General features: G+C 67.9%; 43 protein-coding genes (2 of these 43 cut by a window edge). 8 read left to right on the forward strand and 35 right to left on the reverse strand.

Annotation, left to right across the window (positions count from 1 at the left end; translation table 11 throughout):
- The 3 genes from ASC87_RS29185 to ASC87_RS29195 form a co-directional block, all read left to right on the forward strand.
- Window positions 1-183: the 3' portion of a CheR family methyltransferase gene (locus tag ASC87_RS29185; RefSeq protein WP_056671475.1), read on the forward strand. The gene continues 690 nt to the left of window position 1, outside the view; 183 of the gene's 873 nt are visible here — the last part of the coding sequence; the start codon falls outside the window, past its left edge; the stop codon is at window positions 181-183.
- A 56-nt stretch (window positions 184-239) separates the two neighbouring features.
- Window positions 240-875, forward strand: a complete 636-nt coding sequence (gene cheD / locus ASC87_RS29190; RefSeq protein ID WP_056671477.1) for a chemoreceptor glutamine deamidase CheD — start codon at window positions 240-242, stop codon at window positions 873-875.
- Between the two features lie 63 nt (window positions 876-938).
- The gene (locus ASC87_RS29195) at window positions 939-2,027 is read left to right on the forward strand and encodes a chemotaxis response regulator protein-glutamate methylesterase (protein WP_056671479.1); all 1,089 of its coding nucleotides are present in this window, start codon (window positions 939-941) and stop codon (window positions 2,025-2,027) included.
- Window positions 2,028-2,331: 304 nt separating this feature from the next.
- Here ASC87_RS29195 and ASC87_RS29200 read toward each other — a convergent pair whose 3' ends face one another.
- The 6 genes from ASC87_RS29200 to ASC87_RS29225 form a co-directional block, all read right to left on the reverse strand.
- The gene (locus tag ASC87_RS29200; protein ID WP_157604448.1) at window positions 2,332-3,459 is read right to left on the reverse strand and encodes a hypothetical protein; all 1,128 of its coding nucleotides are present in this window, start codon (window positions 3,457-3,459) and stop codon (window positions 2,332-2,334) included.
- Between the two features lie 162 nt (window positions 3,460-3,621).
- Entirely contained in the window at window positions 3,622-4,794 is a 1,173-nt protein-coding gene (gene hemW, locus ASC87_RS29205; RefSeq protein ID WP_056671591.1) for a radical SAM family heme chaperone HemW, read from the reverse strand.
- Between the two features lie 55 nt (window positions 4,795-4,849).
- The gene (rdgB, locus tag ASC87_RS29210; RefSeq protein ID WP_056671483.1) at window positions 4,850-5,455 is read right to left on the reverse strand and encodes an RdgB/HAM1 family non-canonical purine NTP pyrophosphatase; all 606 of its coding nucleotides are present in this window, start codon (window positions 5,453-5,455) and stop codon (window positions 4,850-4,852) included.
- Window positions 5,456-5,460: 5 nt separating this feature from the next.
- On the reverse strand, window positions 5,461-6,186 hold the full coding sequence (gene rph, locus ASC87_RS29215; RefSeq protein WP_056671485.1) for a ribonuclease PH: 726 nt from the start codon (window positions 6,184-6,186) through the stop codon (window positions 5,461-5,463).
- Window positions 6,187-6,256: 70 nt separating this feature from the next.
- Window positions 6,257-7,171: a PP2C family serine/threonine-protein phosphatase gene (locus ASC87_RS29220; RefSeq protein ID WP_056671487.1), complete on the reverse strand. Its 915-nt coding sequence runs from the start codon at window positions 7,169-7,171 to the stop codon at window positions 6,257-6,259.
- 3 nt (window positions 7,172-7,174) lie between these two features.
- Entirely contained in the window at window positions 7,175-8,137 is a 963-nt protein-coding gene (locus ASC87_RS29225; protein WP_056671489.1) for a serine/threonine-protein kinase, read from the reverse strand.
- Window positions 8,138-8,165: 28 nt separating this feature from the next.
- On the opposite strand from ASC87_RS29225, the gene ASC87_RS29230 reads away from it, so the two are divergent.
- On the forward strand, window positions 8,166-9,110 hold the full coding sequence (locus tag ASC87_RS29230; RefSeq protein WP_082569047.1) for a YicC/YloC family endoribonuclease: 945 nt from the start codon (window positions 8,166-8,168) through the stop codon (window positions 9,108-9,110).
- A 101-nt stretch (window positions 9,111-9,211) separates the two neighbouring features.
- On the opposite strand, the gene ASC87_RS29235 is transcribed toward ASC87_RS29230, so the two are convergent.
- A complete protein-coding gene (locus tag ASC87_RS29235; RefSeq protein ID WP_056671494.1) occupies window positions 9,212-10,183 on the reverse strand; it encodes an expansin EXLX1 family cellulose-binding protein in 972 nt (323 codons plus the stop codon).
- 380 nt (window positions 10,184-10,563) lie between these two features.
- Between ASC87_RS29235 and ASC87_RS29240 the strand changes: the two genes are divergently transcribed.
- Together ASC87_RS29240 and ASC87_RS29245 are read left to right on the forward strand one after the other, a co-directional pair.
- Window positions 10,564-10,800, forward strand: coding sequence for a hypothetical protein (locus ASC87_RS29240; RefSeq protein WP_056671496.1), 237 nt, complete (start codon window positions 10,564-10,566; stop codon window positions 10,798-10,800).
- 7 nt (window positions 10,801-10,807) lie between these two features.
- Window positions 10,808-12,307 carry a radical SAM protein gene (locus ASC87_RS29245; protein WP_056671498.1) on the forward strand — a complete coding sequence of 500 codons (1,500 nt, stop codon included), beginning with the start codon at window positions 10,808-10,810 and terminating at the stop codon, window positions 12,305-12,307.
- On the opposite strand, the gene ASC87_RS29250 is transcribed toward ASC87_RS29245, so the two are convergent.
- The 24 genes from ASC87_RS29250 to ASC87_RS29365 all read right to left on the reverse strand — a co-directional run bounded on the left by ASC87_RS29250 (window position 12,275) and on the right by ASC87_RS29365 (window position 43,252).
- Window positions 12,275-13,690, reverse strand: a complete 1,416-nt coding sequence (locus ASC87_RS29250) for a sigma-54 dependent transcriptional regulator (protein ID WP_056671500.1) — start codon at window positions 13,688-13,690, stop codon at window positions 12,275-12,277. The two genes, ASC87_RS29245 and ASC87_RS29250, sit on opposite strands and share 33 nt — an antisense overlap.
- Window positions 13,691-13,697: 7 nt before the next feature.
- Window positions 13,698-15,506: an ATP-binding protein gene (locus tag ASC87_RS29255; protein ID WP_056671502.1), complete on the reverse strand. Its 1,809-nt coding sequence runs from the start codon at window positions 15,504-15,506 to the stop codon at window positions 13,698-13,700.
- Between the two features lie 89 nt (window positions 15,507-15,595).
- A complete protein-coding gene (locus tag ASC87_RS29260; protein ID WP_056671504.1) occupies window positions 15,596-16,600 on the reverse strand; it encodes a cytochrome d ubiquinol oxidase subunit II in 1,005 nt (334 codons plus the stop codon).
- Complete coding sequence (locus ASC87_RS29265) at window positions 16,600-18,006, reverse strand: cytochrome ubiquinol oxidase subunit I (protein ID WP_056671506.1); 1,407 nt, start codon at window positions 18,004-18,006, stop codon at window positions 16,600-16,602. The genes ASC87_RS29260 and ASC87_RS29265 overlap by 1 nt, the downstream gene beginning before the upstream one ends.
- 18 nt (window positions 18,007-18,024) lie before the next feature.
- Window positions 18,025-18,711 (reverse strand): DUF6781 family protein, encoded by a 687-nt coding sequence (locus ASC87_RS29270; RefSeq protein ID WP_056671508.1) that lies wholly within the window; start codon window positions 18,709-18,711, stop codon window positions 18,025-18,027.
- A 10-nt stretch (window positions 18,712-18,721) separates the two neighbouring features.
- Complete coding sequence (gene phbB, locus ASC87_RS29275; protein ID WP_056671510.1) at window positions 18,722-19,468, reverse strand: acetoacetyl-CoA reductase; 747 nt, start codon at window positions 19,466-19,468, stop codon at window positions 18,722-18,724.
- A 29-nt stretch (window positions 19,469-19,497) separates the two neighbouring features.
- The gene (locus ASC87_RS29280) at window positions 19,498-20,679 is read right to left on the reverse strand and encodes an acetyl-CoA C-acetyltransferase (protein ID WP_056671512.1); all 1,182 of its coding nucleotides are present in this window, start codon (window positions 20,677-20,679) and stop codon (window positions 19,498-19,500) included.
- 37 nt (window positions 20,680-20,716) lie between these two features.
- On the reverse strand, window positions 20,717-22,345 hold the full coding sequence (locus tag ASC87_RS29285) for an alpha/beta hydrolase (RefSeq protein WP_056671514.1): 1,629 nt from the start codon (window positions 22,343-22,345) through the stop codon (window positions 20,717-20,719).
- Between the two features lie 13 nt (window positions 22,346-22,358).
- The gene (locus ASC87_RS29290; RefSeq protein WP_056671516.1) at window positions 22,359-23,693 is read right to left on the reverse strand and encodes an NAD(P)/FAD-dependent oxidoreductase; all 1,335 of its coding nucleotides are present in this window, start codon (window positions 23,691-23,693) and stop codon (window positions 22,359-22,361) included.
- Window positions 23,694-23,727: 34 nt separating this feature from the next.
- Window positions 23,728-25,086, reverse strand: coding sequence for a dicarboxylate/amino acid:cation symporter (locus tag ASC87_RS29295; protein ID WP_056671518.1), 1,359 nt, complete (start codon window positions 25,084-25,086; stop codon window positions 23,728-23,730).
- Window positions 25,087-25,107: 21 nt separating this feature from the next.
- Window positions 25,108-26,097 (reverse strand): lipoyl synthase, encoded by a 990-nt coding sequence (lipA, locus tag ASC87_RS29300; RefSeq protein WP_082569049.1) that lies wholly within the window; start codon window positions 26,095-26,097, stop codon window positions 25,108-25,110.
- Window positions 26,057-28,354, reverse strand: a complete 2,298-nt coding sequence (locus tag ASC87_RS29305; protein ID WP_056671522.1) for an NADP-dependent malic enzyme — start codon at window positions 28,352-28,354, stop codon at window positions 26,057-26,059. The genes lipA and ASC87_RS29305 overlap by 41 nt, the downstream gene beginning before the upstream one ends.
- Before the next feature lie 31 nt (window positions 28,355-28,385).
- A complete protein-coding gene (locus ASC87_RS29310) occupies window positions 28,386-29,198 on the reverse strand; it encodes an alpha/beta fold hydrolase (RefSeq protein WP_056671524.1) in 813 nt (270 codons plus the stop codon).
- 11 nt (window positions 29,199-29,209) lie between these two features.
- Window positions 29,210-30,958, reverse strand: a complete 1,749-nt coding sequence (gene lpdA, locus ASC87_RS29315) for a dihydrolipoyl dehydrogenase (protein WP_056671526.1) — start codon at window positions 30,956-30,958, stop codon at window positions 29,210-29,212.
- Between the two features lie 16 nt (window positions 30,959-30,974).
- Complete coding sequence (gene aceF, locus ASC87_RS29320; RefSeq protein WP_056671528.1) at window positions 30,975-32,555, reverse strand: dihydrolipoyllysine-residue acetyltransferase; 1,581 nt, start codon at window positions 32,553-32,555, stop codon at window positions 30,975-30,977.
- Between the two features lie 8 nt (window positions 32,556-32,563).
- Complete coding sequence (aceE, locus tag ASC87_RS29325) at window positions 32,564-35,227, reverse strand: pyruvate dehydrogenase (acetyl-transferring), homodimeric type (protein WP_056671530.1); 2,664 nt, start codon at window positions 35,225-35,227, stop codon at window positions 32,564-32,566.
- Between the two features lie 363 nt (window positions 35,228-35,590).
- Window positions 35,591-36,763, reverse strand: coding sequence for a patatin-like phospholipase family protein (locus ASC87_RS29330; protein ID WP_082569050.1), 1,173 nt, complete (start codon window positions 36,761-36,763; stop codon window positions 35,591-35,593).
- Window positions 36,764-36,773: 10 nt separating this feature from the next.
- Window positions 36,774-37,649, reverse strand: coding sequence for a hypothetical protein (locus ASC87_RS29335; protein ID WP_056671532.1), 876 nt, complete (start codon window positions 37,647-37,649; stop codon window positions 36,774-36,776).
- 28 nt (window positions 37,650-37,677) lie between these two features.
- Complete coding sequence (locus ASC87_RS29340) at window positions 37,678-39,165, reverse strand: Do family serine endopeptidase (RefSeq protein ID WP_056671534.1); 1,488 nt, start codon at window positions 39,163-39,165, stop codon at window positions 37,678-37,680.
- A gap of 171 nt (window positions 39,166-39,336) precedes the next feature.
- Window positions 39,337-39,780: a hypothetical protein gene (locus ASC87_RS29345; RefSeq protein ID WP_056671536.1), complete on the reverse strand. Its 444-nt coding sequence runs from the start codon at window positions 39,778-39,780 to the stop codon at window positions 39,337-39,339.
- 111 nt (window positions 39,781-39,891) lie between these two features.
- Window positions 39,892-40,296: a hypothetical protein gene (locus tag ASC87_RS29350; protein ID WP_056671538.1), complete on the reverse strand. Its 405-nt coding sequence runs from the start codon at window positions 40,294-40,296 to the stop codon at window positions 39,892-39,894.
- A gap of 26 nt (window positions 40,297-40,322) precedes the next feature.
- Window positions 40,323-40,760: a hypothetical protein gene (locus ASC87_RS29355; RefSeq protein WP_056671540.1), complete on the reverse strand. Its 438-nt coding sequence runs from the start codon at window positions 40,758-40,760 to the stop codon at window positions 40,323-40,325.
- A gap of 152 nt (window positions 40,761-40,912) precedes the next feature.
- The gene (locus tag ASC87_RS29360; RefSeq protein ID WP_056671542.1) at window positions 40,913-42,691 is read right to left on the reverse strand and encodes an ABC transporter ATP-binding protein/permease; all 1,779 of its coding nucleotides are present in this window, start codon (window positions 42,689-42,691) and stop codon (window positions 40,913-40,915) included.
- Between the two features lie 30 nt (window positions 42,692-42,721).
- Entirely contained in the window at window positions 42,722-43,252 is a 531-nt protein-coding gene (locus tag ASC87_RS29365) for a porin family protein (RefSeq protein ID WP_056671544.1), read from the reverse strand.
- Between the two features lie 319 nt (window positions 43,253-43,571).
- Between ASC87_RS29365 and xopAD the strand changes: the two genes are divergently transcribed.
- The gene (gene xopAD / locus ASC87_RS29370; protein ID WP_056671546.1) at window positions 43,572-50,843 is read left to right on the forward strand and encodes a XopAD/skwp family type III secretion system effector; all 7,272 of its coding nucleotides are present in this window, start codon (window positions 43,572-43,574) and stop codon (window positions 50,841-50,843) included.
- Between the two features lie 72 nt (window positions 50,844-50,915).
- Here the strand turns inward: xopAD and ASC87_RS29375 are convergent, their stop codons facing one another.
- Window positions 50,916-51,257, reverse strand: a complete 342-nt coding sequence (locus ASC87_RS29375) for a hypothetical protein (RefSeq protein WP_056671548.1) — start codon at window positions 51,255-51,257, stop codon at window positions 50,916-50,918.
- A 125-nt stretch (window positions 51,258-51,382) separates the two neighbouring features.
- Complete coding sequence (locus tag ASC87_RS29380; RefSeq protein ID WP_056671550.1) at window positions 51,383-53,455, reverse strand: sensor histidine kinase; 2,073 nt, start codon at window positions 53,453-53,455, stop codon at window positions 51,383-51,385.
- 257 nt (window positions 53,456-53,712) lie between these two features.
- On the opposite strand from ASC87_RS29380, the gene ASC87_RS29385 reads away from it, so the two are divergent.
- Complete coding sequence (locus tag ASC87_RS29385) at window positions 53,713-54,036, forward strand: hypothetical protein (RefSeq protein ID WP_056671552.1); 324 nt, start codon at window positions 53,713-53,715, stop codon at window positions 54,034-54,036.
- Between the two features lie 384 nt (window positions 54,037-54,420).
- On the opposite strand, the gene ASC87_RS29390 is transcribed toward ASC87_RS29385, so the two are convergent.
- Together ASC87_RS29390 and ASC87_RS29395 are read right to left on the reverse strand one after the other, a co-directional pair.
- Entirely contained in the window at window positions 54,421-55,818 is a 1,398-nt protein-coding gene (locus tag ASC87_RS29390; RefSeq protein ID WP_056671553.1) for an efflux transporter outer membrane subunit, read from the reverse strand.
- Window positions 55,815-57,671: the 3' portion of a multidrug efflux RND transporter permease subunit gene (locus ASC87_RS29395; protein WP_056671556.1), read on the reverse strand. The gene runs 1,281 nt beyond the window's last position; only the last 1,857 of its 3,138 coding nucleotides appear in the window; its start codon lies beyond the right edge, outside the window; it ends in the stop codon at window positions 55,815-55,817. Before ASC87_RS29395 ends, ASC87_RS29390 begins: the two co-directional genes overlap by 4 nt.

Raw genomic sequence — 57,671 nt, forward strand, 5'->3', positions numbered from 1 at the left:
GACATCGTGTTCTGCCGGAACGTGATGATCTATTTCGACGCACCCACCCAACGCCGGGTGCTCGAGCGCATCCACGCGGTGATGAAACCGAAGAGCCTGCTGTTCGTGGGCCACTCGGAGAACTTCACCGAATCGAAGGATCTGTTCCGCCTGCGCGGCAAGACGATCTACGAACGCGTCTGAGCCCCGCTGTACCGGCCCCGACACGTTTCACCTCTCCTGCCCAGCACGGATCCACCATGGCCTTGACCTCGACCGCCCCGGCTTCCCGCCTCGACCGCCTGAAGGCGGCGCCCCGCAAACCCGGCGAGGCCTCGTTCTTCTTCTACGACGCCCACTTCAAGAACGATGCGGTCAAGATCCTGCCCGGCGAGTACTTCGTGTACCACGAGGACATGCTGATCATGACCACGCTCGGCTCGTGCATCGCCGCGTGCATCTATGACCGCAACGCCAAGGTCGGCGGCATGAACCACTTCATGCTGCCCGATGGCGCAGGCGATTCGGGCCGCTACGGCTCGTACGCGATGGAACTGCTGATCAACGAGATGATGAAACGCGGTGCGAACCGCATGACCATGGAAGCCAAGGTGTTCGGCGGCGGCCAGGTGGTCAGCGGCATGACGACGATGAACGTCGGCGAACGCAACACCGCCTTCGTGATGGACTACCTGAAGATGGAACGCATCCCGATCGTCTCGAAGGACGTGCTGGACGTGTACCCGCGCAAGGTGTGTTTCCTGCCGTTCAGCGGCAAGGCCATGGTCAAGCGCCTGGCGCCCACGAACACGGATTCGCTGGTGGCGCAGGACCGCGCCGCCGCACAGAAGGCCGTGCCTGCCGCCACCGGCGGCGGTTCGGTCGACCTGTTCTGACCCCGGACAACCAACAACAACCTCCTCAAACGTTCCGGCATCCCCGGGAAGGAGAACGACAACATGGCAAAGACACGCGTGGTGGTGGTGGACGATTCGGCGCTCGTGCGCAGCCTCCTCACCGAAATCATCAACCGCCAGGCCGACATGGTCTGCGTCGGTGCCGCGGCCGACCCGCTGGTCGCCCGTGAAATGATCCGGGAACTCAACCCCGACGTCATCACCCTCGACGTCGAGATGCCTCGCATGGACGGCATCGACTTCCTCAGCAAGCTGATGCGCCTGCGGCCCATGCCGGTCGTGATGGTGTCGACGCTGACCGAACGTGGGGCGGAGGTCACGATGAAGGCGCTTGAACTCGGCGCCGTCGACTTCGTCGCCAAACCCAAGATCGGCATCGCCGACGGGCTGCGCCTGCTGGCCGAGGACATCACCGACAAGGTGCGCATCGCGGCCAAGGCCACCATCCGCAAGCACCACGCGCCGGCCCCCGCGGCGCCGGGTGCCCCGGCCGCTGCCCGGCCGGCCGTGCCGGCGTCGATCGGCCGCCTGTCCACCGAAAAGATCATCTTCATCGGCGCGTCCACCGGCGGCACCGAGGCCACCAAGGAAGTGCTGATCAACCTTCCGCCGGACTGCCCGGCCGTCGTGATCACCCAGCACATGCCGCCGGGGTTCACGCGCAGCTATGCCGCGCGCCTGGACGGCCTGTGCCGCATCAGCGTCAAGGAAGCCCAGGACGGCGAACGGATCCTGCCCGGCCACGCGTACATCGCACCGGGTGGCCTGCACCTGAGCGTGGAGCGCAGCGGCGCCAACTACATCGCCCGGGTGCAGGAAGGTGAACCCGTCAACCGCCACCGCCCGTCGGTCGAGGTGCTGTTCAAGTCCGCCGCCCGCGTGGTGGGCCCGAACGCGCTGGGCATCATGCTCACCGGCATGGGCGCCGACGGCGCGAAGGCCATGAAGGAACTGCGCGACGCTGGCAGCTACAACTACGTGCAGGACGAAGCAAGTTGCGTCGTGTTCGGCATGCCGCGCGAGGCGATCAACGCCGGTGCCGCCCACGAGGTGCTGCCGCTCACGCAGATCGCGCCGAAGTTGATCGAACGCTTGCGCTCCACGGCAGGCATGTCGACGAACCGCGTGTGATGGAGCCCCCTACGGCGCTTCGCGCCGGTCCCCCCGAGGGGGAGCCCGCGGTCGCCCGGGGGACCCGGGCTCGGCGGTAGCTTGATCTGGCGCTTCGCTTCGCTCGCTTGCCTGGCGTTCGCGATTCGGGGCGTTGCTCGCTGCGCGTCGCTCGCCATACTCGGTCATCCCATTCACGAAAGCCGGGCGTGAGTTCATCGGGACCCACTGTGTCCAGGCGCTGCGGTGCTGCGGCGCTCCGCGCCGGTCGCCCGGGGGACCCGGGCGATCGTATCCGGGTCACCTCGTCGTCAGCACTTGTTCCTCAACGACGTGACCTCCCGGCTTCGATTCCTCGTTCGACCAGGGCCTTCGTTTCCTCGACAATCTTCGGGGCTTCCGACAACAGGTCGGGCACCCTGTGGACGTCCAGCAATCTCGCAACGCCGGTGGCCAGCACCTCTGTTTGCACGACTTTCCAAGGATCGTTCGTGCGCAGACGGTCTTGCGTACGAGCCAGGAACTGGTCGCCAAGCACGGGCTGCGGGCGCCATCTCTTGAACGCGCCGCCGGACGTGCCCAGCACCTCTTGCCTGGCCTGGTCGAGGCGGGTGGCGATGTCGTCTTCGTCGGAGCGGATCATCTGCGAATGCGCATCCGTCCAGTGGTTGAGGTCGGCCGCATCGGAGAGAGAAAGCGACGCATTGGTGGACAAGCGCGTGCGTCGGCTTGCGAACCGGCTGTCTTCCGCGAACACCGCAGAGCCGTCGGCCCAGGGGTCCACCACGACGCTCGACTCCTGGGCATCAGACGGGCCGACTTCTGCCCAGACATGCTTCTGCTGCTTGTGCATCACCAGGTGCACTTCCTCAGCTGGCGGGTGAGCCAACTGCTGCGCGGCGGCGCCATACGAGAACGCCGCCGTGGCTGCGTAGTTGTCGCAAACCCCTGCGCCAAACACCTTGCCTGTCATGGCGCACAGCGCATAGTAGTTGGCGCTCTCATCGTCGTGAATCCGGGAATCGATGCGATCGCGATGCAGGGTCCGCGCAGCCGAGGCGCAAATTTCGCTTTGAAAATGGCTGCGGAAGATGTCGGCATCGACGTTGCCCCGTCCGACACTGAACGTGGTGCGCGTGCTGCGGACCACCTCGTCGGCAGGGTCCAACCGGGCAACATCCCTTTGATTCGGCGATTTGCCGTCCAGCCCTCGAGCCAACAGGTAGGCGGCCATCGGCAGCGTTTCAGTCGGCACTGAACGGACTTGTGCGCTTTGCCGCAGAACAACTCGTTCAATCGGCGCGCCCGGCGGTGGCCGGTGAGCGAGATCGGCGAGCGCAGGGCTGACCTCCAGCGACGTGCCTGCCTGCCGCAGTGTGTCGGCGGGACGCTGTGTGCGGTCGGCGGCCGTCTCGCTTGAGCAGCCAGCCTGGCTTCGGCTGATGGGGATCATGTTTCACATGTCGCGTGCATGGGTCGGGCACCAGCGTGCCACCGCCCACGGGGCGACAGGTTCGCGGAGCGAAGCCGTGAGGCACGGTGCGAAGCCGGGTGCCTCTTCGACGCGCAACAGGCGCCAAGCAGCCCCGCTGCACGCGCCCGCCCTCGATCACCCTCAGAGAAACAGCGCCTGCAGATCGTTCAGGAAATCGAACCCGCGCACCGTGGGCTCGACCCGGGCGAAGTCGCGGGTGATCCAGCCCTTGGCTTCCGCTTCCTCGAGTGGCTTGCGAATGGCCGTCAGTGGCAACCCGGTGCGCTCGGTGAACCGGGTCAGCTCGAAACCCTCGCGCAGTCGCAGCGCGTTGAGCATGAACTCGAACGGCAACTGCGCGCGCGGCACTTCTTCGTCCTTTGCCACGGCCTGGCCCGACATGGCCTGCGCCTGGTACTTCGCCGGGTCGCGGTAGCGGATCTGCCGAACGACGCGGTGCGGGAAGGTGAGTTTGGTGTGCGCCCCGGCGCCGATGCCCAGGTAGTCGCCGAACTGCCAATAGTTCAGGTTGTGCTGGCAGCGGTGCCCGGGTTTCGCGAACGCGGAAACCTCGTAGCGCTCCAGGCCCGCGGCGGCGGTGCGCTCGGTGATGACGTCGAGCATGTCGGACGCGGTGTCGTCATCGGGCACCACCGGCGGGTACTTCGCGAACAGCGTGTTGGGCTCGATGGTCAGGTGGTACACGGACAGGTGCGGCGGCTCGTGGGCCAGCGCGCGGTCCAGGTCGGCGGCGAACCGGTCCACCGACTGGCCTGGCAGCGCGTACATCAGGTCGAGGTTGAACGTCTCGAAGTGCTCGCGCGCCTCGGCCACCGCGGCATGGGCCTGCGCGGCGTCGTGCACGCGGCCCAGGGCCTTCAGCAACTCGTCGTCGAAACTCTGCACGCCGATCGACAGGCGCGTCACGCCCGCCGCGCGGAACGCCTTGAAGCGGTCGCGCTCGAAGGTGCCGGGGTTGGCCTCCATCGTGATCTCGATGCCCGGCTCGAACGGCAGGCGCGCGCGCAGGTCGGTGATCAGCTGGTCGATGGCCTCCGGGGAAAAGAGGCTGGGCGTGCCGCCCCCGATGAACACGCTGTGGACCCGCCGGCCCCACACCAGCGGCAGCACCGCCTCGAGGTCGGCGCGCAGTGCGGCGAGGTACGCCGCCTCGGCCACCGGCCCGCGCGATTCATGCGAGTTGAAATCGCAGTAAGGGCACTTCTTGATGCACCACGGCAGGTGCACGTACAGCGCGAGCGGGGGCAGCGCCCCGAGCGACAAGACGCCCGGTCGCATGTAGCGCGACACCATGTCCTCGGGTGCCACGCCGGCCTCGTCGGGCGACGAGGCCGCAACCAGCGGGATGTCAGCCAAGGCGCCACACCTCCCGCATCATCGCCAGCATCTGCAACGACGCGATGGCGCGGTGGCTGAGGCGGTTCTTGTCGGCCGCCGTCAGTTCGGCCACGCTGGCCGACAGCGACGGGATCCACATCAGCGGGTCGTAGCCGAACCCGCTGTCACCGCGCGGCGCCGCCAGCACCTCGCCATCCCAGCGGCCGAAGGCGATGAGCGGTTCGGGGTCGTCAGCCGACCGCACGGCTACCAGCGCGCAGACGAACCGGCCACGCCGGTCGGTGTGCGGCCGCAGCTGTTCCAGCAGCACGCGGTTGTTGTCCGCGTCCGACCTGGGTTGGCCGAACAGCGTGGCATAACGGGCCGACAGCACCCCCGGCGCGCCACCCAGCGCGTCCACGCACAGGCCCGAGTCGTCGGCGATGGCCGGCGCCTTCGCCTCGCGTGCGGCGTGGCGCGCCTTCTCCAGCGCGTTTTCGACGAAGGTGACGTGCGGCTCCTCCGCCTCACCGATGCCGAGCGCCCCCTGGGTAACAAGTTCGAGGGGCAGCGGCGCGAACAGCGTTTGCAGTTCGGCGAGCTTCTTGCCGTTGTTGGACGCGAGGACGAGCCGCATGGTGGTCAGTCGGCGAGCGCGGCGCGCTGCGCCTCGATGAGCTCGCGGATGCCCTTGTCGGCGAGTTCCATCAGCGTGGCCATCTCGCCGCGCGAGAACGGCACGCCTTCGGCCGTGCCCTGCACCTCGACGAAACCGCCACCGGCGGTCATCACGACGTTCATGTCGGTGTCGCACGCCGAGTCTTCGACGTACTCGAGGTCGAGCACCGGCGTGCCTTCGACGATGCCCACCGAGATGGCGGCCACGCCCTGGCGGATGGGCGACTCCACGATCTTGCCGGCCTTCTGCAACGACCGCACCGCGTCCACCGCGGCCACGTAGGCGCCGGTGATGGCCGCCGTGCGGGTGCCACCGTCGGCCTGCAGCACGTCGCAGTCGAGGTGGATGGTGCGTTCGCCGAGCGCCTTCAGGTCGAACACGCAACGAAGCGATCGGCCGATCAGGCGCTGGATCTCCTGCGTGCGCCCGCTCTGCTTGCCGCGGGCCGCTTCACGGTCGCTGCGGGTGTGCGTGGCGCGGGGCAGCATGCCGTACTCGGCCGTGACCCAGCCTTCGCCCGACCCCTTCTTGTGGCCGGGCACCTTTTCTTCGACGGACGCAGTGCACAGCACCTTCGTGTCACCGAACGCGATCAGCACCGACCCTTCGGCGTGTTTGGTGTAGTGGCGGGTGATGGTCACCGGGCGGAGGGCGTTGGCGGCACGGCCAAGGGGACGAACGAAGGTCATGGAAAGATCCGGCTCAAAGGTAAAACGCCCCGCTGCAAGGCGGGGCGAGGCAAGGGGAATACGCGTGCGTTCAGGACTTCTTCTGGGACGAGCGCTTGATGGCTTCGTTGATCTCGCGGATGGACCGCTCGATCTCGGCGTCGTCGAGTTCGTCGGCCGGCGCCTCACCCAGCACGCTCGCCTGGATGGTGGAGGCGAACACCTCCTCGCCGAGCGACTGGGTGGACACCCCGCCGCCACTGTCGTTGTCCTCGGCGGACTCCCATTCCATGGCCAGCACGGTGACGTTGTCGCTCTTGGCACCGCCGTTGCGCAGCGCCTGCTCGACCAGTTCGGGCACCGCGTCGGCAATGCCGTTGCGGGCCAGCTGCTCGGTGATGACGGTGTCGCTCACGGTGCCCCACAGGCCGTCGGAGCACAGCAGCAGGCGGTCGCCGCTTTGCAGCAGCAGCGGGCCCACGGTGTCGACCACCGGCTTGCCCGGGCTGCCCAGGCACGTGAACAGCACGTTGCGGTTGAAGCGTTCCGGCATGGGCACCACGTGGCTCATGGTCTCCTGGAGTTCGGAGTATGAGTGGTCGCGGGTGCGGGCGATCAGCTTGTCGCCCCGCACGAGGTACAGGCGGGAGTCACCGCAGTGCGCCCAGTACGCCGAATTGCCCTGCAGCACGCAGGCCACGACGGTGGTGCGCGGGGTGTCGATCAGCGCCTTCTGCGTGGCGTAGCGCAGCAGCTGGTGGTGGCCGGCAATGATGGCCTCGTGAAGGAAGCGCATGGGCTCCTTCAGCGTGGGCTTGGCATCGCGCTGGAACATCGCGGCGAGGGTCTGCAGTGCGAGCTGCGAGGCGACCTCCCCTTCGGGGTGGCCACCCATGCCATCGGCCAGCGCAAAAAGACCCGAGTCCCGCGTGTAGCAATAGCCCATGCGGTCTTCGTTCTTCTCGCGGCCGCCCCTGCGACTGACCTGATACACGGAAAATCGCATCGTTCAACTCTTGGCGGTCAGGTTTTCGAGCTGCAACTTCAGGCGTTCGCTGAAGCTGAGCTTGGTATAGCGCCGTTCGGTCTCGCGCGCCAGTTCTTTTTGCAGGGAGAACACGCTCTGCGGGCGTGACAACGGGTCGAGCGACATGCACCACTCGGTCACTTCGATCAGGTTGTCGGAATACACATTGCGCAGGCGCGAGAGGCTCAGCGCCAGGCGGTCCTTCTCGATGCGCTGCGGGGAATCGTTGGGCGGGTACCCCTGCATGCACGCATAGATGCAGGCACCGATCGCGTAGATGTCGGTCCAGGGGCCCAGCGTGCCGTCGCGGCGGTACATCTCGGGGGCGGCGAAGCCCGGCGTGTACATGGGGCGGATGAAGTTGCCTTCCTTGCTCAGCACCTCGCGTGCCGCGCCGAAGTCGAGCAGCACCGCCTTGTTCTCGTTCGTGATGAAGATGTTGGCCGGCTTGATGTCCAGGTGGAGCATCTTGTGCTGGTGCACGATGCGCAGGCCGCGCAGGATTTCATCGAACAGCGAACGGATGGTGGATTCGCGGAAGACCTTGTCGCGCTTGAGGTCGCGCGCGGTGACGATGAAGTCCTGCAGGGTGTCGCCCTGCAGGTAGTTCATCACCATGTACACGGTTTCGTTCTCGCGGAAGAAGTTCAGCACGCTCACCACGCTCGGGTGGCTGATCTGCGCGAGCGAACGCCCTTCTTCGAAGAAGCTCTTCAGGCCCAGGCGGTACAGTGGCTGCTTCTCGGGCTTGACCCGGGGAGTGAGTTCGCCCGGGGCACGCTCCGCCAGCGAGGAAGGAAGATATTCCTTCACCGCCACGAGATGGCGTTCGGCGTCTTCGGCGAGGTAAACAACGCCAAAGCCGCCTGCCGCCAATTTCTTGATGATCTGGTACCCACCGACCACGGTGCCGCTCGGCAGTGGTGCGGGCTTCGGCTTTGACATAATCGGATTTTGCAATGCGATAAATTGAATGCCAGTCTACAGCATGACCGGGTATGCCAGCGCCACCGCCGGGGCGCAATCTGCGACGGATACCACAGCGGCGGGTGACGGAGCCCCTGCGCGTGCTGGCACGGCTTCGGCCGCCAGCGTGCTGGTGGAACTGCGCTCTGTCAATGGCCGCTTCCTCGACCTGGGGTTCAGGCTGCCCGACGAGTTCCGTGCGCTGGAGCCCGCGCTGCGCGACCTGCTGACCGGCACGTTCCGCCGCGGCAAGATCGAGTTGCGCCTGAACACCCACCGCGACAGCGAGGTGTCGTGGCCGCAGCCGCAGCCCGATCAGCTCAACCGCCTGGGCCGGCTCGAAGGCACCGTGCAGAGCTGGCTGCCGAAGGCGCAGGCGCTCTCCGTGCACGAGGTGCTGCAGTGGTGCAAGGGCAGCGCGCCGAGCGAGAAGCTCGATGACGCCGCCCTCGACGCGGCCAAACGCTGCGTGGCCGGCCTGCTCGAGGCCCGCGAACGCGAAGGGGCCAAGACCGTGACGGTGTTGCTCGACCGCGTGAAGCGCCTGCACGAACTGGCCGCCGACGCCGAGCCGCTGGTGCCCGCCGCCATCGAGCGCCAGCGCCAGCGGTTCCTCGACCGGTGGAACGAGGCCCTGGTGGCCACCAACGCCGCCCAGACCATCTCGCAGGAAACCTTGCACGAGCGCGCTGTCAACGAAGCCGCGGCCTTCTCGATCCGCATCGACGTGGCCGAGGAACTCGCCCGCCTGCGCTCTCACCTGGACGAGGTTGCCCGCCTGCTGAAAAAAGGCGGCGAGGTGGGCAAGCGCCTCGACTTCCTGATCCAGGAACTGCTGCGCGAGGCGAACACCCTCGGTTCGAAGGCGTCCTCCATCGAGCTGACCAACATCTCGGTGGAGATGAAGGTGGCCATCGAGCAGATGCGCGAGCAGGTGCAGAACCTCGAGTGAGGCAGCGCCGCGCCGAGGGAGTCATGTACTCCTGGCCGCCGGCCACCGTCTGCAAGACGGTGGCCGAAGCGCTTCGGTGCAAACGGTTCAGCCCGCTGCGGTCACCGATTGGCACAGAACCCGAAGGACGTGTTGGCGCCGGCCTGCAGTGTCTGGTTCCACGACACACCCACAGCGGTGGCGGTGCTGCCGCTCTGCGACAGCGTGGCGTTCCAGGTGGAGTAGACCGTGCCGGTGACCGGGAACGAGACCGTCCAGTTCAGCGGTGTGGCATTCGGGTTGGTGACGGTGACGTTGCTGCAATAGCCCTGGGCCCACTCGTTGGCCACGCTGATGCTGGTCGTGGCCGGCTGTGCCGGCGTGCTTCCGCCACCGCCGGACGATCCGCCATCGCCCGGCGCCGGCAGCACCGCGGGGAACTGCTGGCCGAGATCGATCTCCGTCGTCACCGCCAGCGCGACGCCCGAGGCGGTCATCTTCTGGCCGAACACGTCCGTGACCTGGATGTCGTACGGCCCCGGCCCCATGCCGCTCGGCGCGATGAAGTAGTTGTACATCTCGCGGCCGAGCGTGGTGAACGCGCCGCCGCTGCTGCTGGGCCGGTAGGCCAGCGATGCCACCGGGCTGCTGTGGTCGCGCACCTGCACGCCCGCCCACCACTGGCTGGACCCTTCCTTGAAGAAGAGCTTCGCCGACGGGGCCGGGCACGAGACGTAGCGCCAGCGGATGGGAATGCGTCCGGCCTCGATCGGCGAGATCTTCGCGAAGGCCTCCTGCGACAGGTCCACGTCGCCGGGAGCGCACTCGGGGCAGCGGTCGTCGACGCGCGCCGTCACCTTCTGCTGCGTGTTGAGGTTGGTCACCTCGATGCAGGCGCCGCAGGCCTGAGCGGTGTTGTAGTCAGCCGTGTTCATCGCCACGGTGAGGATGCCGGTGGGCTTGGGCAGCGAGCAGTTGCCGCCGCCGCCATAGCCGTAGAAGGTGCCCTCCCCCGTGTGGGTCTGCTGGTAGTTGCCCTGCGCCACAGCCGTGAGCTGCACACCCGCCAGCAGACCGCCAGCGAGAAGGACCATGAGATGGCGACGAATCGCCGTGCCCGGTGATGTCATTTTGATGCCTCCCTCCGGAACGTCCCGGAGCGTCTGCACTATCACGTCGGCACGTGACGAGCGCCAGGGCTTGAAACACCCGGCTTCAGCGGTTGCAGCGCCGTTACTGTTGACGCGTCAAGAATCCAGAACCTGCTGCAAAGCCAGCATTCATGCGGCCCGGCGAGGTTCTGCGGGTCCGTCCTCCGGCTCCGCGACGCCGTTGCGGGCGCGGTGCCCCTTCGCATCCTCAATGTTGGGGACAACTCGCCGTCGGCGCTGCCGTTGCCGCATTGACTCACGCGAACGTGTGTGGCAACTTTCTTCCTCGCGGCAATTCACCGCTGCACGATTGGAGGACCCCGATGGCAACCAAAACATCGAAGGCAGCCGCGACGATGCGGCTCATCGTCAGCGACGACAAGAAGCCCGCGGTCCAGTTGAAAAAGGGCATGCGGTTCGAAGTCCGCGAAGTCGTCTTCAACACACCCGAGCTGAAGAAGGTGTCGCAAGCCGCGCGGCTGTGCGGCATGGGCGGCGCCTGCCTGGCCATCATCGACATCGGCTCGGACGTCATCAATCCGGCCCCCAAGTCCAGGTAGGCGCGGCATGGGCGCGCCACTGCCGATCCCGGCCACGCTGCTGGCATCGCGCTACAACTTTTCGTTCGTCCATGGCGAACGTGTCGTCCTGTTCAACGGGCGCACCGGCGTGTCCTGGGTGCTCGAAGGCGAGGCCGCGGCGTCGCTGGGCGCCGAGTTGAGCTCGTCCGTGCAGGCGTGGTCGCGCGAGGGCTGGCAGGCAGACGTGCTCGCGCGGCTGGTCCAAGGGGGCTTTCTTGTCGACCCGGCTTTCGACGAGGTCGCGGAGGTGCGCCGCCGATTCTGGAATGCCAGGCGTGAAGCACCGATGGTGGTCACGATCACCACCACGCTGGATTGCAACCTCGCGTGCTACTACTGCTACGAGGAGCGCAGCCAACAACGGCTGGACGCCTCCGATGCCGAGACCATCGCGCGATGGGTGACCGAGCGCCTCGATGCATCGGGCAAGCGCTCGTTGCATGTCGATTGGTATGGGGGCGAGCCGCTGCTCAACCCCGACCTGATCGAGGTCCTGTCGCAGTCGCTGCAGGCCCTGTGCCGCGAGCGCGATGTTGCCTATGCGGCCTCCATCGTCTCGAACGGCACGCTGTGGCCCGACGACGTGGGTGCCTTCGTGGCACGCCACGCCATTCACGAAGTCCAGATTTCATTGGACGGCCTGGAGCACGAACACGGCCGGCGCCGCCGCTACCGCCGCCAGCACCTCCCCGGCGACGGCGTATCGTCCTTCACGAAAGCGGTCGCGCTGATCGACGCGCTGCTGGACCACGTCCGGGTCGATCTGCGTGTGAACATCGACCCCGGCAACGCCGGCGATGCGGTCCCGCTCATGACCATGGCCCGGGAGCGCGGATGGTTCGAGCGCGGGTTTCCGATCATCGTCGCGCCCGCTCGCCTCGCGCACTATTCGGAGCGCTCCAGGTTCATGCTCGATCATGGGCTGGACTCCCGTTCGTTCGATGCGCTGTCGTCGCAGATGCGCAGCGAATGCGGAGACTCGGTTCGTTTCGAGGATCCGTACGTCTCCAACGGACAACTGCAGCCGCGAATGAGTGTTTGCGCTGCGCTCGCCGATGACTCGGTCGTGTTCGGCGCGGACAAGGCGCTCTATCGATGCGGACTCCAGGTGTCCGAACCCAGCCGTGCCGTGGGCACGTTGCACCCGCCCCGAAGGCGCGTCATCCCGATCCAGCCATTGGAGGCGGCGGCACCGGTTTCCGATCACGGGTGGTGGGCGGCCTACGATCCCACGCTGGAGTCGCGCTGCGGCGGCTGCTCGTTCCTGCCGCTGTGCTGGGGCGGATGCCCGAAGCACCACCTGGAGCGCGACGCAGCGGCGCTGCAGGAGCAATGCGGGTACTGGCGCCGCAACCTGGCGCGCTACGTGCTGTCGCCATGGGTCGACGCCGAGGGGCTGGCGCACGAGCCCCTGGTCGAGCTTGGCGACACGGCCCAGTTCCGCCCGGGACTGTCAGCCTCGCGCGAGGCATGCAGCGGAGGTTGACCAGCAACGAGAGCATCTAGGGGCCCTGAACTCCTCGGCCGCGATGCCGAACCGGCGAAGCTTGTCGTGGAGCGTCTGCCGCGCAATGCCCAGCGTGGCCGCGGTGGCGGGCTGATCGCCTTTCTGCCGCCGGAGTTCCTCCACGATCACGGTGCGTTCGAAGTGCTCGACCTGCTGCGGCAAGCCGAGCGGCAGGCCGGCCGCTCGCTCGCCGTTGCCAGGGCTCAGCGTCAATCTGTCGCCCAGCAGACCCAGCACGAAGCGGTCGGCCACGTTGCGCAGTTCGCGCACATTGCCGGGCCAGGCATAGGCCGTCAGCTCGGCGAGCTGGGCGCTGCAGAGCAGCGGCGCCGCGCGTTGATAGCGGCTGGCCGCCAGCAACGTGAAGTGCTCGAACAACAGCGGGATGTCCTCGCGGCGCTCACGCAGGGGCGGCAACTCGATGAAGGCCAGGCCGATGCGGTAGTAGAGATCGGCCCTGAACTTCTGCTGGTCGCTCAGCGTCTTGAGGTCGTCCTTGCTGGCCGCCACCACGCGGCAATCGACAGCAATGGCCTTGTTGGACCCGACCCGCTCGATGCTGCGCTCCTGCAGCGCGCGCAGGAACTTGATCTGCACAGCCATGGGCATGCTCTCGATCTCGTCGAGGAACAGCGTGCCGCCATGGGCGTACTCGAGTTTGCCCACGCGCACCTTGTTCGCGCTGGTGAAGGCACCCGCTTCGTGGCCGAAGAGTTCGCTGTCCGCCAGGGCCTCGGGCAAGCCGCCGCAGTTGATCGGCACGAAATGGTGCCGCCGGCGCTCGCTGTTGTCGTGCAGGCAGCGCGCGACCAGTTCCTTGCCGGTGCCGGTCTCGCCATAGATCAGCACGTCAACCGAGGTTTCGGCCAGGGTCATCACCGTGCGCCGCACCTGCTGCATCTGGGGCGAGCGGCCGATCAGCACCGCCTGGATGCCATGCCAGTTTTCCAGCGAGTCATGCAGCTTGCGCACCTGGAGCGACAGCTGTCGCCGCTCGACCGCATGGCGCACGACCGCCAGCATCCGCTCCGACGTGAACGGTTTCTCGATGAAGTCGTAGGCACCTTCGCGCATCGCCTGCACCGCCATCGCGATGTGGCCGTGGCCGGTCACCAGCACCACCGGCAGTTCGGCGTCGATCTTGCGGATCTCGGGCAGCCAGTCGGTACCACTCAGACCCGGCAGGCGGACGTCGCAGACGACGATCACCGGCGCGCCGTAGCTGATATGCGCACGCGCACGCTCGGCGCTGGCAAAGGCCTCGACCTCGAAACCGGCCAAGGTCAAGGCCTGCGTGCTGCTGGCCCGCACGTCTTCATCGTCTTCAATCAACAGCACATGGATGGCAATCGCTTCGCTCACTGTGGGTTCACTCCTTGGGGATGCCGCCGGGCAGGTCGACGGTGAAACAGGCACCGCCTTCGGCGCGGTTGGCGGCCTGCAGCGAGCCGCCGGCACCGCGCACCAGCTGGGCCGAGATGACCAGGCCCAGGCCCAGGCCTGCACCGGCGGGCTTGCTGGTGACAAAGGGCTCGAACAGGCGCGCCAGGATGTCGGCGCGGATGCCGGGTCCGCTGTCGCAGACGGTCAGGCTGACCCGGCCGCCACTGGCGCGCGCGCGGATGCTCAACATGCGCTGCGGTGCGCCCTGCATCGCATCGATCGCGTTGCGGAACAGGTTGATGAGCAGGCTGCCCATCGTCGCCTCGTCGGCCAGAAGGCTCAAGCCCGGTGGTTGCACATCGACCTCGACGACGATGTCGCGGGCCTGCAGCTCGGAGCCGACAAGGGCTTGCGCATCGGCGATGCAGCGCGCCAGCGCCACGGCGGCAACCGGCGCATCGCTCTTGTGGGCGAAGGTCTTCAGTTGCGATGTCAGCCGGGCCAGGCGGTCCACCAAGCCGGCGATGCGGCGCAGGTTGCCGCGCACCTCCTCAGGCCGGTCCTGGTCAAGCAGGATACCTGCGCTCTCCGACAGGGTGCGCATCGCCGTCAACGGCTGGTTCAGCTCGTGCACCATGCCGGCGGACATCTGGCCCAGCGCGGCCAGCTTGCTGGCATGGATCAGGTCGGCCTGCGCCGCACGCAACTCCGCCGTGCGGGCGGCCACGGTGGACTCCAGGCTGTCGTGCGCCGCCTGCAACGCGGCCTGGCTCGCCAGTTTGTGGCGCATCGCGCGCTGGCGTTGCCACAGCGTGACCCCGACCAGCACCAGCACCGCCATCGCCAGGCTGGCGGTGACAGCCGCGTAGCGTGCCATCGCCTGCACCGGCGCCAGATCATCGAGCACCACCAGGCGCCACGGTGTGTGCTGCAGCAGGCGCGTCGAGGCCAGGTGCAGCCGCCCGTCCAGCACCACCTGATGCACCTCGTTGGCCGGGGCTTTCAACGCGACCCAGTCCAACGGCTCCAACGTGGCCTCGCCATAGGGCCGCGAGCGCTGCACCTCCGCACGCTGGCTGTCTTGCAGCGGTGCCACCGGCCGGTACTTGAGATCGCCACGGGTCGACAGTATCACCACGCCCCGCTCGTCGATCAGCATCACGTCACCGGGCAGGTTGCGCCAGGCGCGCTCGGCGTCCTCGATGCTGACCTTGACGGCCACCACGCCACGCAGCAGGTTCCCCCGGCGCAGCGCATAGGACAGGTAATAGCCCGGCCTTCGGCTGGTGATGCCCACGCCATAGAAACGGCCGCGCCCCTGCTGGACGGCGTCGATCACGTACGGCCGGAACGACAGGTCCTGACCAATCGTGGTACCCGCTTCCTGCCAGTCGGACGCGGCCAGCGAGGTGCCAGCCGCGTCGAGCACGAAGAGCATTTCGGCGCCTGCGGTTGCGCTGACACCGCCCAGGTAGCGGTTGGCGGCGTCGCGCAACTGGTGGTCGGCGGGGGACTCCAGCAAATCGGGGACGACCGGGGTGACTTCGAGCAACGCGGGCAGGTAATCGAAGCGTGACAGGTCGGCCTCCAGGCCGGTGGCCAGCATGTCCAGCCGGTGAGCGGCCGCTTCGCGCAGGCGCATCAAGCCGGCCTGCAACGCCACCTGGTGGCCGAAGTAGGCGACCACCAGCATCAGGCCCAGCGCGGCACACCAGCGTGGAAATCCATGCCAGGGCATGGGCCTGCGCAGAGGGGCGGTGGCGGCGATGGGGCGGTGCTGTTCACTTGAGGGCATGCCACAGGTATCGCACAGGCGCCGCCGCAGCGCATCGGTGGGAGCACGGTGTTGGACCGTGCAGCCAACACCGGCGTGCGTTGCCGGCCTCACGCGTACCTCAGCTCCCCGGTCTTGCCGCGGAACACCCGGTAGGAGAACACCGTGTAACCGGCAATCGCCGGCACCGCGATGCACACGCCGACGAGTATCACTTTCAGCGCGGCCGGGCTGCTGGCGGCCTGCCAGATCGTCAGCTGGTCGATCACCACGAAGGGGTAGATGCTGTAGGCGAGGCCCAGGAAACCAAGCACGAAAACCAGTATCAACAGCACGAACGGCAGCCAGCACAGCGGCCCGCGCACCAGACGGGTGTGCAGCAGGCCCCGCACGGCCAGCAGCGACAGCAGGGTCGTCAGCGGAATGGCCGACAAGGCGATGATGCCCGGCAGCGTGAACCAGCGCTCGCGCACCGTCGTGCTGACCCAGGGCGTGGCCATCGAGATCAGCGCCAGCCCGCAGACCATCGGCGCCCAGGCGATGCGCGCCCAGTGCACGGCACGCTCCTGCAGCGGCCCCTCGGTCTTCATGACCAGCCAGGTGGCGCCCATCAGCACGTAGGCCATCGGCAGGGCCAGCGCGATGGCGCCGGCGAACAACGGGTAGTTCCAGCCGGTGCCAAAGCCGCTGACATAGCGCCCGAGCATCCAGCCCTGGGCCATCGAGGCCAAGGTCGAACCGGCGAAGAACAGGCGGTCCCAGGTGCGCTTGTGCGTGTCCTTGGCCTTCACGCGGAAGTCGAAGGCCGCGCCGCGCAGGGTCAACCCGATCAGCATCAGCGTCACCGGCAGGTACAGTTCGCCCAGCACCAGGCCGTGCGCCTTCGGGAAGGCCACCAGCAGGATGCCGATGCCCAGCACCAGCCATGTTTCGTTGGCGTCCCAGAACGGGCCGATCGAGGCCACCATCACGTCCTTCTCGGCGTCGGTGGCGCGGTGCATCAACATGCCCACGCCCAGGTCGTAACCGTCGCTGATGACGTAGATCAGCATTGACGTGCCCATCAGCGCCATGAAGATCACCGGCAGCGCGGTGTCAAAGGTCAGCCAGCCCATCACGCGCCTGCCTGGATGACCGGCGAGGTGATGGCACCCGCCGGCGTGGCGGCCTGCTCCACCGCATCCCGCTGCAACACGTCTTCAGGCTTTTCGGCCATGTATTTCAGCACCGCCAGGTAGGCGACGATCAGGCCCAGGTACAGCGCGATGTACAGCGCCAGGCTCAGACCGATCATCGACGACGGCACCTTCGATACCACCTCGGCGGTGCGCACCAGGCCATGCACGATGAAGGGCTGGCGGCCGATTTCGGTGACGTACCAGCCGGCCACCGTGGCCACCCATCCCGAAAACGTCATTCCGGCGAACAGCCACAGCAGCGGCCTCGGCAACTTCGCCGGCTGCCAGGCCGTGCGCCGGTACAGCCACCAGCCGCCCCAGCTGGCGGCCAGCATCAGCAGCCCCATGCCCACCATGAGGCGAAAGGCGAAGAACACCGGCAGCGGCGGTGGGTGCGCACCAGGAAAATCGTTCATGCCGCGGATCTCGCCATCAGCCTGGTGCGTGAGGATCAGGCTCGCGGCCTTGGGCACCGCCATCTCGAAGTGGTTCTTGCGCTGCGCGGCATCGGGAATTGCGAACAGCAGCAACGGCGCGCCGCGCTCGGTCGCCCACACACCCTCCATCGCAGCGATCTTGGCCGGCTGGTGACGCAGCGTGTTGAGGCCATGCAGGTCGCCGACGAAGATCTGCACCGGAATCAGCACCGCCGCCAAGGTCAGCCCGGTACGCATCACCTGCGGCGCCGAACGCTGGCCGACACCCGAGAGCACCTGCCAGGCCGACAGACCGGTCAACAGAAAGGCACAGGTCAGGGCCGAGGCGAGCACCATGTGCGTGAAGCGGTACGGGAACGAGGGGTTGAAGATCACCGCGAGCCAGCTGGTGACCTGGAACTCGCCGTTGACGATCTCGTAGCCCGCCGGCGTCTGCATCCACGAGTTCAGCGCCAGGATCCAGAACGCCGACAGCGTGGTGCCGAAGGCGACGAAGAAGGTCGACATCAGGTGCACCGGCTCGCTGACCTTGCCGTGGCCGAACAGCATCACGCCAAGGAATCCGGCTTCGAGGAAGAAGGCGGTCAGCACCTCATAGGCCAGCAACGGCCCGGCGATATTGCCCACCCGCTCCATGAAACCTGGCCAGTTGGTGCCGAACTGGAAGCTCATCGTGATGCCGCTGACCACCCCCAGCGCAAAGGTCAGCGCAAACACCTTGGTCCAGAAGCGATAGGCATCGAGCCAGGCCTGGGCCTGCTGGACATCGCCGCTCGGCCGGGTGCGCAGCCAGCGCCAGCGGAAGAACAGCAACACCCAGCCCAGCGCGATGCTGATCGTCGGGAACAAGATGTGGAAGGTGATGTTGGCCGCGAATTGCAGGCGGGCCAGGATCAGGGCGTCCATCGGTGGGCTCTCAGCCTCTCAGGCCTTGCGCGACCGGGTGGACGCCGGTGGAGCGGCCGGCGGCTCCAGCGCTTCGGACAGGCCGATCAGCACACCGCTGACCAGCGTGGTGTAGCTGTCCAGCATCGCCTGCGAGGCGTTCATGCCCAGTGCCCGCCCATCCTTCAGGCCCTTCTGCACGCTGTCCATCAGTTGCTCGACGGTGGCGTTGGCCAGCGCGCCGGTGCCGGTGCCGCTGCCCTGCATGGCTTTCAGCACGCCGGCCCAGGGCCCTTCGAGCGATGGCCCGCTGCCGGCTGCAACCTTGCGCACCGCGGCGAACAGGCTGTCCTCCATCTTCTCGATGTCGGCCACGGCCTTCTTCAGTTGAGTCTCGCGCAGGCTCGCGCCCTGGTCGACCAACTGCTGCAAGGCCTTGCGATGGGCCTGCACGGCCTGCACCAGTGCCGTGTCCATGCCGGTGAAGGCCTTGGCCAGCAGGCCCTCCACATCGGGCTGGTCCAGCGAGCTGCCGGCCGCACCGGCAGAGGCCGCCTTGGCCACCGTGCCCAGCACCTGCTTGATATTGACCAGCGTCAGCTCGCGGCCCTGCAAGGCCTTCAGCGTGGCCTCGTTGACGGCCTTGCGCAAGGCTTCGCCCTGCTTGGCGCTGGCTTGCGAGAATTGCCTGATCAGCGCGTCCTGATCGATGCCATGTTTGATCAAGTGGGTCTCCTCATTGCATGTGTTGGCCGCCGTTGATGGCGATGTTGGCGCCCGTCACGAAGGCGGCTTCTTCCGAAGCCAGGTAGATGATCAGGCCGGCGACTTCTTCGGGCTTGCCCAGGCGGCCCACCGGGATGTGCGGCAGGATCTTGCTGTCGAGCACCTCCTTCGGGATCGCCGTGACCATCTTCGTGCCGATGTACCCGGGCGAGATGGTGTTGACAGTGACACCCTTCTTCGCCACCTCCAGGGCCAGCGCCTTGGTGAAGCCATGCACGCCGGCCTTGGCCGCCGAATAGTTGGTCTGGCCGAAGGCGCCCTTGCTGCCGTTGACCGACGAGACATTGATGATGCGGCCCCAGCCCCGCTCGACCATGCCGTCGGCCACCTGCTTGCTCATGTTGAACAGGCTGTCGAGGTTGGTGCGCAGCACCGTGTCCCAGTTGATCTTGTCCATCTTCTTGAAGGTCATGTCACGCGTGATGCCCGCGTTGTTGACCAGCACGTCCACCATGCCGAGCTTGCTCTGCACCTCGGCCACGGCCCGGGTGCAGGAATCGAAGTCGGCCACGTCGCAGGGCACGGCCAGGATCTCGTAGCCATCGGCCTTCATCTGGGCCAGCCATTCGGCATGTTTCTGGTTGCCCGGCGAATAGGTCACCGCCAGCTTGTAGCCAGCGTCCACCATCTTGGTCGAGATGGTCTCGCCCAGGCCGCCCATGCCACCGGTGACCAGCACCACACGTTGTTGAGTCATCGCTTGTTTCCTCGGGTTGATGAAAAAAATCAGGCGCGTTCAACTGCCAGCGCCACGCCCATGCCGCCACCGATGCACAGCGACGCCAGGCCCTTGTTGGCGCCGCGGCGGCGCATCTCGTGCAGCAGCGTCACCAGGATGCGGCAGCCCGACGCGCCGATCGGATGGCCGATGGCGATGGCGCCGCCGTTGACATTGATCTTGCTGGTGTCCCAGCCCATTTCCTGGTTCACCGCGCAGGCCTGGGCCGCGAAGGCTTCGTTGATCTCCATCAGGTCCAGGTGCTGCGCGTTCCAGCCCGCCTTCTGCAGGCACAGGCGCGAGGCCGGCACGGGACCCATGCCCATGATGGTGGGGTCGAGCCCGGCGCTGGCGTAGCCGCGTATCACCGCCAGCGGCGTCAGGCCCAGGGCGGCGGCGCGTTGCGCCGACATCACCAGCACCGCAGCGGCGCCGTCGTTCAGCCCCGAGGCATTGCCCGCCGTCACCGAGCCGGCCTTGTCGAAGGCCGGCCGCAGACCGGCCAGCGCCTCGGCGCTGGTCTTCCTGTTGACGAACTCATCGGCCGCGAAAACCACTGCGTCGCCCTTCTTCTGCGCGATGCTGAAGGGCAGGATCTCGTCGTTGAAGCGCCCAGCTTCCTGCGCGGCGGCGGCCTTCTGCTGCGAGGCCAGTGCCAGTGCGTCCTGCATCTCGCGGCTGATGCCATGCTTCTTCGCCACATTCTCGGCCGTGGTGCCCATGTGGTATTGGTTGTAGACGTCCCACAGGCCGTCGGTGATCATCGAGTCGACCATCTTCCAGTCGCCCATGCGGTTGCCTTCGCGTGAGTTCAGCAGCACGTGGGGCGATGCGCTCATGTTCTCCTGGCCGCCGGCGATGACAATCTCGGCGTCGCCGCACTTCACCGCCTGCGCCGCCAGCATCACCGCCTTGAGCCCCGAGCCGCAGACCTTGTTGATCGTCATGCCGGGCACCGACTGCGGCAGGCCGGCCTTGATGACCGTCTGGCGCGCCGGGTTCTGCCCCGAGCCGGCGGCGAGCACCTGGCCCATGATGACTTCCGAGACGGCATCCGCCTCGACGCCGGCCTTGGCCAGCAGGCCCCTCACCACGTGGGCGCCGAGGTCGGGCGCCGGGGTCCGGGCCAAGGTGCCGCCGAATTTGCCCACCGCAGTGCGTTGGGCGGCCACGATCACGATATCGGTCATGCGAGTCTCCTGAGGGTTGGGAACTGATGCGCGGCGTTCAGCTCGCGGTGGTTTGCACATAGCGCCCGGGGGCGGCTTCGATGACGGGGAACTTGGTTCCGCCGGCCTTGCGCGGCGCGGCGACGAGCGGCCCGGCATGCGGCCGCAGCCAGTCGCTCCAGGCCGGCCACCAACTGCCCTCGATCTGTTTCGCAGCGTCCAGCCAGGCCGGCGCATCGGGCTGAAGCGCCCCGGTCCAGTGGTGGCGCTTGCGCTTGGCCGGCGGGTTGATCACCCCGGCGATATGACCGCTGGCGCCGAGCACGAAACGGCCGTCGCCGCCCAGCAGCTGCGTGCTGGCATAGGCGGTCTGCCAAGGCACGATGTGGTCCTCGCGCGAGGCGTAGATGAAAGCGGGCGCCTTGATCTTCGACAGATCGACCGGAACGCCGCATTGCAGCGTGCCGCCCGGTTCGCGCAGGCGGTTCTCGAGATAGGTTTGGCGCAGATACCAGCAGTACATCGGGCCCGGCAGGTTGGTGTCGTCGCTGTTCCAGAACAGCAGGTCGAAGGCCGGCGGCGCCTTGCCCTTCAGGTAACCGTTGACCACATAGGGCCAGATCAGGTCGTTGGCGCGCAAGGCCGCGAAGGCCTGCGCGAGCTCACGCCCGCGCACCAGGCCGCCGGCGCCGATGCTGGTTTCGCGTTGGGCGACCATCGCCTCGTCGACCATCAGGCCCAGCTCGCCGGTGTCGGAGAAGTCCAGCATCGTCGTCAGCAAGGTCACGCTGGCGGCCAGCTGCTCGCCGCGAGCGGCAGGCACGGCCAGCGCGCTGGCGAGCAAGGTGCCGCCGATGCAGAAACCCAACGTGTTCAGGCGGTCGGTGCGGCTGATGCGGCGGGCCACGTCCAGCGCCCGCAGCACGCCCTCCTCGATGTAGTCGTCCCAGCCCAGCCGGCCCTGTTCGGCCGAGACATTGCGCCAGGACACCAGGAACACCGTGTGGCCCTGGGCGACGGCGTAGGCCACCAGCGAGCTGTCGGGCTGCAGGTCGAGGATGTAGAACTTGTTGATGCATGGCGGCACGATCAGCAGTGGCCGCTGGTGCACCTTGGCGGTGCTCGGGGCGTACTGAATCAGCTGCATCAGCTCGTTTTCGAACACCACGCTGCCGGGGGTCGTGGCCAGGTTGCGGCCAACCTCGAAGGCACTTACATCCGACATCGCGATGCGGCCCTGGCCCAGGTCGGCCTGGAACAGCCGCGCACCTTCGACCAGGCTGGCGCCGCCGCTGTCCAGCGCCATCTGCATCGCCTCGGGGTTGGTGGCCAGGCAGTTGGCCGGGCTCATCGCATCCACCACCTGCCGCAGCGCAAAGCCCCATTGCGCCTTGCTGCGCGCGTCCAGCGGCGCTGCGGCCAGGGCCTGGCTCAACATCGTGCTGAGCTGCAGGTACCCTTTCGCCAGCGGCGCGAAGCGCGGGTCCTGCTGCCACGCGTCGGCGGCGAAGCGGCGGTCGGTGGGCGCGCCGGCGCCCGGGTCCAAGGCGCCGGTCCAGAACGCGGTGATCTGCGCCAGGCCCTGCTGCCAGGCCTGCAGCGCCGGTTCAGCGGCGGGCCACGCCGCACCGGGCGCCTGCATCAGGTCGTCCAGCCACGCAGTGGGGTCGATGGGAGGTGTGGTCATGACAGTCACCCGTTCAATGCAGCTTGACGTGGGGCTCGGTGCGCCGGGTGATCAAGCGCGCCAGCGTGTCCAGCGCCATCTTCGGAAAACCGTGCAGCGCCAGCTCGTGCATCTTGTAGAGCGACACATACATCAGCCGCGCGAAGGCGCCTTCGACCATCAAGCTGCCGCCGATCAGCCCGCCCATCATGTTGCCGACGGTGCTGAACTCGCCCAGCGATACCAGCGAGCCGAAGTCGCGGTAGCGGTAGTCCTTCAGCGCCCGCCCGCGCAGGCGGCGCTTGATCTGCGCGGCCACATGCGAGGCCTGCTGATGCGCCGCCTGGGCCCTCGGCGGCACGAAGCCACCCTTGCCGCCATTGGCCTCGGGCCAGGCGCAGGCTGCGCAATCGCCAATCACGAAGATGTCGTCGTCGCGCGTGGTCTGCAGGCTGGGCCTGACGACGAGCTGGTTGCTGCGGTTGCTTTCCAGCCCGGCCAGGTCTTTCAAAAAGTCGGCGGCCTTGACCCCGGCAGCCCACACCACCAGCTCGGCCGGCAACCTGCGGCCATCGGCCAGCAGCACCCCATCGGGCAGCACCGCGGCCACCTTGGCGGTGGTGTGCACCAGCACGCCGAGCTTTTGCAGAAGCGCTTCGGTCGCCGCCGACAAACGCGGCGGCAGCGCCGGCAGCACGCGCTCGGCGGCCTCGATCAGGTTGACCTGGATGTCCTTCTCGGCATCGACGCGGTCCAGGCCGTAGGCCACCACCTGGCGCGTGGTGCGGTGCAGCTCGGCCGCCAGCTCGACGCCGGTGGCCCCGGCGCCGATGATGGCCACATGCAGCTGCTCCGGCCGCAGCGGCGTGGGCTGTGCATGGGCGCGGATGCAGGCGTTGACCATGCGGGCATGGAAGCGCTGTGCATCGGCCTTCGATTCCAGCTTCAGCGCGAAATCGCCGACTCCCGGCGTGCCGAAGTCATTGCTCAGGCTGCCGATGGCCAGCACCAGTGTGTCGTAGCCGAACACCCGGTCTGGCGTGACCTCGCGGCCCTCGTCGTCCAGATAGGGCGCGACACGCACCTGGCGCCGCTGCCGGTCCAGCGCAGTCATCTCGCCGATGCGGTAGTGGAAGTGATGCCAATGAGCCTGTGCCAGATAGTCCACCTCATGGGCGCTCAAGTCCATGCTGCCCGAGGCGATCTCGTGCAGTTTGGGCTTCCACACATGGGTGCGGTTCTTGTCGATCAGCGTGATGTCGGCCTGGCCGCGCTTGCCCAGCGTGTCACCCAGGCGCGTGGCCAGCTCCAGGCCTCCGGCACCACCACCGACGATGACGATGCGGTGCGGCGCTATCGTGCTGCGCATACCGTGGCTCCTGTCCGTGAGGGCCGCATCGGTCTCAGCGTGCCGGGCCAGCCGGCATGCGGGTTTCGACGGCATCCAGCACCACCTCGGGCTCGTCGGCTTCCACGTCGGACTCGTTGTCCAGGTGGCGCCGCATGCGTTCGGTGTCGAGGTCGCCGGTCCACTTGGCCACCACCACGGTGGCCACGCCGTTGCCGATCAGGTTGGTCAGCGCCCGTGCTTCCGACATGAAGCGGTCGATGCCCAGAATCAACGCCAGCCCGGCCACCGGCACATGGCCCACCGCCGACAGCGTGGCCGCCAGCACGATGAAGCCGCTGCCTGTCACGCCGGCCGCGCCCTTGGAGGTGAGCAGCAGCACCAGCAGCAGCGTCAGCTGCTGCGTCAGCGTCATCGGCGTGTTGGTGGCCTGGGCGATGAACACTGCGGCCATCGTCAGGTAGATCGAGGTGCCGTCGAGGTTGAAGGAGTAGCCCGTCGGGACGACCAGGCCGACCACCGACTTCTTGGCCCCCAGGTTCTCCAGCTTGGCCATCATCCGCGGCAGCACCGATTCGCTGGACGAGGTGCCCAGCACGATCAGCAGTTCTTCCTTGATGTACTTGATGAACTTCCAGATCGAGAAGCCATGGAAGCGCGCGATGCCGCCCAGCACGATGAAGATGAAGAACAGGCAGGTGGCATAGAACGTCGCCATCAGCTGGCCCAGTTGCAGCAGCGAGGACACGCCGTACTTGCCGATGGTGAAGGCCATGGCGCCGAACGCGCCGATCGGAGCCACCTTCATGATGTAGCCGACGATGACGAAGAGCACGTGCGAGAACTTCTCGATGAAGTCGAACACCAGCGTGCCGCGGCCACCGAACTTGTGCAGCGCAAAGCCGAACATCACCGCGACCAGCAGCACCTGCAGGATCTCGCCCTTGGCGAAGGCGTCGACCACCGTGCTCGGGATCACGTTGAGCAGGAAGTCCGTGGTGCTGGCCATCTTGCCCGGCCCGGTGTAGGCCGCGATGCCCTTGGTGTCCAGCGTGCTGGCATCGATGTTCATGCCGGCGCCGGGTTGCACGATGTTGATGATGACCAGGCCCACCACCAGCGCGATGCTGCTGACGATCTCGAAGTACAGCAAGGCCAGGCCACCGGTCTTGCCGACCTTCTTCATGTCTTCCATGCCGGCGATGCCGACCACCACGGTGCAGAAAATGATGGGGGCGATGATCATCTTGATCAGCTTGATGAAGCCGTCACCGAGCGGTTTCATCGCCGCGCCGGTCTCGGGCCAGAAGTGGCCCAGCAACACGCCGATGACGATGGCCGTGATGACCTGGAAATAGAGCGACTGGTAGAACGGCTTGGATACAGGCTGGTGGTCCACGAAGGTCTCCTTCATTTGTGCTGCCGCTGTCTGGGTTCAGACGCCGGCGGAATGCGCCTGCTCGTCGGCGTGGTAGCTCGATCGCACCAGCGGCCCACAGGCCGCGTGCGCAAATCCCATGGCCCGCGCCTTTGCGGCGATGGCTTCGAAAACCCGGGGCTCGGCATAGCGCTGCACGCTCAGGTTGCCCGGCCGCGGCTGCAGGTATTGCCCGACCGTCAGCATGCTCACGCCGTGCAGACGCAGGTCGTGCATCGCCTCGATCACCTCGCCGTCGGTTTCGCCCAGGCCCAGCATCAGGCCGGACTTGGTCGGAACCTGCGGGCAGCGCTCCTTGAAGGACTGCAGCAACCGCAGCGAATGGCCATAGTCCGCACCCGGCCGCGCCTGGCGGTAGAGGCGCGGCACGGTCTCGAGGTTGTGATTCATGACGTCCGGCGGGTCGGCGGCCAGGATGTCCAGCGCGATCGTCAACCGGCCTCGAAAGTCCGGCGTCAGCACCTCGATGCGCGTGGCGGGCGACCGGGCGCGCACCGCGCGGATGCAGGCGGCGAAATGTGCTGCGCCACCGTCGCGCAGGTCGTCGCGGTCCACGCTGGTGATCACGACGTAGCGCAGGCTCAAGCGCGCCACCGTGTCCGCCAGGTGCCCTGGCTCCAGCGCGTCGGGCGGCTGCGGCCGGCCGTGGGCCACATCGCAGAACGGGCAGCGGCGCGTGCACAGGTCGCCCAGCACCATGAAGGTGGCCGTGCCCTTGCCGAAGCACTCTCCGATGTTGGGGCAGGACGCTTCTTCGCATACGGTGTGCAGGCTGGCCTCGCGCAGCGCCTGCTTGACGGCGAGAAACCGCTCGCCTTGCGGCACGCGAACGCGGATCCATTCGGGCTTGGGCAGCGCGGCGGCAGCCTCGACCTTGATCGGAATGAGGGCGGTCTTGGCCACGCCGCGCTGCGGCGCGGCCACGTGGATGTGGTCCATCGAGGCTTCAGCCGATGGCATGGTGGGTCCCCCGCTGCGAACTCGCATCGACCACCGCCAGCGCGGTCATGTTGACGATGCGCCGCACCGTCGCCGACGGCGTGAGGATGTGCACCGGCCGCGCCGCGCCAAGCAGGATGCCGCCGACGGTGATGCCGTTGCCCGCCGCGATGCGCAGCAGGTTGTAGGAGATGTTCGCGGCATCGACGTTGGGCATCACCAGCACATTGGCTTCGGTGCCCAGGCAAGAGTCGGGAAACTCCTGGTCCAGGATGGTCTTGGACAACGCGGCGTCGCCGCGCATCTCGCCTTCGATCGCGAGCGTCGGGTCGAAAGCCCTGACGAGGGCCAATGCCTGCCGCATCTTCACGGCGGCGGGTGCGTCCGAGCCGCCGAAACTGGAGTGCGAGAGCAGCGCCACGCTGGGCGTCACGCCGAAGCGGCGCACCTCCTCGGCCGCGAGCAACGCGATCTCGGCAACCTGCTCCGCCGTCGGGTCGCGGTTGACGTGGGTGTCGCAGATGAACAGCTGGCGGCCGGGCAGCATGAGCATCTGCATCGCCGCCAGCGTCTGTGTGCCCGGGCGCAGGCCGATCACGTCGCGCACATGGCGCAGGTGCTCGCCATAGCTGCCGAAGGTGCCACACAGCATCGCGTCGGCGCGGCCCTGGCGCACCAGCATCGAGGCCAGCAGGGTGCAGCGGCTGCGCATCTCGACGCGCGCCATGGCGCGCGACACGCCTTCGCGGCGCTTGAGCTGGAAGTAGTCGTCGGCGGCGTCGCCGTACACGGCCGGGTCTTGAAGATCGATGAGCTCGCAGTCCGTGCCCGGGGTCAGCCGCAGGCCGTATTCGGCAATGCCACGGGCGATCACTTCCGGACGGCCCAACAGCAGCGGCCGCGCCACGCCCTCGTCAACCACCACCTGGGCGGCGCGCAGCACCCGTTCGTCCTCGCCTTCGGCGAAGACCACGCGCTTGGGCGCCCGCTTGGCCGCGGCGAACAGCGGCTGCATGCTGCTGCTGGATTTGTAGACGAACTGCGACAGACGCTGGCGATAGGCCGGCATGTCGGTGATGGGCCTCGTGGCGACGCCGCTGTCCATCGCCGCCTGCGCCACCGCCGGCGCCACCACCTCGATGAGGCGGGGATCGAAGGGCTTGGGGATCAGGTAGTCGCGGCCGAAGCGCAGGCCGCTGGCGCCGTAGGCCTGCGCCACCACTTCCGGAATCTCGGCATGGGCCAGCTCGGCGATGGCGCGCACGGCCGCCAGCTTCATCGCCTCGTTGATCGTGGTGGCGCCGGTGTCCAGCGCGCCGCGGAAGATGAAGGGGAAGCACAGCACGTTGTTGACCTGGTTCGGATAGTCCGAGCGGCCAGTGCCGATCACCGCATCGGGCCTTGCCGCCAGCGCGTCCTCCGGCAGGATCTCCGGCGTCGGATTGGCCATCGCCAGGATGATGGGGTTCGGGGCCATCGCCTTGACCATCTCGGGCTTGAGCACGCCGCCGGCCGACAGGCCCAGGAAGATGTCGGCGCCCGGGATCACATCGGCCAGTGTGCGGGCGCTGGTGTCGCGGGCATAGCGCGCCTTGTTCGGGTCCATGCCCTCGCTGCGGCCCAGATAGACCACCCCCTTGGCATCGCTGACCAGGATGTTCTCGAGTTTCAGGCCCAGGCTCACCGCCAGGTCCAGGCAGGCCAGCGCGGCGGCACCGGCGCCGGAGGCCACCAGCTTGACCTCGGCGATGTTCTTGCCCACGTGCGTCAGCGCATTGAGGAGGGCCGCCACGGCGACGATGGCCGTGCCATGCTGGTCGTCATGGAAGACCGGGATCTTCATGCGCTCGCGCAGCTTGGTCTCGATGTAGAAGCACTCGGGCGCCTTGATGTCCTCGAGATTGATGCCGCCGAAGGTGGGCTCCATGCGGGCAATGGTCTCGATCAGCGCGTCGGGGTCGTTCTCGGCCAGCTCGATGTCGAACACGTCGATGCCGGCGAACTTCTTGAACAGGCAGCCTTTGCCCTCCATGACCGGTTTGCTCGCCAGCGGTCCGATATTGCCCAGGCCCAGCACGGCCGTGCCGTTGGTGATCACGGCCACGAGGTTGCTGCGCGCCGTCAGGTTGCCGGCCTCGCGCGGATCGTCGGCGATGGCCAGGCAGGCGTCGGCCACGCCCGGCGAATAGGCCAGCGCCAAGTCGCGCGCCGTGGCCATGGCCTTGGTCGGCGTGACCGAGATCTTGCCTGGGGTCGGATAGCGGTGGTAGTCGAGTGCGGCTTCGCGCAGGGTGTCGTCGCTCATGTCGGGTCTCCTTGTCCTGTCGTATCGGTATTCAGCCGGTGCTGGCCGCCACGGGCAGCCCGGGCGGCCCGTGTTCTTGCAGGGCCTGCTTCACCAGCGCCAGGAAGGCCGCCGGCTGGTCGGCGTGCACCCAGTGGCCTGCATCGGCCACCACCTCGACCCGCGCCAGCGGGAACATCGGCGCGAAGTCCGAGCCATCCCGTTGCGCCACGTAGCCCGAGCGCCCACCGGCGATCACCGTCACTGGCCGATCGAAACGGGCGCCCAGCAGCTCGCTCGGGAGGCCGCACAGCTGCGGCATCGCGGCGCAGATGCCCGCCAGGTTGATGCGCCAGTCGAAGCGATCGTTGTGCAGCACCAGGTTCTGCATCAGGAAGGGCACCACGCCGGGGTCCGGCACGGCCTGCTGCAGGCGCCGCTGGATCTCGGCGCGGCTGGCCGCGGCCGTCACGTCGGCACCGCTCATGGCCTGGGCGAAAGGTGTCAGCGTGTCGGCATAGGACACCGGCGCGATATCGACAACGATCAGGCCGCCAACGCGCTGCGGCTGGCGCAGAGCCATCGCCATCGCCGTCTTGCCGCCCATGCTGTGGCCGATCACCGCCGGCGCGGCCAGTCCCAGCCGGTCCATCAGCTGCAGCACGTCGTCTGCCATCTCCACATAGCTCATCGTGTCGGACCAGGGCGAGGCGCCGTGGTTGCGCAGGTCCACGCTGTGCACCGTGTGGGTGGCGGCCAGGTGGCGGGCGATGCTGCGCCAGTTGCCGCTGGAGCCGAAGAGCCCGTGCAGCATCAGCAGCGGGGGGCCGCTACCGACAGTCTCGAAAGCCAGGTTGAGTGCCACGGTGCCACGCCTTATTTCTTCTTCTGCGGCGGCAGATCGGTGCAATGGCCTTCGAAGACCTCGGCGGCCATGCCGATCGATTCACCCAAGGTCGGGTGCGGGTGGATGGTCTTGCCGATGTCGGCAGGCTCGCAGCCCATCTCGATGGCCAGGCAGACCTCGCTGATCAGGTCGCCGGCATGCGTGCCGACGATGCCGCCGCCGATGATGCGGTGGGTGGCCTCGTCGAACAGCAGCTTGGTGAAACCTTCGTCGCGGCCGTTGGCGATGGCCCGGCCCGATGCCGCCCAGGGGAACACCGCCTTGCCGATCTTGATGCCCTCGGCCTTGCACTGCTCCTCGGTCTTGCCGGCCCAGGCGACCTCGGGGTCGGTGTAGGCGACCGATGGGATCTGCCGTGCGTCGAAGTACGCCGCCTCCCCGTTCGCGGCTTCGGCCGCGACGTGCGCTTCATGCACCGCCTTGTGCGCCAGCATCGGCTGGCCGACGATGTCGCCAATCGCGAAGATGTGCGGCACGTTGGTGCGCATCTGCTTGTCGACGGGGATGAAACCCCGGTCGGTGACCGCGACGCCGGCCTTGCCGGCGGCGATCTTGTTGCCGTTCGGGCTGCGGCCCACCGCCACCAGCACCAGGTCGTAGCGTTGCGCTTCCTTGGGTGCCTTCTCGCCCTCGAAGCTGACCGCGATGCCGGCCGCTTCGGCCTTGGCACCGACCGTCTTGGTCTTCAGCATGATGTTGTCGAAGCGCGGGGTGTTGAGCTTCTCCCAGACCTTGACCAGGTCGCGGTCCGCGCCCTGCATCAGCCCGTCGAGCATCTCGACGACGTCGATGCGTGTGCCCAAGGTCGAATACACGGTGGCCATCTCCAGGCCGATGATGCCGCCGCCGACCACCAGCATGCGTTTCGGGATCGACTTCAGCAGCAGCGCACCCGTCGAATCGACCACCCGTTCGTCGTCGGGCATGAAGGGCAGCTTCACCGCCTGCGAGCCGGCCGCGATGATGGCCTTGGCGAACTTCACGATCTTCTTGCTGCCATCGGCCGCGACCACCTCGAGGTGGTGCGGATCGACGAAGCTGCCGACGCCGGTGAGCACCTGCACCTTGCGCGCCTTGGCCATGCCGGCCAGTCCGCCGGTGAGCTTCTGGATGACGCCGTCCTTGAAGCCGCGCAGCGCGTCGATGTCGACCTCGGGCGCGCTGTACTTGATGCCGTGCCGGCCCAGCGACTTGACCTCGTCCATCACGCTGGCGGTGTGCAGCAGCGCCTTCGACGGGATGCAGCCGACGTTGAGGCACACGCCGCCGAGCGTGGCGTAACGTTCGACCAGCACGGTTTTCATGCCGATGTCGGCGCTGCGGAAGGCGGCCGAGTATCCGCCGGGGCCGGCGCCGAGCACGAGAACTTCGCACTCGACATCGGCCTTGCCGGCAAAGCTGCCGGCGGCCGGGGCGACCACCGGCGCGGCCGCGGCTGCCGGCGGCGGTGCCGGCACAGGTGCCGCTGCAGCGGCACCCGCCGGTTCGATCACGAGGATCACCGAGCCTTCACTGACCTTGTCGCCCAGCTTGACCTTGAGCTCCTTCACGGTGCCGGCATGGGTCGACGGGATCTCCATCGACGCCTTGTCGGACTCGACCATGATCAGCCCGGTCTCGACGGCGATCACCTCGCCCGGCTTGACCATCAGCTCGATGATCGCGACATCCTTGAAGTCACCGATGGCCGGGACTTTGACTTCCACGAGTTGCGTCATGGGAGGATTCCTTCGGTCAGAACAGAACACGCCGCAGATCGGCGAGCACGTTGGCGAAATGGACGTTGAAGCGCGCGGCGGCGGCGCCGTCGATCACCCGGTGATCCCAAGACAGCGACAGGGGCAGGATCAGCCGCGACTGGTACTGCTTGCCGTCGCTGGACACCTGCTTCCAGTAGCTCTTGCACACACCCATGATGGACACCTCGGGTGCATTGATGATCGGCGTGAAGTAGATGCCGCCGATGCCGCCCAGCGACGAGATCGTGAACGTGCCGCCTTGCATCTGGTCGGGCTTCAGCTTGCCGTCGCGCGCCAGCTTGGCCAGCTCGCCCATCTCCCTGGCGATGTCGGGTACCGTTTTCCTGTCGACATCGCGTATCACCGGCACCATCAGGCCGTTGGGCGTGTCGGCGGCAAAACCGATGTGCCAGTAGTTCTTCAGCACCAGCGCCCCATCGTCGAGGCTGGCGTTGAACTCGGGGAACTTCTTCAACGCCGCCACCGCCGCCTTCATCATGAAGGGCAGCATGCTGAGCTTGACGCCAGACTTCTCCAGCTCCTTGTTCATCTGCACGCGAAAGGCTTCGAGGTCGGTGATGTCGGCCTCGTCATGTGTCGTGACATGCGGAATGACGACCCAGTTGCGGTGCAGGTTGGCGGCCGAGATCTTCTTGATGCGCGACAGCTCCTTGCGCTCGACCGGGCCGAACTTGGCGAAGTCCACCTTGGGCCAAGGCAGCAGGTCGAGGCCGCCGCCACCGGCAGAGGCCGATGCAGGGGCCGGTGCCGGTTTGGCTGACGAAGCGCCGCCCTTGGCGAACGCCAGCACGTCGTCGCGCACGATGCGGCCGTGGTCGCCGGTGCCCTTGACCGCGCCCAGGTCGACGCCCATTTCACGCGCCAGCTTGCGCGCCGCCGGGCCGGCGTAAGCCAACGCGAAAGCGGTTTCGTCGACGACTGCGCCAGTGGCCGCGGCGGCCACAGGCGCTGGCGCTGGCGCTGGCGCCGCAGCGGGCGCCGTCGGGGCGGCCCCCACCCCTTCGCCGGTGGCCAGCGTCATGATCATCGATCCTTCGCTGACCTTGTCGCCCACCTGCACCCTGATCGCCTGCGCCACGCCGGACAGCGGCGCGGGCACGTCCATCGTCGCCTTGTCCGACTCCAGCGAGACCAGCGGGTCCTCGGCCTTCACCGTGTCGCCGACCTTGACGAACACCTCGATCACCGGCACGTCCTTGAAGTCGCCGATATCGGGCACCCTGACCTCGGCCAAGCCGGCCGGCGCGCTCACCGCCGAGGGCGGCGCGCTGACACTGGGCTTGGCGGCCTCGGCGTGCGCGGCGGTCGCGGCCTCGCCTTCGAAGACCATGATCACGCTGCCCTGGCTGACCTTGTCGCCAAGCTTCACCAGGACGGACTGCACCTTGCCGCCGCGCGGCGCCGGCACCTCCATCGTCGCCTTGTCGGATTCCAGCGAGACCAGCGGATCTTCGGCCTTCACCGTGTCGCCGGCCTTCACGAAGATCTCGATCACCGGCACGTCGCTGAAGTCGCCGATGTCAGGCACTTGGATATCGATTGTCGTTGCGCTCATGTCCTGCCTCACACCGTCCAGGGGGCCGCACGCTCGGCATCGAGCCCGTATTTCGCGATGGCCTCGGCCACGACGGCCGGCTTGATCGCGCCGTCGTCGGCCAACGCCTTCAGCGCGGCCACCACCACGTGCCAGCGGTCCACCTCGAAGAAGCGGCGCAGCTTGCGCCGATAGTCGCTGCGGCCGAAACCGTCGGTGCCCAGCACCGTGTAGCGCCGGCCCGCGGCCTGCACGTACTCGCGCACCTGGTCGGCGTAGTTGCGCATGTAGTCGGTGGCGGCAATCACCGGGCCGTCGTGCCCGGCGAGGCACGACTCGACATGGCTCTTGCGCGCGGGCTCGGTTGGATGCAGGCGGTTCCAGCGCTCCACCGCCATGCCGTCGCGGCGCAGTTCGTTGTAGCTGGTGGCGCTCCAGACGTCGGCGGTGACGCCGAAGTCGGCCTTCAGCAACTCGGCCGCGAACATCACCTCGCGCAGGATCGTGCCGCTGCCCATCAGCTGCACGCGCAAGCCCTTCTTCGCGGTCTTGCCGCCGTCGCTGAGCTGGTACAGGCCCTTGAGGATGCCCGCCTCGCTGCCCTCGGGCATGCCGGGGTGCGGGTAGTTTTCGTTCATCAGCGTGACGTAGTAGTACACGTCTTCCTGCTCGGCATACATGCGCCGCATGCCGTCGCGGATGATGGTCACCACCTCGTAGGCGAAGGTCGGGTCGTAGCTGATGCAGTTCGGTATCGTGCCGGCCAGGATGTGGCTGTGGCCGTCCTCATGCTGCAGGCCCTCGCCGTTCAGCGTGGTGCGGCCCGCGGTGCCGCCGAGCAGGAAGCCGCGGGCGCGGATGTCGCCGGCCAGCCAGGCGAGGTCGCCCACGCGCTGCAGGCCGAACATCGAGTAGTAGATGTAGAACGGAATCATCGGCACGTTGTTCGTGCTGTACGAGGTGGCGGCGACGATCCAGCTCGACATCGCCCCGCCTTCGTTGATGCCCTCCTGCAGCACCTGCCCGTCCTTGGACTCGCGGTAGTACATGAGCTGGTCGGCATCCTGCGGCTTGTAGAGCTGGCCGAGGGACGACCAGATGCCCAGCTGCCGGAACATGCCTTCCATGCCGAAGGTGCGCGACTCGTCGGGCACGATGGGCACCACGTGCTTGCCGATCTGCTTGTCGCGCACCAATGTGCCCAGCATCTGCACGAAAGCCATCGTGGTGGAGATTTCGCGCTCGCCGGTGTCCTTGAGCAGGCGCTCGAAGGTGCTCAGTGGCGGGATTTCCAGCGCCGTCGATTGGCGCCGGCGCTGCGGCAGATAGCCCCCCAGGGCTGCGCGCCGTGCACGCAGGTATTTCATCTCGGGGCTGTCTTCGGCCAGCTTGATGAAAGGGATGTTGGGCAGCTCTTCATCCGACACCGGGATCTGGAAGCGGTCACGAAAACCGCGCAACGCATCCTGGGTCATCTTCTTGGCCTGGTGGGCAATCATCTGCCCCTCACCCGACTCGCCCATGCCGTAGCCCTTGACCGTCTTGGGCAAGATCAATGTCGGCTGGCCGGTGTGCTTGACGGCGGCGGCGTAGGCGGCAAACACCTTCACCGGGTCGTGCCCGCCGCGCGTCAGCCCCCAGATCTCGTCGTCGCTCATGTCGGCGACCAGGGCCCGCGTCTCCTCGTACTTGCCGAAGAAATGTTCGCGCACGTAGGCGCCGCTCTTGCTCTTGAAGTCCTGGTATTCGCCGTCGACGCACTCTTCCATCCGCGCCAGCAACCGGCCGCTCTTGTCCTTGGCCAGCAGGGCGTCCCAGCCGCTGCCCCACAGCACCTTGATGACGTTCCAGCCGGCGCCGCGGAACACGCTTTCCAGTTCCTGGACGATCTTGCCGTTGCCGCGCACGGGGCCGTCCAGGCGCTGCAGATTGCAGTTGATGACGAAGACCAGGTTGTCCAGGTTCTCGCGGCCGGCCAGCGAGATCGCGCCCAGCGATTCGGGCTCGTCCATCTCGCCGTCGCCCATGAAGGCCCAGACCTTGCGCAGCGCCGTATCGGCCAGGCCCCGGCCATGCAGGTACTTGAGGAAACGCGCCTGGTAGATCGCCATCAGCGGGCCCAGGCCCATCGAGACCGTGGGGAACTGCCAGAAGTCGGGCATCAGCCAGGGGTGCGGGTAGGACGGGATGCCCTGGCCGTCGGTTTCCTGCCGGTAGTTGAGCAGCTGCGCTTCGCTGAGCCGCCCTTCGAGGAAGGCGCGGGCATAGATGCCCGGCGAGCTGTGGCCCTGGATGAACAGCAGGTCGCCGCCATGCGTGTCGGTGGGGGCGTGCCAGAAGTGGCCGAAGCCGATGTCGTAGAGCGTGGCCGCCGACTGGAAGCTGGCGATGTGGCCGCCCAGCTCCGACGAATCCTTGTTGGCCCGCAGGATGATCGCCATGGCGTTCCAGCGAATGATGGAGCGCAGCCGGTGCTCCATGGCGCGGTCACCGCTGCTCTTCTCCTCGCGCTCCGGCGGGATCGTGTTGCAGTAGGCGGTGGTCAGTGAGCGCGGCACGTACACGCCGTCGCGCCGCCCCTGATCGACAAGCTGATTGATGAGGTAGTTGCTGCGTTCGCCGCCACGGTGCTGCTGCACCGCGCTCAACGCGTCCATCCATTCGGCCGTTTCGGTCGGGTCGAGGTCGCCCATGCCTGGTCTCCTGTTCTGCGGTCTTGTCGCGCATCTGGCGATGCGGCCTGCCTGGATGTTTGCAACCCCCATGCCACGTGACATTGGCGACAGACTTCGCGCCAAGCCATTGATTTCAAAGGCATTGCAAAGGCGTGGCAGAGAGGCGCGTCCGCCGATCCGGATTTCGAGGCCGTGTCTCGTCCGGCGGGCCGGGCCGGCGCCTACAAGCAAACCCTGAGTCGGCGTCGCGGCGCTGGACGGCGACAGTGAGGAGGGGCTCGGCGGGGACGCGCCGCGTGCTCAGGCAGGCGCCTGGCAGCCTGCGGGACCGCTGTGCCGTGGGCTCAAGCGGGATCGCCGTGGATCACACAGGCAAAGCGTTCACGGCGTGCCGTCGGCGGTGAGGTCGAACAGGTGCACGCCCGTCCTGCTGCGTTCGTGGTGAACCCAGCGTGGGTCGCGCAGGGTGCGCGCCATGTCGGCCTGACCGGCGTCCCAGTGCTCCTGCATCGACAGGCGTGAAAACTCATAGTCCTTGGCGTGGCCTTCGCCGTGCCTGCTGCGATAGATCAGGTGCACGACATCGACGGCGCTCTCGCAGCGCAGGCGGGCGAGCGCGAGCACGTCCGGGTCGGTGCGCAGCGCGGACGGCAGCTTGGCGATCAGGCGTCGCGCGGCCTGGGCCACCATCCGCCGGTCGATCTCGTTGTTGGTGTTCAGCCGCGTGCGGCTGGAAAACCGGATGTCCTTCTCACGCGCCGCCACCTCGGCCAGCGTGGTGGGCAACGCACCGCGGGCGGAGAACAGGTCCACCTGGAAGATCACCCGGCGTCCGTCGCCCGGTTGGTCGAGCACGTACTGCAGCGGCGTGTTCGACACCAGCCCCCCGTCCCAGTAGTGTTCGCCATCGATCTCCACCGGCGCAAAGCCGGGCGGCAAGGCACCGCTGGCCATGATGTGCCGCGCGTCGAGGCGTTGGCGGGCTGAATCGAAGTACTCGAAATTGCCCGTGCGCACGTTGACCGCGCCAACCGACAAGCGCATCGGGCCCGCGTTGATCAGGTCGAAGTCCACCAATCGCTCCAGCGTCTGCTGGAGCTCCGAAGTGTCGTAGAAGCTGATCGCCGCCGGCGTGCCGAAGGGCTGGAAGGGTGCCGGCGGGAAACGCGGGGCGAAGAAGCCCGGCACGCCGAACATCATCACCTGGGCCGCGCTGACGCCGTTCAGCGTCTCGCGCAGGTTCGCCCCCGCCGCAAAGGCCGCCGGAAGGCCCGACGAACTCACCAGTTGCCAGAACTCCCGCAGGCGCGCAACGCGTGCATGCGGTGGGTTGCCGCAGATCAGCGCCGCATTGATGGCCCCGATGGAGATCCCGGCCAGCCAGGTGGGAGGGCTCCATTCCCTGGACAACGCCTCGAACACGCCCCCTTGGTAGGCACCGAGCGCACCACCGCCCTGCAGCACGAGGATGCACTCTTCGTGGGGGTGTGGCGGTACTTCGGCCGTTCGGGCCGACAGGAGGGCAGCGGCGTCGGTGGCGGTCAGCGCGTTCATGTGTCCGCGCTCACCAACCATCGCCATCGCCAGTCGATCCCGCGGCATCGTTCCCGCCGCCCCAGCCATCGCCCGTCCCGAGGTCGATGGGCCGCTCCGACAACGCGCGCCCGGCAGTGTTGTCGAACGCGTCATCGTCGAACCGGCCCGGCGTGAGCCCGGCCAGGCCCAGCAGTCCCGTGCCACCCGGACCCGCTTCGCGATGGCCTTCCAACATCTTCTCGGCGAACATGCCGGCCGCAACACCCCCGGCGACCGCGAGGCCCGTCCCTAGCAGGCCGCTGCCCGCGCTGGCGGCAGGTGCTGCAGGGGCGTACCCTTGTGAATACCCCGGCGCGTAACCACTGAAGCCGGCCCCGCCCGAAGGCCCCGGCACGACGGCCGGCTGACCACCCGGCATCACGGCCTGCCGGCCCGCGCCGAACGCCCGCCACGCGACCAGCACCAGCCCCGCGACACCCACGCCCCAGACCCAACCCGGGATGCCACCCAACGGAGACGCCGGGGGTGGTGCACGGAGCACGGGCGAGGCGACCTGCGCCACCGGCAGCGTCCGCCCCGCAGCGGCGCCTTGCGTGCGATCCAGCAACTGCACGAACGCGTTGTACTTCCCGGGCTGCGTGAAGCTCAGGCTCGGATCGATCCGCTTGGCCTGGGCCGCCTCTTCGGCGGCGAGCGCGAAGTGCTGGTCATGCGCGAGGATCTCCGCGTAGACGTAGCGCGCCCTGGCACTGTCGGGTTTGCCGGCAACGACCTCGCGCATCATGTCTTCCGCGTGTGCGTAGTGGCCCTTGCCGATCTCGTCCTGCACGGCACCGAGGCTCGGCAACGCGAAGGACGGAAACGTGAGGATGGCGAAAGACGCCGCGACCAGAAAGCGTTTCATGAGGAATCTCCGAAGACGTTCACCCGTTTCAACCCAAGCGCAACGGCACGTACAACTTCGTGCCACCGCGCTGCACAAGAAGGGCCACCGCATTGGCGGACCGGCCCGCGGCGGCGCCGGCCTGCTCCACGGTGGACACGGGCTGGCCATCGATGGCCAGCAACAGATCACCCCGTTGCACACCCGCACGTTCAGCGGGGCCACTGACCCCCTCGATCACCAGGCCGCCGGCCGCCCCGGCGGCACGCGGCTCCCCCGGCTGGAGCGCCCGCAGCGCCAGGCCCAACCGCCCGTGCGGCCCCTTGGCGGCGGCACTGTCGCTGTCCGCCTGGCCGGCGTCGCGCGCTTCGGCATCGTCGAGGCGTGCCTGCACGGTGCGGCGCGCCCCGCGGTGCCACAGGTCGATGGCCACCTGATCGCCCGGCTGGGCCAGGCCCACGATGGCCGGCAGGTCTCCGGACAGGTCGACGACGCGGCCGTTGATGGCCAGCACCACGTCGCCACTTTCGATGCCGGCCCGATCGGCGGCGCTGCCCTTGACGACCTCGGAGATCAGTGCCCCGGCGGGCTTGTCGAGCTTGAACGCTTCGGCCAGCGTCTGGTTCACGTCCTGGATGCCGACACCGAGCTTGGCGTGGCGCACCTTGCCGGTGCTGAGGATCTGTTGTTCGATGCGCTGCGCCACGTCGATCGGAATCGCGAACGACAGGCCCTGGTATCCGCCGGTGCCGGAGTAGATCTGCGAATTGATGCCGATCACCTCCCCCCGCATGTTGATCAGCGGCCCGCCCGAGTTGCCCGGGTTGATGGCCACGTCGGTCTGGAGGAACGGCACGAACCCGTCGCCCGGCAGCGAGCGCCGGGTGGCGCTGATCACGCCGGCCGTCACGGTGTTCTCGAAGCCGAACGGCGAGCCGATGGCCATCACCCAATCCCCCACCCGCGGTGGAGAGGCGGGCGTGGACTCGGGCGCCAGCACCGGCAAGCCGGTGGCGGAGATCTTGAGCACCGCGACGTCCGTCAGCTTGTCCGAGCCGAGCACCTTGGCGCGAAACTCCCGCCGGTCGGTGAGTTTGACCACCACCTCGTCGGCATCGCTGACCACGTGGGCGTTGGTCAGGATCAACCCGTCTGACCGCACGATGAACCCCGAGCCTTCGCCGCGCACCGGCATCTTCAGCTGCGGCGGCAGGCCGCCGAAGCGCTGCTGGAAGCCGCGCAGGAAATCGCGCATGGCCTCGGCGTCCGGGGCGTCTTCCGCGTCGTCGCTCGAGTCGTCGCCCGTCGTCGACACCTTCCGTGTGCCGCTGACGCTGATGTTCACCACGGCCGGGCCGAAGCGCGCGGCAATGCCGGCCATGTCGGGCAATCCGATTGCGACCGGTGCTGCGGCTGGCACCTCCGGGAGCGACTGCGCATGGCCACGTTCAATGTAGCCTGCGGCCGCCAGCGCCAGGGCCGTGGCCGCGGCCACGGCGATGACTGAACGGTGCCGCTGGGGGTTCTCGGGATTCATGATGGGGCTCCGTGTCTGGCGTGGATCGGGTGGAACAGGCGAGGGATTCCGCCGAGTTCATGCTGCGGGTGGCGAGCCTCGCCTGTGTTGCAGGCGAGGCGGGCCGCGTGACAGGTGACATCGTCGACGCCGCCGCGGCGGGGGTCTCCGTGCCCGGCATGTGCCAGGGATTCAGGCTGCATCCCTGGGCCAGTGGAGGTACAGGCTGGCTGGCTGGCCCGGCTTCACGTCGACGCTGCCGCCCCGCCGGACGCCCCCGAACTCGGCCATGACGCGGTAGCGCCCGGCCGGCAGGTTCACGTCGGTCAGGGGGCCGGCATCCTTGAGGCCGAAGACCTCCCTGCCCCGGGCGTCGGTGATGCGCAGCTTCACGTCGGCAGCGTAGGCGTTGTGCTTGCCCTCGGAGAACGCGAGGTGCAGGTCGTAGGGCTCCATGTGGTGCCGCAGGTCGGACACCTGCGACTGGCTGGCCCCGCCGTTCTGGTAGGCATGGTGAGCGACGCTGCCACGCACCACATCGGCCGACGCGGACAAGTCACGGGCCGATGCCACGGTGAAGGCGCCGCCCAGCATGGCGGCCAAGGAGGCGGTGAAGGCGATTCGAGGAGTGTTCATGGTGTGCTCTCATTCGACGCGCGGAGGATTCCGCCAGGACATCGTGCGGGACGCAGGCGCTGCACTTGTTGCAGCCCGGCGCCCGCCGTGAGACAGCTGACATCGGGCCGTTCACCGGAGGTCCGTCATCCCGCCCACCTGCAGGTCGACGGTGGAACCGTGCTCCAGCGTCACGGTGTAGCGCCGCTGCTGGTGGCCGTGCCGGACGTTGACGTGGTAAGTGCCCGCCGGCAGCGCCACGCCGATCGACCCGCGCACTTCGTCGGAGGTGAAGAAGCGGCGGCCCTGCAGGTCGTCGATGCGCACGCCCAGGCATGCCGGCGGGCGGCGGCGCATGGCGGCCATGGCACTCGCGCGCAAGCGATGCAGCAGCAAGGACAGCGCGCCGCCGCCTCCACTGGCATCCGTGGCATGAATCTGCAGCCGTGCCAGCCTCGGCGCCGAGGCGCGGATCGGGCCCGCGGCCGCGGGCGCGGCACCGGCGGCACATGCGCTCGAGGATTCGGATCTCGGCATGGTGTGCGCCGCCTCAATGGTGTGGCTCAGCTCGCCGGCCCGGTCCGGCGCGAGCGCGCCCGCCGCACCAGCACCGTCACCAGCAAGGCTGCCGCGGCGGAGCCCGACAGGACGGGCGACGCCATGAGCCACTGCGCCAGGCCATCGACCGCTTCCACGCTGACCTGCTGGGCGTGGTCGACCAGTGCGATCACATGGTCGGCACGCACGCTCTGCATGTCCTCGGGCCGGACGTGGAAATCCCGCCCGCCACTGCGAAAGCGGGCCGCGGCAAAGATGCCGTCGGCGATGGCGACGAGCGACAGCACGCCCAACGGGCGCAACAACTGCTCGAGCAGGTGGCAGCGTTCCTCCGCGGGGGCGGCCTCGTAGACCTCGGCAACCAGCGCCGGGATGGTGATGTCGAACGCCTGGCCGACAAGTCCGGCCGAAGCCGCGGGGGACGATGTTTCCAGTGCGCTCATGGCAACTCCGTTCTCAGAGAACCCGTTTCCGGCCCGCCGGGCACGCGGGATGGAACTGATGCTCCGTGACGCCATGGCGGGTCCGTGTGTCGGAAGCGGCCGGCTGTGTTGCGTTTGCAATCCGGCAGGCCACGGGCCGCGGCAAGCGGCACTCACGCGCGACGGCGCATCGGAACCGCCGGTGAGGCCAGCACCGCCCCGCCCTCCACGCGCAACACACGGTCGTGGAACGCCGCGAGTTCGTCGCGATGGCCCACGTGCAGGACGGCCGCGTCAGGCAACAGCACGCGCAACCGGCCCAGCAACAGCGACTGCATGGCGGCGTCCAGCGCTGACGTGGCCTCGTCCAGCAACACCCAGTTCGGCTTGTGCAGGAACAACCGCGCAAACTGCAGCCGCTGCTGTTCTCCAGGTGACAGCCGACGGGACCAGGCTTCGGTATGCGGCAGGCGCTCCACCAGCGCGTCCAGCTCTGCGAACTCGAGCGCCTGGCGCATCGCAGCCGTGCCGAACTGGCCGGCATCCAGCGGATATGCCAGCACCTCCGCCAGGCTGGCCCACGGCAGGTAGGGACGCTGCGAGATGACCATCGGCGCCTCGGGCACCCGCACGCGGCCCTCCTGCGCCGGCCAAAGTCCCGCCATCGTGCGCAGCAGCGAACTCTTGCCGCTGCCCGACGGGCCCGTGATCAACACCCATTCGGCGGCTGACACCGAAAGCGCCGCCAGGCTCAGCAGCGCCCGGGCGCCCGGCGGCGCCACGACAAGTTGGTTCGCCGTGAGTGCCGGCACCCTGTCGCGCACCACCGCCGCTTCTACCGCCGCTCCTACCACCACTTCTACCGCCACCGATGGATCGTCCGGCGCCGTGTCCGTGGCCAAAGCCTGTTGAAACGCGGCCAGCCGCAACACCGTCGCGCGCCACTCGGCCAGGCTGGCGTAGGCGTCCACGAACCAGCTCAGCGCGCCTTGCACCTGCCCGAACGCCTGGGCGGTCTGCATCAGGCCGCCCAGCTGGATCTGGCCCGCGAAGTAACGCGGCGCCGCGGCAAGCAACGGGAAGACATTGGCCAGTTGTCCATAGCCGGCGCTGAACCACGTCAGGCGCTTGCTGTAGCGGATGAGCTGGGTCCAGTTGGCTCGAATGGCATCGAAGTGTTCGCGCAACTGGCGATGCTCGGCCGCCTCGCCGCGCGCCAGGGCGATCGCCTCCGCGTGGTCGCGCACCTGCACCAGCCCATAGCGGAAGTCGGCCTCCACCCGCTGCTGGCGGGCATTCGTGGGCACGAGCGGCGCGCCCAGGCGCCGGACCATCCAGCTGCCCACGCCCGCATAGGCCACGGCCACCCACACCATGTAGCCGGGCAGGTCCCAGCCCGGCCCGGGCCACGGCACATGCAGGCTGCCCGACAAGCCCCACAGGATGGCCACGAAAGACAGCAGCGTCACGGAGGCATTCAACAGGCCGAGCCCGAGGTCCAGCGTGGAAGTCACGAAGGACCGGATGTCGTCCGCCAGCCGCTGGTCAGGGTTGTCCAGCGCCGCGCCCTGGGCCGCGGTGCCCAGGCGGTACGGGGTACCCGGCCGAAGCCAGGCCGCGAGCATGTGTTCCGTCATGCCCTGCCGCCAGTGCATCACCAGCCGCTGCTGCGCCACCAGGCGCATGACCGCCAGCACGATGTAGCCTGCCGCGAGCAGCCCGAAGATGCCGAGCTGGTGCCAGAACCCCTTGAGGTCATGGGCCTGCAGGGCATCGTAGAACGCGTTGTTCCATGCGCTGAAGCGCACGTTCACCCAGACGATGGTCAGGGTGAGCGCCACCAGGGCGGCGAGTTGCCACCATGCACCGCGCTGGCTGCGCCAGAACGGCGCGGCCAGCGCCCAGGCGTCACGCAGGCCGTCGCGCCAGAGAGGCGCGGCGGCGGTGGTCACTGCGCCTCGGGGAGACATCGGCGCCGCGCGTCAGAAGCCGACCTTGACGCCGACCGAGAACTCACCCACCTTCGGTTTCGCATCGAAGGCGTCGGAGAAGCGGTAGTACTCGTACTCCCCACGCAGGGCGACCTGCTTGGTCAGGTCGTACTGGAGCCCCGCTCCGAGCTTGAGCGCCGGGCTCGAGTCATCGCCGTTGTTCGTGGTGAAGCGCCCCTGGGCCACACCGGCGCTGCCCAGCACCGAGAGCTTCGGTGCCACCTCGTAGCTGCCCACCGCGTCGACGTACACGCCCCGGAGGTTGACCTTGCCGGCCTCATCGTCGATGTGCCCGAGGTCGAACACACCGCCTTCGACGGCGAAGTTCGGGGTGATCTGGTAGCCGCCGTAGATCTTGCCGCCGACGCCGCTGCCATCGCCGCCGACACCGTTGATGCTGCTCTTGTAGTCGGGGCTGCCGACGCTGCCACCGACGTACGGCCCCTCGGCGTGTGCGGCGCCGATGCCGGCGGCGACGAGGACTGCGGCGGCCAGCGCGGACTTGTGAATGCGGGAGATCATTTGACAGTTCCTTCAGTTCGATACGCATCACCGTGATGCGATGGAACCCATGGTGCAAAAGCCCGTGGTCTGCCGCATTGCGCGATCGGCCTTCCGGATGACAAGTGACATGTGCCTTGCAATGCGCCTCCCGTCGGCGGCAATGACACCCTGCCTTCGCTTCTCGGGCGCCGGCTTCGTACCCGGTGCTTCCTTGAGGCCCCGGGAAACCCAGAATGCAGATCTCGAAATTCGCCGTGCGAAGAGTGAGCCTGATGCGCGACGTTGCTGACCCTCTCCGAGGCGAAAGCACCCGTCAAGAAATGAGATCAGGAACGCAATGAAGCACATTGGTCCCCCGTCCGGGTCGTACCCGTTGCCGGCAGCCAACCCGGAGCCCGCGTCGCAGGGTGAGTCCGGCAAGCGCCGCCGGGAGGTGTCGCACGACACGATGCAACCCGTCGACGGGCTGCCGCGGCGCATGGGCACGACCCGTGACCCAACGTTCGAGCCCGCGGTGAAGCGCCAACGCGTACCACCCACGAGGCTGCACGGGCCGATGGAGGGACGCGCCGATCGGCGTACCGGCTCTGATGAACGCACCCGGGCTGTCGATCCTGGCCGGCGGCGGGACGGCACCATCGCGCTGCCTTCGTCCGCCGAGCGGGAGTTCTTTCGAAAGCAGTATTCCCAGGCGGGGAGATTGGACCAGGACACGATCGACCTGTTGTGGCACGACTCGGGCGACACCATGACGCTCAGCGGCGCCAAGCAACGCTTTCGCCTCCTGGAACGGCCCGCTCTCGATTTCCTGGACGACCTGAATTGCTTCACCAACTTCGTGAGAATGCTGTCGGTTCTCCTGAATTCCGCCCGCAAGCTCGGGTTGCCGGAACGTGCCATCGAACGAAAGTGGGAGGAGTCGTCGCGCGCGTTCCATGCCATCTGCCGCGAACTTGATTTCGGGCACATGCGCGACGTTCCTTCGCTGGCCAGCTTGTGCAACCGCTGGTCGCAAACAGAGCCCGTGCAAGGCGCCGGCTGCGTGGCCGTGGCGCAGTTGCTCGAAAGCCTCGACAGGCGTTTCGGGCCGGACCTCTTTTACCAAAGGTTCACGGACGGCGTTCCGATGCTCGGACGGGAGGCCAGCTTGCTGATCAATGCTTTCAGCAAGTGGCCGCGGGACGACGCGTGCCGGGCGGGATTGCTGGCGATGGCGGGCGTCGTCGCCTGCGACGAAGAGCAGCTGTTCTCGCCGGAGCAATACCAGCCTCAAGCGCTCGCGCGCATCATCAACGGGGTAGCCAAGTTTCCTGAAGAGGCGCGTTGCCGGCGGGCGGCGCTGGCGGTGGCCGAGGCATTGCAGCAGCGCCGGGATGAACTGAACGACCCGAAGCAATTCAAGCCCCAGGAGTTGGCCGTGTGCCTCAACGGCTTGAGCAAATGGCCGACGGAGGAGGCCTGCCGGCAGGCCGCACGGGTCGCGGCCGGAGCCGTGATCCTGCGCACGGCCGACCTGCACGACGCTCGGCAATTCACCCCCAGATTCCTGTCCATGGTGCTCAACGGCCTGAGCAAGTGGCCGCGGGAAGAACGTTGCCGGCTGGCGGCGGTGGAGGTGGCAAGAGCCTTGTGGCATCGCCGAGAGGACATGAACGACACCGGACAGTTCAACGCCCAGGACTTGTCCAATTGCCTCAACGGCCTGGGCAAATGGCCCGAAGAGGCGTACTGCCGGCGGGCAGCCGTGGCGTTGGCCGGGGCGCTGCCGTCGCACCAGGGCGAGCTGGGCGACTTGCCGCACTTCATTCCCATGCACCTGTCGAGCTGCCTCAACAGTTTGGGCAAATGGCCTGAAGAGGCGCGCTGCCGGGAGGCCGCGGTCACGGTGGCCAGGGCACTGTGGCATCGCCGCAAGGCATTGACCGACACGGAACAGTTCACGCCCCACGACTTTTCCAACTGCTTCAATGGTTTGAGCAAGTGGCCTGAAGAGGCGCGTTGCCGGCGGGCAGCGGTTGCGCTGGCCGAGGCGCTGTTGCATCGGCGCGTCCCGGCAGAGCTCATGCAGTTCACTCCCCAGCAGTTGATCAACGCCCTCAACGGCGTGAGCAAATGGCCTGACGAGAAGAGCTGCCGGCACGTGGCGGCAGCGCTGGCCGAGGTGCTGTTGCAGCGTCGGCACGAACTGGGCGATGCCGGCCAGTTCGACGCGCAGGGTTTGTCCACCGGCCTCAACGGCCTGAGCAAGTTCCCTGAGGAAGGCATCTGCCGGCGGGCGGCGCTGGCGGTGGCCGAGGCACTGCTGCAGCGCTGGGACGTGCTGGCCGGCACGCTGACGCCCCAGCACTTGTCCAACTGCCTCAACGGTGTGAGCAAATGGCCTGAAGAGGCGCGTTGCCGGCAGGCAGCGGTGGCGCTGGCCGAGGCGCTGTCGCACCGGGGCACCCTGGCCGACCCCCGGCAGTTCAGTCCCCAGCAGTTGTCCAACTGCCTCAACGGTGTGAGCAAATGGCCCGAGGAGAACTCCTGCCGGCAAGCAGCCGTGGCGCTGGCCGAGGCGCTGCTGCAGCGCCGTCATGAGCTGGGCCATGCCGGGCAGTTCAACGCGCAGGGTTTGTCCAACTGCCTCAACGGCTTGAGCAGGTGGCCCGAGACAGAAATCTGTCGGCAGGCAGCGCTGGCCGTGGCCGAAGCGCTGCTGCAGCGCTGGGAGGTGCTGGCAGGCCAAGGTCAACTCCGGCCCCGGCACGTGGCCAGCTGCCTCAACGGTTCGAGCAAGTGGCTGCAGGAGGGAACTTTCCAGGAGGTCGCCATCAGGATCATCGAGATGCTGGGCAGTGGCGGGCACCCGTTCAGCGCCTTCACCATGGGCCAGTTGGCCCAGCTGGTCAACGGCACGGCCCGCTTCATCCTGGAGCTGGAAGAGGCCACTGAAGCGGCTGATGCGATGGACGCCGTGGCCATCCGGAGCGAAGAATCCATGGCGCTCGCACAGACGCGCCTTCGCGAACTGGCAGCGCACCTGGATTCACGCCCCGACAGATTGGGCCGGGCCGACACACGCAACGTGGCCGTGATCTTCAAGGCGCTGGCCAGCACCCGGCTCAAGGATGGGCTGCGGCTGCTCGCCCTCCAGGGACTGGCGCGCCTGCGGGCGATCCACGCGGACACCGGTTTCAGACCCGACAACCTGGAGGCCCTGGCAAGCCTGGCGGCCGGGCTGCTGCCGCTGGTGCGTGCACCCGAACTCGCCAGGAAGCATCGTGCAGGCGCATTGCGGCTGTTGGAGCAGATGCAGCCGGCCGTGGATCGCAAGATGCGGCTCTACCTCGAGACCTACCCGGCATCGTCCACGGCGCCACGATCCCTCGGCGTCGTGCGGGACGGAGAGGCGTTCGGCACGCACCGCCCCGGCCTGACCTTCTTCCTGCTGCTCAAGACCTATGCGGTGGTGGCGGACCTGTGGAAGCGGAGCAATGTGCCCGACGCCCCCGGGCCCGCGCGGGTGCGGCGCGAGGCGCTCAAGGCCTGGGTCGCGAAGACGCTGGAGTCCACGCGGGGAGTCATCGAGGACGACCTCGACGAAATGAGCTGGAACCTCATCGCGCAGATCGAAGCGGGCGACGAGGTCATCCATGCGCTGGATCTGAGGCTGCGCAGGGATCTGGAAAAGATCGTGTCCGCCCACCCGTCCACGCCGCTGGACGTGGCGGCGGTGCGGCGCGAGTTGCGCAGCCTGACCGAGGTGCGGGATGTGATGACCGGCAACGCGGGCGCGGCGGTGATCCAGGTCATCGACCTGCACGGGCGCGACGTCCGGGCCGGGAAGTCCGGTCGCGCGGAAGAAGCGGCTGCGCCGCAGTATTCCTTCTTCACGCGGCTGACCAACGGGCAGGTGCCCCTGATGGAAGTGCAGCTGCCGGGCCGGGTCAGCCCGCACTTGCTGGCGCGCACCATCCAGCGTGATGGCGACTTGCTGCGCATGGACCTCTTCGGCGGCAGCCACCTGAAGCCGGTCAGGGCACGCGCGCATGAACTGCTGGCCGCTGGCGGTGCGGCGGGAGAGACGAAGCGCCACGGACGCCTTCCCGCGTTGCGGCTGGCCGACACCGCGCCCCAGGCCGCGCTGATGAAGGATGTGATCCGCAAGCTCAACCCGCAGCGGGAGGACTGGTTTCGCATGCAGCGCGCGCTTCTGGAGACCGTGCCGCGCGACCACGTGGTCGAGGGCCCGATCCGCCTGGCGCTGCTGGCCGACAGGCCCCAGGGCCACGCACCGGCCTTCCCCCTGCGCACGCCCGAAGGCGAGGCGATCCAACTCGTGCCCAATGATGGCTGCGGCTTCATCAAGCAGTCGCTGGCCTGCAGGATCCCGGTGATCCGACAAGCCATCGAGGCCCGCCAAACGCCCCCGGACATGCGCACGAAGGCGCAACGGTCGCTCGTGGCGGGAACGCAGCGCATGTCACTGCTGCCACCGCAGGCCACGCACCACTTCCCGCGCGACGCCGGGGCCATCGAAGAGGCCCGGCAGCATTTGCGCACGTCGCTGCGCGACGATCCGGATGTGTGGGACGCCGATCCGTCCACAGGTGCGCGCACGATCAAGGCCCACAAGCTCTACGAAGCGCTCGCCGGAGCCCTCATCACCGGCACGCAGGCCACCGCGGTCCCCTCGGCGGACGACAAGGTGTACTTGCCCGGCACCAAGAGCAAGGTGTTCGATGCGACGGGGGGCGATGTGCTCCTGGGCAAGGCGCCCTACGACAAGGCCAACCTGATGCCCGTGAAGGCCGATCGGATCGGCACCGCCAGGAAGGGCGACGCCACCGCACGCTTCCTGGAGGAAACATTCGCCTTCCAGTACAGCTACACGGCCTGGGACGAAAGCGGTGCGCCGGCGGCCGAGGATGCGGCCATGGTGCACGGCAAGGGCGTGACCATCGTCGTGCCGGATGCGATGTGGCCCACGGACAATGACGCACAGTGGGTGTGGTCCACCGAGGACATGAAGGTGCACTCGAGCTGGACGGAAGGCCGCCGCCGCGACCGGCTCGCACCACGGATGGATACCGTGGGCAGCCTGCGGGTCAAGGAGATCTTCCCGCCGGGCTCCCTCATTGCCCTGCCCATCGACGAACTCAGGAAGCGCGATGCCGACTGCGACGGCGACAAGGTGTTCGTCTACGCCGGCTTGCCGAAGATGGTGGAGGCGGTGGAGCGGTCCATCAAGGCGCGCGACGGGCGCGCTGGCAAGGCCGGCTCGTTCAAGCCACCCAAGACGGCCCACGAGGCATTCGACGCCGAAGGCCAATACCAGGCCGGGCGTGCCGCGGAGGTCTTGTCGGCCCTGCGTGGACAGGAATTGGTCGGGCGCTTCAGCACCATGCAGTTCCAGTTCTTCGGCCAACCCCCGGCGCTGCGCGAAGCACTGGCCGAGAGCGCACTGTTCGGCACCTACGAGGGCACCGAACGCGAACTGCGGCGCGGCGTGCGTGCTCTCCTGCGCAGCCCGCAGGAAGCAACACCGCAGGCCGTGGAGGACCTGCTCCAACGCGCGCGCCTGGGTGTGCAGTGCGCCTGCCATCCGGTGGCGCGCCAGGCGGCCGAGGCGCTGCAGGCCCATCTCACGGCCTTCGTGCGGGAGATGCATGCACCAACGCCGCCGTCGTCGCTGCCGCCCGCCGCACCCGAGGCGCAGCAGGCCTTGTCCGAGGCCTTGGCGCAGCGCTTTCCATCGCTCGCGCAGGCCTGCGAATTGGCCAATACCCCGAGCGAGCGCCTCGCGGCATGGGTCACCCACTACCCCATCGCCCGCCTGCCGCACCCAGCCACGACGCCCCCTGCCGGCCGCTCGGATCCTCCGCGGGACGCTTCCGGCAGGCAGCCCGGCCATGTGCCGGGCGCGCCCCTGGACACCTTGCACAACCTGCTCACGCTGGGCGTGAAGGTGGGCACCGACGCACCCAAGGCAGTGACGCAGACCGATCTGTACCACGACATCGCCAACCACCTGGACAAGGTACTGCGCAACGAGCCCGACCGCATCCGCTTGATGCCCTACACCAAGGCCGGGGTGGTGCAGGAACTGCGCAACAACCGCTTCCATGCGCAAGCCAACCTGGAGAGGTTGCGCGACAACCCCACCCTCACGGCCGGGCTCATGGAGATGGCGATCCACGAGTTGCTCGACCAGGGCGTGATCGAAAGCACACCGCAGTTGCGCGCTTCGCCCCGGGAAACCGAAGCGCAACTCAAGCATCTCGCCAGGACGCTGCGCGCGGCTGCCCGCCTGGCCGAGCCGCGAATGACCAACATGATCGAGGCGGCCATCGAAGGCAACGGCGTGTTGCGCGGCCGGGCCCACCGCATCAAGTCAGAGGGTGCGCTGGTCGACAAGCTGCAAGCGATGATGCACACAGGCCACCAGACACCCGAGGAAGCAGCCGAGGCGCTGAATGATGCGCTGCGCTACAGCATCGTGCTCGCGCCCGGACATTTCGCAGCGGGGTATGCCAGCATCCTGCGCGAGCTCGACGAACAAGGGCTGACCAAGACCCTGGTCCACAACGCCTTCGTGTCCCCGCATCCGGCCTTCAAGGGCATCAACGTCAAGTTCATGGGGCGCGATGCCGAGGGCCAGACACTGCGCGTCGAGGTGCAGTTCCATACCGAGGAGACCTTCGAACTCAAGGAGCGCTTCCACGACGACTACAAGAGGGAATCCGCCCTGCGCACGAAGGGTGCGAGCATCGAGGAGCGGCGCGCCCAGGTGGCCGAGGCCCGCGAGGCCTGCAAGGGCGTGGCCACTCCGCCGGGCTGCGAACACATCGAGGACTGGGAGACCGAACTGCCGCGGGTGGACAAGCGACGCGCCAGTGCCGCACCGTCATCGGCCACAGGCACGGCGCGCGCGCCAACGGCCATGGACGTGCAAGTCCGGCAACTCATGCAGGGTGCCGGGCTCACCGAGCGGCAGGTCACCCCGATTCTCGAGGGCCTGGCGTTGAACGTGGTCAGGGCGCACAGCGTTGCGAAGAAGGCGAAGTCCATCGAGAAGAAGATCCACCGGCTGAGTGTGCTGGAGGACATCACGATCGAGCAGGCTGCCGCTCGCGTGCACGATGCCATGCGCTGGGTCGTGCTGCTGCCCGGCGACACGTTCGGCGCCGAGGCCGCACAGGCATTGAAGGACCTGCAGGCGCGAGGCCTGCGGGTCATGCGCGTGAACAATGGCTTCGCGGCCAGGGAGAAGACGTATGCGGGGCTGAACGTGAAGCTGCGCACCGCACAGGGCCTGGACTTCGAAATCCAGTTCCATACCGCCGAGAGCCTGCACACGAGGAACACCTTGACGCACAAGCTCTACAGGCGATGGCAGGACAAGGAAGTGGAGCGCCGGCTCGCCAGCGATCCGGCCCAGCGGCAGATGCTGAAGGAGGCCAACGCCGGCCTGCTGTTGAAGCTCAAGGCCTACGCGGACACCGTGCCGATGCCGGCGGGGGTCGATCTCGTCAAATCTGTCAACCACCGCAAAGACGAGACGGTGGCTCCCCTGGAGCGGCTCCCGAGTCGTCTTCCTGCAGCGCGAGGGCGTGAACGGCGCTGATGGGCGCTTCGCGCCTCTTTGGCCCAGGCCCGTCTCGGACTGATGGCCGAGCGCCGATGTGGCCTGCGGGGTTCAGGCGCGGGCGCTCGCCGGCGTCATGCGGGCCAACGCGGTTTCAAGCGCCTCCTCGGCTTGCAGGTACTGATCATGGCGCGTGAGCCAGGCCGCCTGCTCCAGTGCGGCGAAGGTTTCGGCCGGCACCACGGCCGACGAGGTACGCAGCTGTTCGCTTGCCGCCCGGATCCCCGCCACCGCCTCCGTGTTGTGCCCGCAATAGATGTCGACGCGGGCACGATGGATGTGGGCCACCGCCTGAACAGGGATCGGCTCGACAGCGGCAGAGGGGGCCGGCTGGGCATACGCGGTAGCGCCCACGAGCGCCTTGACGAGGGTGAGAGAGGTGGCATTGAACATGATCAAACTCCTTCGAAAGCTGGGTTGATGCAGTTCACTCTAGTCACCCGCCATGCCACGCACGTTACCTGCACGGTGCGGCAGATGACAGTTGACACATGCCAGGCCGGAGAGGCGCCAAGCTCTCAGCGAAACAACTCGGCCAATGCGCGCGACAGGTCTGCCCGCTGCAAGGGTTTGCTGAGCAGCCGTGTCACCCCGGCGGTGGCAGCTCGCTGTGCCAGCAACGGACCGCCGTATCCGCTGACCATCAAGACCGGCAAGTCCGAATGCTGGCGCAGCGCCTCGGTCAATTGCGTGCCGCTGAGGTGCGGCATCACCTCATCGGTGATCACCGCGGCAAAGCCGTGCGGGTCGTCATTCAATGCCTGGAGCGCCGCCGTCGCATCGGTGTAGCACACCGGCGCGTAACCCAGGCCCTTGAGCATTTCCTCGGCCAGCGCCACGAGTTCGGGCTCGTCATCCACCACCAGCAGGCGCTGCCCGGCGCCGGCCGGGGCTTGCTCCGCACCGGATTCGACGGCCGCCAGGCCTTCCCTGCATTCCGGCAGGTACAGGGTGAAGCGGGCGCCCTGCCCCGGGCTGCTCTTCACGTCGATGGCCCCGCCGAACTCGGCCACGACACCGAACACGACGGCCAGGCCCAGCCCCGACCCGGACTGCGCGGCACGGGTGGTGAAGAAGGGCTCGAACAGGTGGTCCATCACCTCGGGCGTGATGCCGCCACCCTGGTCCGAGACGGCCAGGGTCACGTAGTCGCCGGCGGCCAGCCGGGTATGCGACAGCACGCGGGGCTCGGCCATCTGGAGCCGCGCGAGGTGCACGCTCAACATGCCGCCATCGGGCATCGCCTGCATGGCGTTCGTGCACAGGTTCATGACCGCCTCGAACGCCTGGGTCGGGTCACCACGCAGGCGCGCCCCCTGGGCCTCGAGCGCCCGCTCCAGCACGATGCCCGAACGCAAGGACGCCGACAGGAGGGTGAGCACCTCTTCGACCACGGGTTCCAGCTCGAACACCGTCGACATCCGCGCGCCGCCGCGGCTGAAGGCGAGGATGCGCTCGACCAGCGCCTTGCCGCGCATCGCCGCCTGCAGCACTTTTTCGAGGTGGCGCGCCTGGGCGCTGCCCGCCGGCGCAGCGTCCTGCGCCATCTCGCCGAAGCCGATGATGCCGGCCAGCACGTTGTTGAAGTCATGCGCCACGCCACCGGCCAGTGTGCCCAGCGATTCGAGCTTGCCGGCCCGCGAAACCTGGGCCTGGAGCGCACGCTGGGCCTCGGTGCGCCGCCGGTCGGCCAGTTGCACGAAGTAGACCGCCGCCGCCATGATGGCCAGGAGCAGCGCCAGGCCCGTGCCGGCCACTTCGACCATCTGGCGCCAGGCCATCAGCACGGACGCCAGGTCTCGCGAGACGACGACCTTGACGTCGTAGTGGGGCACGGTGTGCAGCCCCACCATGTTCTCGCTGCCGTCACGGAACTTGCGCACCTCGACGCTGGGGCGGTTGGCCAGGCGCGTCGCCACGCCGGCTTCGTCCAGCCGGTGCGCCTGGACGTTCGTGCCCGCGAGCCGGGCACCGTCGGCACGAACCACCCACATGCGCGCATCCGCGGAGGGCAAGGCGGCACCGAATGCCCCCAGCAACGTGCTCGCCGGCATCGCGGCCAGCATCCAGCCCCCCGCCGTGCCTGCCCCCGCCTCGAACGGGATCGCCATGGCCACCAAGGCACCCTTCCCGTGCACATCGCCGAACGGGCGACTCAAGGACGCCGCATCGGCAGGGAGCTTGTCCAACGGCGGAGAAAACGTCGACAGATCGGGTGCCGGTGTCGCATCGGACGCGGCCATGACCCGCCCCTGGCGGTCCACCAGCCAAAGCGTCTGGACCAGGGGCATTAGGCCGGCGCGCACGTGCAGCGATCGGGATGCGTCATCGCCCGACACGGGCAGGTGCCGCTCGGCCAGGTCGGCGCGCATGGCGTGCAGGCCTTCGTCCGCGCCACGCAGCCCGCGGTCGATGGCATCGGTCAGTGCGAGCGACAGCAGGCCGAGTTCCCTCGCCTGGCTTTCGACGGCCTCGCGCCGCAAGTGCCACAAGGCGATGGACGTGACTGCCGCCATGGCAAGCCACAGCCCCAGCGCGATGAGCCAAGGCCGCAGCGCGCTGTGGGAAGGCGCCTGAACTTCAGTTTCCATGGGCGGGGTGGGATCGAATGCGCCTCCGGGTGCGCGGTGATGGCCGTCGAAGCTGATGCCTGACAAGGAATGCCGATTGTGACCGGCATCGGCCAGCAAACCACCGCGCCGGGCCCGGGCATCGATGACATCTGACTCACAAGCCGCCGCCCGTGCAATGTTCCGGCCACGCCGCGCCTCGACCATGCACTCACAGGGGGACGCTTCAGTTCCGAAGTGTCCGAAGACCTGTCTACCCAGGAAAACAGGAGATCGTCATGACTGTCCATCGCATCCTCTCTACCCCGCGCGCGCTGCTGGCTGCCGGCCTCTTCTTCGGCGTCGCCGCCGCACAGGCCGCCACCGGCTTCACGGTCAACCCGAAGCAGGAAGCACTCGTCACCCCGGGCATGAGTGCCGCCGAGGTCCGGATGGCGCTCGGCTCCCCGGAACAACGCATCCAGTACGGGAATGAGCCGGGCCCCACGTTCACCTACCGCGTCGCCGCGTGGCCGGAAACGCTGTTCGACGTGGATTTCGGCGCCAACGGCCGGGTTGCCAGCGTCAGCGAACGCCCGGACGATCGGGGCGGGGACAACTGAACGCGGCGCACGCGCGCATCGTCCGGCCCGCCCGCGCGAGCTGCTCGCCAGCGCGCGGGCCGTGGGCCTGATCCTGAGAGACCCACTCTGCGCAAACGCCACTGCGCTTTCCCGCACACCCCTGTCGTCCCGGCGAAGGCCCATTGCTGTCCGGGGAAAATCAACCTCAACGGCGGCGTTGCCAGGAGGCATCGGAGGTGCAGCCGATTCACCGACGGGAGGGATGACTCGTGGCGTCGTTGCATCAGCGCTCGTCTCGATGCAAGCAACACCTGCTCTGCATCACACGCTCGGGCCCACGCGTCCAGTGAGTCCCGGCGAATTCAACCGGTCGGCGCGACAGATTTTCCCCCAACAGCAGTGGGCCTCCGCCAGGCTGCCCACTCACGCGGGCGCCCATCGGCCCGCGATGTTCTTCAGCAGCTGGTTGACGGCCGCCAGCTGGCGATTGCGCACGCTGAGGAGGCTGCTCTCGCTGGTGAGCGCGGATGTCTGGGCCGTGACGACGTTGAGGTAGCTCACCGTCCCGGTCCGATACTGGTCCAGGGTGATCTCGAGGTTGCGTTGCGCGGCCTGCAGGGCCTCGGCCTGGAACTGCGCCTCGCGTTGCAGCCGGTCGGCAAGCACCAGGTTGTCTTCCACCTCCTGCAGCGCCGTCAACACGGTCTGGCGGTAGGCTGCCGTGGCTTGATCGGCCGCAGCCCGGGCCTGCGCACTGGCGAGCTTGCGCTGGCCGCCATCCAGCACGGCCTCGGTCACGGAAGCGCCGAGCGACCACAGCAGGTTCGGCGCGCTCACCAGCCTGGCCAGTGACGCGCCCCGGTACCCCGCGCTGGCCGACAACGACAGATCGGGGAACCAGGCCGCATCGGCCACGCCGATCTGCGCATAGGCCGCCGCCACCCGGCGCTGCGCCGCAGCGATGTCCGGCCGGCGTTCGAGCAACGTGGACGGCAACATCGGCGGCACGTCCGGCGCCGGCGGCAAGGCGGCGTTGCGTTCCAGCCCCAAGGCCGACGGCGGCACGCCGAGCAGCACCGCCAGGGCGTGCTCGAGCTGCGCCCGACCGGCCTCCAGGTCGGCGGCCTGCGCCTGCGCGGACTGCAGCTGCGTCCGGGCTTGCAGCACATCGGTGCGCGCCACCACACCGTCGTCGTAGCGCACCTGCGTCAAGTCCAGGGAGCGCTGGTAGAGCGCCACGCTGCGGTCGAGCAAGGCCAGTTGAGCGTCTGCCGTGCGCAGCGAGAAGTAGGTCTGGGCCAGCAGCGCCTGGGCCGACAGGCGCACCGCGGCCAAGTCGTCCTGGCTCGCCTGCAGCGAAGCCTGCGCACCGCTGCTGGCTTGCGAGAGCCGGCCCCACAGGTCCACCTCCCAGCTGGCCGTGGCCGACAGCGACACGCTGTTGCCCGGGTTCCGCTCCGCCGTCGAGCCGGGGCTGGCGCTGCGCGTGGCGTCCAGGCCGGCCGACAGCGTGGGATACATCGCGCTGCGGCTGGCCTCGTACGCCGCGCGGGCGCCAGCCACGGCCGCCACCGCGGACTTCAGCGTTTCGTTGCCGATGACCAGCCGGCGCTGCAGGTCATCGAGCACGGGATCCCCGAACAGGGTCCACCACTGCTCGGGCACCGGCAACGCGGCAGGAGCGTGCTGCCAGTCGCCAGCCTCCTTGTACTGCGGCGCGGCCACGAAAGGCGCAGGCGGCTCGACGCGCGTGACGGCACACGCCGCGAGCAACGACACGACGGCAACAGACAGAACCGTCAGCGGAATGCGAGGTTTCATGGGGACACCCGGACAGGCAGGATGGCAGGGGGAGAACCAGGGTGGGCGTCGCGCGCACGCCGGCGCCGCCCACCCAGCCGGTCCATCAGCACGAACACCACCGGCGTCGTGTACAGCGTGAGCAACTGGCTCAGGATCAGCCCGCCCACGATGGCAATGCCCAGCGGCCGGCGCAGCTCGGCGCCGTCGCCCGTGCCCAGGGCCAGCGGCAAGGCCCCGAAGATCGCCGCGAAGGTCGTCATCAGGATGGGCCGCAGGCGCAGATGGGCAGCCCGGACGATTGCCACGCCGGCGCCGGCCCCCGACGCACGCTGGTGATCGATCGCGAAGTCGATCATCATGATCGCGTTCTTCTTGACGATGCCGATCAGCAGGATCACGCCGATCAACGCGATGATCGAGAACTCGCTCTTGAACAGCATCAGCGCCAGCAGCGCGCCCACCCCCGCCGAGGGCAAGGTGGACAGGATGGTCACCGGGTGGATCAGGCTCTCGTACAGCATGCCGAGCACCAGGTAGATGGTGACGACCGCGGCCGCGATCAGCCAGGGTTGCGACGCCAGCGACTGCTGGAAGGCATTCGCCGTGCCCTGGAAACTGCCATGGACCGACACCGGCACCCCGAGCGCCGACATCGCGCCATTGATCGCGGCCGTGGCCTCGGACAACGACACGCCTGGCGGCAAGTTGAAGCTGATGGTCGAGGCCGGCGAGCCGCCCTGGTGGTTCACCGCCAGGGGCGTGTTCGTGGTCTCCACGCGGGCGAATGCCGCCAGCGGCACCTGGGCGCCCGAGTTGCCGGTGACGTACAGGCGCCCGAGCGCCTCCGGCCCCTGCAGGAACGCGGGCGCCAACTCCATCACCACGCGGTACTGGTTGAGCGCGTTGTAGATCACGCCCACCTGCCGCTGGCCGAAGGCATTGCTCAGCGTGGCATCGAGGTTGGCGACCGTCACCCCCAGCCGCGCCGCGGCGTCGCGGTCGATCACGAGTGAGGTCTGCATCCCCTTGTCCTGCTGGTCGGTGCTGACGTCGGTCAATTCGGGCAACTGCGAGAACGCATTGCGCACGCGCGGCGCCCAGGTGCGCAATGCCTCCAGGTCGTCTGCCTGCAGCGTGTACTGGTACTGTGAATTGGACTGGCGGCCGCCGATCCGGATGTCCTGCACCGGCACGAAAAAGAGATTGGCACCGGGCTCGTGCGCAAGCGTCGCGCGCAGCCGCGCCACGACCGCATCGGCCGGGATGTTGCGCTCCGCCAGCGGCTTGAGCGTGATGTAGAAGTTGGCCGTGTTGCGCTGGCCGCCGCCGGTGGAGCCGCTGACCGCCGCCACCGCCGGGTCGGCGCGGACGATGGCCATGAACTTGTCCACCCGCGCCTGCATCATCTGGAACGAACTGCCCTGGTCGGCCTGCACGCTGCCCGTGAGCACGCCCGTGTCCTGCTGGGGAAAGAAGGTTTTCGGGATCACGGTGTAGAGGTACCCGTTCAGCACCACCACCGCCAGGAGCGCCAGCAGGGCCCAGGGCTGGTGCCGCAACGTCCAGATCAGCGAGCGGCGGTAGCCCCTGGCGATGCGTTGCGCTCCCCGCGCCACGGCGCGGTTCAGGCCGCCGGCCAGCCGCCCCGCCCGATCGGGCGCGCGCGGGCCCGGATGCGGCTTCAGCAGCCTCGACGCCATCATCGGCGTGGTGGTGAGCGACACCGCCATCGACACCAGGATGGCCGCCGACAGCACCACGGCGAACTCCCGGAACAGCCGCCCCACCACGCCCCCCATCAGCAGCAGCGGGATGAAGACCGCGATCAGGCTGAGCGAGATCGCGACCACGGTGAACCCGATCTCGCGCGC

Source organism: Rhizobacter sp. Root1221 (genome assembly GCF_001425785.1).
In the GTDB taxonomy this organism is placed as follows: Bacteria; Pseudomonadota; Gammaproteobacteria; order Burkholderiales; family Burkholderiaceae_C; genus Rhizobacter.

What these genes read in the sequence shown, in the direction of transcription:
- cheD (WP_056671477.1), top strand. Translation starts at nt 240, where the DNA reads ATGGCCTTGACCTCGACCGCCCCGGCTTCCCGCCTCGACCGCCTGAAG.
- ASC87_RS29195 (WP_056671479.1), top strand. Translation starts at nt 939, where the DNA reads ATGGCAAAGACACGCGTGGTGGTGGTGGACGATTCGGCGCTCGTGCGC.
- ASC87_RS29200 (WP_157604448.1), bottom strand. Translation starts at nt 3,459, where the DNA reads ATGATCCCCATCAGCCGAAGCCAGGCTGGCTGCTCAAGCGAGACGGCC.
- hemW (WP_056671591.1), bottom strand. Translation starts at nt 4,794, where the DNA reads ATGGTGTCGCGCTACATGCGACCGGGCGTCTTGTCGCTCGGGGCGCTG.
- rdgB (WP_056671483.1), bottom strand. Translation starts at nt 5,455, where the DNA reads ATGCGGCTCGTCCTCGCGTCCAACAACGGCAAGAAGCTCGCCGAACTG.
- rph (WP_056671485.1), bottom strand. Translation starts at nt 6,186, where the DNA reads ATGACCTTCGTTCGTCCCCTTGGCCGTGCCGCCAACGCCCTCCGCCCG.
- ASC87_RS29220 (WP_056671487.1), bottom strand. Translation starts at nt 7,171, where the DNA reads ATGCGATTTTCCGTGTATCAGGTCAGTCGCAGGGGCGGCCGCGAGAAG.
- ASC87_RS29225 (WP_056671489.1), bottom strand. Translation starts at nt 8,137, where the DNA reads ATGTCAAAGCCGAAGCCCGCACCACTGCCGAGCGGCACCGTGGTCGGT.
- ASC87_RS29230 (WP_082569047.1), top strand. Translation starts at nt 8,166, where the DNA reads ATGCCAGTCTACAGCATGACCGGGTATGCCAGCGCCACCGCCGGGGCG.
- ASC87_RS29235 (WP_056671494.1), bottom strand. Translation starts at nt 10,183, where the DNA reads ATGGTCCTTCTCGCTGGCGGTCTGCTGGCGGGTGTGCAGCTCACGGCT.
- ASC87_RS29240 (WP_056671496.1), top strand. Translation starts at nt 10,564, where the DNA reads ATGGCAACCAAAACATCGAAGGCAGCCGCGACGATGCGGCTCATCGTC.
- ASC87_RS29245 (WP_056671498.1), top strand. Translation starts at nt 10,808, where the DNA reads ATGGGCGCGCCACTGCCGATCCCGGCCACGCTGCTGGCATCGCGCTAC.
- ASC87_RS29255 (WP_056671502.1), bottom strand. Translation starts at nt 15,506, where the DNA reads ATGCCCTCAAGTGAACAGCACCGCCCCATCGCCGCCACCGCCCCTCTG.
- ASC87_RS29260 (WP_056671504.1), bottom strand. Translation starts at nt 16,600, where the DNA reads ATGGGCTGGCTGACCTTTGACACCGCGCTGCCGGTGATCTTCATGGCG.
- ASC87_RS29265 (WP_056671506.1), bottom strand. Translation starts at nt 18,006, where the DNA reads ATGGACGCCCTGATCCTGGCCCGCCTGCAATTCGCGGCCAACATCACC.
- phbB (WP_056671510.1), bottom strand. Translation starts at nt 19,468, where the DNA reads ATGACTCAACAACGTGTGGTGCTGGTCACCGGTGGCATGGGCGGCCTG.
- ASC87_RS29280 (WP_056671512.1), bottom strand. Translation starts at nt 20,679, where the DNA reads ATGACCGATATCGTGATCGTGGCCGCCCAACGCACTGCGGTGGGCAAA.
- ASC87_RS29285 (WP_056671514.1), bottom strand. Translation starts at nt 22,345, where the DNA reads ATGACCACACCTCCCATCGACCCCACTGCGTGGCTGGACGACCTGATG.
- ASC87_RS29290 (WP_056671516.1), bottom strand. Translation starts at nt 23,693, where the DNA reads ATGCGCAGCACGATAGCGCCGCACCGCATCGTCATCGTCGGTGGTGGT.
- ASC87_RS29295 (WP_056671518.1), bottom strand. Translation starts at nt 25,086, where the DNA reads ATGAAGGAGACCTTCGTGGACCACCAGCCTGTATCCAAGCCGTTCTAC.
- lipA (WP_082569049.1), bottom strand. Translation starts at nt 26,097, where the DNA reads ATGCGAGTTCGCAGCGGGGGACCCACCATGCCATCGGCTGAAGCCTCG.
- ASC87_RS29305 (WP_056671522.1), bottom strand. Translation starts at nt 28,354, where the DNA reads ATGAGCGACGACACCCTGCGCGAAGCCGCACTCGACTACCACCGCTAT.
- lpdA (WP_056671526.1), bottom strand. Translation starts at nt 30,958, where the DNA reads ATGACGCAACTCGTGGAAGTCAAAGTCCCGGCCATCGGTGACTTCAAG.
- aceF (WP_056671528.1), bottom strand. Translation starts at nt 32,555, where the DNA reads ATGAGCGCAACGACAATCGATATCCAAGTGCCTGACATCGGCGACTTC.
- aceE (WP_056671530.1), bottom strand. Translation starts at nt 35,227, where the DNA reads ATGGGCGACCTCGACCCGACCGAAACGGCCGAATGGATGGACGCGTTG.
- ASC87_RS29330 (WP_082569050.1), bottom strand. Translation starts at nt 36,763, where the DNA reads ATGAACGCGCTGACCGCCACCGACGCCGCTGCCCTCCTGTCGGCCCGA.
- ASC87_RS29335 (WP_056671532.1), bottom strand. Translation starts at nt 37,649, where the DNA reads ATGAAACGCTTTCTGGTCGCGGCGTCTTTCGCCATCCTCACGTTTCCG.
- ASC87_RS29340 (WP_056671534.1), bottom strand. Translation starts at nt 39,165, where the DNA reads ATGAATCCCGAGAACCCCCAGCGGCACCGTTCAGTCATCGCCGTGGCC.
- ASC87_RS29345 (WP_056671536.1), bottom strand. Translation starts at nt 39,780, where the DNA reads ATGAACACTCCTCGAATCGCCTTCACCGCCTCCTTGGCCGCCATGCTG.
- ASC87_RS29350 (WP_056671538.1), bottom strand. Translation starts at nt 40,296, where the DNA reads ATGCCGAGATCCGAATCCTCGAGCGCATGTGCCGCCGGTGCCGCGCCC.
- ASC87_RS29355 (WP_056671540.1), bottom strand. Translation starts at nt 40,760, where the DNA reads ATGAGCGCACTGGAAACATCGTCCCCCGCGGCTTCGGCCGGACTTGTC.
- ASC87_RS29365 (WP_056671544.1), bottom strand. Translation starts at nt 43,252, where the DNA reads ATGATCTCCCGCATTCACAAGTCCGCGCTGGCCGCCGCAGTCCTCGTC.
- xopAD (WP_056671546.1), top strand. Translation starts at nt 43,572, where the DNA reads ATGAAGCACATTGGTCCCCCGTCCGGGTCGTACCCGTTGCCGGCAGCC.
- ASC87_RS29375 (WP_056671548.1), bottom strand. Translation starts at nt 51,257, where the DNA reads ATGTTCAATGCCACCTCTCTCACCCTCGTCAAGGCGCTCGTGGGCGCT.
- ASC87_RS29380 (WP_056671550.1), bottom strand. Translation starts at nt 53,455, where the DNA reads ATGGAAACTGAAGTTCAGGCGCCTTCCCACAGCGCGCTGCGGCCTTGG.
- ASC87_RS29385 (WP_056671552.1), top strand. Translation starts at nt 53,713, where the DNA reads ATGACTGTCCATCGCATCCTCTCTACCCCGCGCGCGCTGCTGGCTGCC.
- ASC87_RS29390 (WP_056671553.1), bottom strand. Translation starts at nt 55,818, where the DNA reads ATGAAACCTCGCATTCCGCTGACGGTTCTGTCTGTTGCCGTCGTGTCG.